Source organism: Vibrio sp. Of7-15 (assembly GCF_022347565.1).
Taxonomy (GTDB): Bacteria; Pseudomonadota; Gammaproteobacteria; order Enterobacterales; family Vibrionaceae; genus NORP241.
Window position 1 is genome coordinate 1 of sequence record NZ_JAKRGH010000011.1, and the last position, 57,671, is coordinate 57,671.

Below are 57,671 nucleotides of genomic sequence, written 5' to 3' on the forward strand. Positions count from 1 at the left end.
TTATGCGTACCTTTTGAACGCTACCGCCACTTGGCAAAGAACTGATTGGCCAAAATAATCTAAAAACCAATTCTAATTGACCAGCCTGAATTAAGCGAACCAAATAACCCACAGACAACACACTTTGTGAACAAAAACAAACGACTGCCAATAGTTGAAACTGAAAACAACGCCACTCAAAAATACGAATTTCACGGCTGGAATCTACGAACCATAACGCCAGAAACTCTCGCCTAAAAGCCATGAAATTAAAAACACCATTAAGCAGCGAGAACTAAGCTGAACCTTCGATAAGCCCCAAAAGAGAGCCTCTCATTTCAACAAATAAAAATGCTTCGTTTCTATCGTTGAACAGAGAGAAAGAATTCTGACTTAGGACGCATAACGCCCAATTAAGGGGTGAACAACGCCTCCGCCCAACCCTAAAGCATTGTGCAATAAACACTAAATTTGAAGTAGAAGCAAAAATGCCGAGCGTTGTGAATCCCTCTTAAATTGCTTGTTATGTGCTAGTTACAATCGAAAAACCAATATTTCCGTTTACCAAGGCTAAACAAATATACTGATACATTACCTGCCTCTGTGTAATTCTTAAGCCTTTCATTCGGTAACGTTGCCCATAACCAATCTAAGTCTACATTGATATCTTCTGGAATATGAGCTTCAATGAACTCTTGTTTATCTGTGAAGTCCTCTTTTGAAGCTATTCGCTCAAAAACTGGATACTGGCCACTAATTAATGGCCACTCATGGTCTTGCCAACAAGGTAAGGATGGAGTTTTATAGGTGATAGTCTTTGAGTCTTCTGTATCACTCTCAGCGCAATCGTTAGGTTCAATATCTAGTTCTATCAAAGCGCCAGAAGACAAACAAGAATCACAAATACACTCGATGTCAGTTTGCCCTGGGTACATTCCAGCGTCGAACCATATGCCTACTTTAAAACAAACTGAGCACTGTGTTGGCTCGTCAACCTTGAATGCAAAGTTCTCCGTATCAGAGAAAAACTCAAATTTCATTTGTACTCCTTCTGGCACATAACGCCCTGTTAAGGTGTGAGCAACGCAATACCGAAGCCCCTGCATACCACCTTAAACACTAAACGCGACGCATAGCAAAAATGCCAAGCGTTGCGAATCACTCTTAAACAGATTGTTATGTTTGTTGTTCAGCCTTTACTGCCCTCTCGCTTTCCAAGTTAGATAGATACACTTGAAGACCGATTTGCCCATCAAGAACTCTTGGGGAACTAGCTATGGTTTTTTTATAATCATAGGAATCTATTGGGTCTTCATAAGTTTCAGACCAACGCGCAAACTCAATAATTACAACAGCCGAGTTTGGTTCAATATTCTCAGAAGACTGAAGCATATGCTTCCCCGAAAAGTACCCAGGGTTGTTGAACTCATTGCTTTTTAGCAACTTATAAAATTCATGCCTCCACTGTTCCGCATTTTCATCACAGATTAACTTATACCTTTCTGTCTTTAAGTTTTTACGAAGGGCATAGAACCGCATTATATAACGAGCAGCAGTCAACCAATTGAGACGACTCGCTTTCGGAGGAGATACACTTTCACCATTGTCTGTAAGTGCCTTATAAGCACTTTCTAGCAAAGATATAGCATACTCGCTAAGCTCTTTGTCTTCTTGTATCTGAAAATCTAGCTGATTTTTCCTTTTAGAGTTTCGAAAACTCATCATCGATATTACCAAGGAAAATATTGCTATAACCGGAGTCACTACTTTAAATAGAATTTCAATATCCACTAATTTATCCCAATTTCGAGAAAAACATAACGCCTGCAATAAGGTGCGCCCCGCTGAACCAGCAAAGCACACTAAACTCCAAACCAAAATCGCCGAGTGTAACGCGTCACCTTGATTGCTTTGTTATACCAATTGTTCAAAGATCGAAGAGCCATCCTTTATTTCAACGCCATCTCCAGACTTACAAACTGTAAACACATGACTAATACAGGGTGTAACTTTTGATGATGAAAACATGCCATATTCATTTGGATGCTCAAACTCATAACTTATATGAATAGATTTTATTTTGTTTTCATTTGACAATTTTACTAAGCTTTTCTCTAACTCAGAATACTCATTTTCTTTATTTCTGGTTTGATTCATAGAATCAAAGTAGAATATAAAGCATTTTTCTAATATTTGTCCTTCTAACTCAACATCTATCTCATTTGTCATTGAGTTAGGTATAGTAAAATTCACTAGCTTATCATTGTTTTTTGCATGCGAAAGCACCTTAAAAACATTGAAATAAATCAGAGAGTCTCTTTTTTCTTCAGCTATTTTGTACAAAACATCACTTAATCCAGTGTGCGAACCATTTGTTGGTCTCGTATGTGGATTCTTGGTATACCCTACATACTCAACTCTACTATCTATACCTAAAGGTATATTTGTTTGCTCCAAAAAGTCATGAATGGGATAAGTAGTCAAATGCCCTGTCGAGTCTTTAATAGTGATGTATTTTTCTGTCAGAGTTAAATCTGGATTGCATATCATTTGTGTATTAACATCGACAAACTTGCACTTGATGCTTCTTTTTGCACCATGTTCACCAACCAGAAGATGTATTTTCGTGTTTTTTGTAAACGGATTATACGAAGGCTTTTTCTTAGTATTGAATCGAACTCTTTCTCTTGAGCAAATGAAATAAACAAAGCGCTTCTCTAAATGTTCCTCAACTTCTTTCTTGATTCTTTTTAAGTGATTAACTACTAGTTTTCGAGTATCAAAGTACTCTGCGACATCGTCTGGATTGACGACTAAGTCGTACCAATATCGATGGTACTTCTCAAGCTCTACGACCCATTCTTTTTCACAGTTTCTATACATTTCATTGTTAATAAAAGATGAGTACATTCCTCGATTCAAAGTCTGATCCTTTTATTTATTACGTGATTGGTATAACGCCTGCAATAAGGTGCCCCGCGCTAAACTAACAACACACACCGAACCTCGAACCAAAATCGCCGAGTGTAACGGGTCACCTTGATTGCCTTGTTATGTGCTGACACGATTGCATGCTTCAATTTCTATTGCTTTTAGATGCAGACAACGTTCAGTACCACTCAATGATAACAAGTTTGGACAGTTATACAGGTCTAAAACCTCAAGGTTAGTTAGTTTTTCGATACCCTTTAAAGATCCGAGCTTCCTTGATGTAAGGTATAACTTTTTGAGTCCAGACATTGCCGAAATAGCCTCTAAATTACTCTGAGGGTAATTTTGGATATTTAGATGTTCAACCGTAGAAAGGTCAAGCAACGAGCTTAAACCCTTAGACCACGTAACCTTAGCTACTTTTAATTTTGAAAACGATGAAAAATCAACTTTCTGAGCCGACTTATATTGCAAACCAATGACCTCTAATTGCGGCAGTGATTCAATGATCTTTACACCTTTGGACTCCCAGCAATAAAGTTCTAAGCTTCTTAAGAAAGCCAACTTTGAAAGAAATGAAAGATCATGTCCTTTGAACCCGAATGAATCAGATAGTCTTAGTGCAAAAATACCGTGTTCTTGCATGTAACATGCGTAATCATCACTCCATGCACCTTTTAATATGAGAACTTTCTCGATTCCATTCTCATCATTCCTTAATTCAAAGTTATTCATAACCCCTCTTTAGCACATAACATTAACTATATGACTGAGATCCGTATATATCTCTGATTTGGGGAGATATACGGATTAAAACCATATATACCGAACTCAGACCAAGACAAAGAAAACAGCCATAAATATATTTTTAATTGTACAGACAAATAAATGAGGGCTAAACAATGCACATCAAAAAAACCGGCATTCCGTAAATTATTTATCTATCTGGCGTAAGTTCCCTCTTGATCGAGTTCTTAAAGGCGAGTTTTTATACAAGTATCGTCAACTATTCGAACTGAATGGCCTTTTATCAAGACTGATTCATAATCTGTGAAGTCAATTCCGTGATGAACAAACACCACTACCTTCTATAGATACAATCAGTAAATACTGACCTTCCCTATCACTAAGTCATCAAGACAACTTCACCCCACGTTATTAAATGGAAAGTGTTTACAAGGAAGAATCAATGAACAAACCAAAAAAAGTCATTATCGATACTGACATGGGCTGGGACGATGTACTCTCCCTACTCTATTTAATGAAAAACCCTACCATTGAAATCATCGGTATAACGGTCACAGGATGTGGAGAAACCGACTTACGCTGGGGGACAATCATTGCAAAAACTCTGATGGAATTGGGCAATCAAACTCAAGTTAGCGTGTGTGTCGGAGCCAGCTCGCCCTTAGAGTGTTCACACGTTTTCCCACAAGCATTTAAAAATGACATGAACGATATGATGGGGTTACTCGGCACTTTAAATCCCAAAACAAACATAAACATTGACGATCGCCCTGCGTGGCAATACCTCGCTGAGACACTGAGCCGAACCGACGAAAATATTACATTACTCTCTTTAGGTGGCTTTACGAACATTGCCAAAATGTTGGAACAATACCCAGATACAAACATCGGCAAAATTGAAGCCATTTACGCAATGGCAGGCGCAGTGTATGTTGATGGTAACGTCGATTTATTAAACAACGCACAACCCGATTGGGGGCAAGGAGCCATTTACGCCACTAACCATGCTGCCGAATGGAACGTATTTATTGATCCGTTAGCTGCAAAAATGGTGTTTGAATCGTCAATTTCTCTCACCCTAATTCCACTCGATGCCTGTAATCACGTTATATTAGGTCCGAGTTACGTTGGTAAAATCACCGCTTCCGATCCCATTGCTACCCTTGCCAAAAACATCTTTAAAAAGAAAATTGGCGCTAGCAACGAAGGGATCCCTGTGCCTATTTTCGATCCACTAGCGACGGTGATCATGACAAAAGGCATCAAAAATATTCAGCAAAGCTCGCAATTTTTGGGTGTTAATATTACAGACTCTGAACACAATAATCAGTGCGGTAACACTTTTGTTGTCCCTACTGGTTCAAGGCGTATTTCAATTGTTCAAGGAGTGTCTCAATTTGAGTTCGCAGAGCATTATTCCAGTGTCCTCAACAGTGAAGTTTTACGCTGATGTTATTGCGTATCAACGTCATTCATTAAAAGACGTAGCGAAAGAATGCGCCTAATGCATGATACCCTTTTCTCAAATAGCGTTCTTTAATAGAAAATGTTTACCCTCATCAAACAGTTTGTTGAGGGCTTTGTTTGGTATCTATTTGAACTTTTGAAATAGAAAATCCAAAAACAGCCGAAGCCTCTTTGGTTGATATTGCCTACTTTGATATATCACATTCAAATCTGCACCAGCCGAAGATGTTGCCGTGTTAAAGTTCTTCATATACCCATCCAAAACGGTAACTAAACGTTGATGCTCAATGTCTTCTTTCACATCTAAAATCGACTTTAAAGCAATGCCAGCGCCATCCAATGCCCACTGGCGGATCACTTCTCCATCATCAGCAAAGCGCTTAGGTGCCAGTGTTATCGTGCTGTGCTGATCATCATCTTGAAAGTGCCAGGTTTTCAGCTCTTCATTACTGCGCACCATGGCTAAACAATCGTGATTGACCAACTCTTGCGGGGTCATCGGCGTCCCTTTTCTCGCCAAATATTCAGGAGAGGCACACAACACGCGCTTGCTCAATGCCAGCTTCCGCGAAATAAGGTTACTGTCAGCCAACTCTCCGTAACGAATCACAAGGTCTAACCCAGACTCAGCCAAGTTCGAGAGATTGTCATTAAGATAAAGGTAAGGAACCACATCAGGGTATTTTTCAGCAAACTCCGACAAGATAGGCGCAATGTATTGCTTGCCGATGTCTCGCGGAGCAGACACTTTCAGTGTGCCACGGACTTCATGAGTCCCTGTGTGTAACAAATTTTCTGTTTCTTTTACGCTATCAATAATTTCCAAACAAGCTTGATGGTACAAAGATCCGGCATCAGTCAAGGAAAGGTGACGAGTACTCCGGTTAAGCAGTTTTACCCCGTAACGATCTTCTAATGCCTTTAGCCTTGCAGTCACTGTTGCAGGGGATAAACCTAACTCTCTGCCTGCCGCCGCAAGACCTTGGTTTTTAACGATGCTAACGAACAGCGTCATGTCTGCAAATTTGTCCACATTCCCTCCTCACTTCTTCATTCTTCATTCTTCAGCTTATCTAAATAATCAATTCATATATTACTCAATTATCAAATCAAACCTAAACAATATACTGGCTTCATCAATACAAGATTGAATGAAATCAGTAAATCAAAAAACAACGCAACCACTGAGCGAAGGAAACAACGATGAACAAACTATTTGAATCAACGCAATTAAAACAATTAACGCTTCACAATCGAGTGGTGATGGCACCAATGACTCGCGCACGCACAACTCAACCGGGTAACATTCCGAACCAAATGATGGCAACCTATTATCAACAAAGAGCCAGTGCCGGACTCATCATTTCAGAAGCAACACAGATCTCTGATGACTCTCAAGGCTACTCTTTCACGCCCGGAGGATACACAGATGAACAAGTGGCAGGTTGGAAAATGGTCACTCAAGCGGCAAAAAAGCAAGGTGCCGCAATGTTTTGTCAACTTTGGCATGTTGGGCGAGTATCTCATCCACATTTTCAACAAGGGAAATTACCTATCGCCCCTTCCGCACTGGCTCCTGTCGAAACTCAAGTGTGGATTGCCGATAAACATGGTAATGGCAGCATGGTCGACTGTGTTAAGCCAAGAGCTATGCTCCAGACTGACATTAATCGAGTAATTAAAGATTTTGCAACGACAGCCCAACGCGCCATTGAAGCTGGTTTTGATGGCGTTGAAATTCATGCTGGTAATGGATACCTGATTGATCAGTTCCTACGCACAAACTCTAACCACCGCACGGATCATTACGGCGGCCTTCGTGAAAACCGTATCCGCTTTTTATTAGAAGTGGTCGATGCTGTGATCAATGAAATCGGTGCGAATAAAGTTGGTGTCCGACTCGCCCCATTCATCACCTTCAAAGACATGAACTGTCCCGATATCGTACCGACAATGATAGAGGCTTCTCAGCAACTTCAAGCCCGCGATATTGCTTATCTTCATTTGTCTGAAGCCGATTGGGACGACGCACCTGTTATTCCTGAAAGCTTTCGAGTTGAGCTGCGCCAACACTTCACCAATACCATTATCGTAGCTGGGAGTTACACCCAACAACGCGCTAATGAAATATTGGAAAAAGGTTATGCGGATTTGATTGCGTTTGGACGTCCGTTTGTTTCCAATCCCGATTTAGTTTCCCGTTTGAAACATAATCAACCATTAACAGCACTAGATAGCTCAACGCTATTTGGTGGTAACGAACGGGGCTACATCGATTACCCAACATTAAATTCACCGTCATCAACCCAATAAAAAACCAATCGAATGCCCAAGATTGCCACTTTAGAGACCTAACAAAAAATCACCACAATAATGAGCTATTGTGGTGATTTTAACTAAGTTAGGCACGAAAAGAGCCAAGTGAAGCAGCTGAAATTAGCCCAAACTCAAATTAGTTGTAGCTGTAGTCTATGGAGTCCATTTTTAGCGGATCATTTTTAGGCTTCTCTAAACGAAGTTCTCGCAACTTGTTTAAACCTTCATTACTGATCCCCCCCGTATAAACTTTTGTGCCATCTGGGTTAGTTATTGATGTTTCACCTACATTCCAAGTACGGAAGAAATCACTTAAATCGTAACCTGAAACATATGAGCTGCATAACATCATCAAATCAGCACCCGACAACCCCGTGGCGCGAGAATCACAATAATTGCTCCCTTTGTCACCCTGTTTGTCGCCGCGTGCTTTACGATGCATTAACTTAAACATGTTCCAACCTTCATCAGCGCCATAAATAGATGACTTTTTAGAAGAGTCAGCATACCAATCGTCAATGGCGAAATTTGACTCTGCCCATACTTTAAGCTGGCCGAACATGACAAGGCGCATGCCAGCATTCCCATGAGACCAAGCATGTCCATCATTGGCACTTAACCACCTTGGCGCTTTCTTGATATCGAAAATAATACGATCCATACGAGGGTTTTCATTACGCCCTTCCAGCTCTTGCATGTATAGAGCCAGTAGGTTGTTCGTAACTTCAGTACTGCCCGGAGCCAAGAAAGGGGCTGACGCTAAGTTGTGGCCAACTTCATGCCACAGCAACCAGTCATTTAATGCATTCGTAGGCACGGTGGTCTTCTCTGCATTAAAGCCCGTATTCATAACAGGGTAACCAGAATGAGCCGCACCAATGGAAATTTGCACGTCATTAACAAAACGATGACGGAATTCTTCAAGCGAAGAAGACGTAAAACGGCGATGTAACCCATTTTCGCTCACTTCATCACGGCCATAGAAATCACTCGCGGCTTCAGCAAAACGGTTCATGTCAGCAGCAAATTTGTTGAGATCCATCGTTCTCACGTTGTTTATGGCGGTGGTGTAGATGAACGATCCCGTGTCGACTTCGGCAATTGGCGCTGCGGCGGACTCAGGAGTGTGAACCCATTTGCCTTCTTTCCACCACGCCGCTTTTTCTACGCCCTGTAAGTCATAAGTGACTTCACCCAACTCCTTCACTTTAGGCTGAATGTAGATTAAACCGCCATAAGGCGCGCTAAACGTTAAGCTAGAGCCGTCATAACGGTAGCTGGTTTGCATACGTGGCGGGCGTTTTAGACTGGTTTCATGTTTTGGTTTCCCAGTCAGATCATCTGCCATCATGACGGTGATGGTGGCTGCTACCCCATTACTTACCGTTACCTTTTGTAATTGAGGTGCCCAGAAACCGGTAGATTGGTTGTTACCTGCTGAGTAAGTAACCGCATTACCGTTAGTTTGAATAGTGGCAGAGCCGTTGGAAGTCGTACCGACTGTACGTCCGGGATACATCGTCGTATCAACGGTAATGTCATGATCCCAGTAAGAGCGACCAAGCATAATCCGAGTGAGCGGTTTCTCCATGTAGTTTAGCGGATAGCTTGGGTTCAATTGACCATTAAGTTCGCCTTGGCCATGAATCATACCATGGCGAACAAGGGATGCCTTTAGGTTCGCTGGGCATTGCGCTTCTACAGCGTCAGTCTGATGTTGGCCGTCGGTGTAACAGTTTAAGAACTGAACCGCTTGCTTGAAACCAAGTTCATCTTGAACATCGATTTCGAAACGGTATGGGTTATCATTCCACATCCATATTGATAAGTTATCGTAGATCTGGTTTAGCTCAACTGCGGGTAAGCGCTTACCTTGTGCACCTTTGCTACGGTAATAGATCTCATGATCGTATAACGCAGTAAAGTTTGAGCCAAGGTTGGCCGATTTCACCATGGACTCAATAACGTCTTTGCTCACTTCATAACGATCAAAATCAGGACGATGGTAGTTACCACGAACGGTATACCCATGGCCTGGACGTGTTTCAATACAGTTGAACTCGTATTCGTATTTATTGCTGCACACTGGTGCCCCTTCAAACGCGGCTTGCAGCTCAGCAATAGCGGCTTCACGTTCTTCAGGAGAGTCAACGAAGATACGGGCATGCTTAGTGACCATGACCGACTGACCATCGCCATCGAGTTCACGCTTTTCATAAGTTGGGATTTCGAACTTGATCTTGGTTTCATCTTTGATCCATTCAACGCTACCATCTTGGTTTACGGTGAAAGGTTGCTCGCCCTCATGATCTTGGAATCGCTCAAGAACCACCATCTCCTTTTCGCTTTTAACATGTAGGTTTGGATACATACTTTGGCAATAGTATGAAGATCCACAGAAGGCTTGGCTTGTTGGCGTCACATTCTCTCCACCCACCGATATACCCGCTGCATCAGCTAAGCGACCAATAGGCTCAGGGTTCAATGTTGGGATGGCATCCATAAACAGCACGCTACCACCTTCATCAACGTATTTAATGAGGGCTGTGATGTCGTCTTGGCTAAGATTTGGAGAACTTAAGTCAGAGATAAATTGATTGGTTCGGCCATCTTTTACTACCTTAGGTGGGTAAGCTTGTAAAATTAAGATTGGCGTATCGGAAGCTGAAATAGAAGATAACCCGCTGTTACCTAATTTTACGACCTCACCAAAGCCATATTCTGAACTGATAAAGAAGTCATATTGTTGCCCTAGCTCGGATTGGTGCTTGGCAGCATAGGCAACATCAATGTTTGTCGCCACTTTCAGCCCTTTCGTTGACGCTCCGTTATTAAACCACTGAAAGAGATTGGAGAAGAACTGCTTCATGCTGCCCTTATCGTCATGCAGTTCGTTTTCAGTGTTCTGTATGGTGCAGCTTTTAGCAGAGCTATCTATTCGAAGTCCACGGTTCGCCCAATAGCTATTAGGGCATGACAGAATACTTGGGTACAGGCCGTTGCCCATAAAGACGACTTTGCCTGAGCCTATTTCACCAGCTGTCACGAATGGGAGCCCGAACGTTACAGTGTCTTTAGAAACAACTGGGATATCAGGCATAACAACCCCAGGCCACTCCGCGATGTATGGTTTTCCTTCACGAGTCCATGCTTGCTGCTCACCGATATTGATTTCACGGTTTTTATCTGCACGCGCCATCATCACAGGAAACGCTCGATTAGAGATGTTTAACGCCCGCATACCACGTGTATAACCCGTTGAACCGTAGAAACTGCCATTGTCATTAAATACATGAAATGTTTCAACATTACGGAAAATTTGATTGAGCGATTCCGTCACGTATTGGCCGTTATGTTGAGCTAAAGCGACTGGTTGACGCATTGAGCGACTATATACCGCGGGTTGGCGTAGTTCACCGTCAATTTCTGCGGTTAAACCGTTCTGAAATTGCGCTTCAAATTCATTAGGCAACTCAAAATTAGAGCCAACTAACCTACTGCCATTAGGTAATGAAACATTGATCAGTTCATTGATAAGGTTCGGGTATTTTGCGAACGTGTTTTGAACTTTTTCAGTAATAACAAGACGGTCTGAGCGACGATCGGCATAACGCTCAACCAAAGCCTGTATGTTCGCTTGTGTTACGGTATTATCAGTCACATCCGTTATTTTGTAGCTAACCTGATTACCCGTTATTTTCCCAAATTCAAACGTATCAATGCCAAATGTTATGGCATCACCCCATAGGTATTCAAACTCCCCATTCTCATCAGTGATCCCGCTAGCGTTGCTAGAAAAGAAACTCACCCCTGAAATAGGCACACCGTTAATGTCAGTGAGCTTAGTTCGCGTGAGAACCTTAGCTTCGGGTGAAGGTTTATAAGCATAAGTCGCTTCCGCCGCCGCAGAAACAAAATTCGAATTCAGGTTGTTATTCGCATCAGGATCAACAACCGGGACAACCGTATCATCAACGTGAGAGCTAGGGGCATTACCGACCTCATCGGTTGACTTTTCTTTCACTGATATTAAATATGCATCCACTTCGGCATCATCTGAGAGGTGTTGATAGACCTCTTCAATATCAAAAGCATCCATATCTTGAAGACAGATGGCATCATCCGTTTCGCAAGAATCTACCGATTGCAACACTTTAGTGGCATTTTGGCCATGCTGAGTGACAAGATCAAATGACACAGAAGTTTTGTCATTAAAAGCTTGGATACGATTTTCACTTGGGAAAGAAGCAGTAAATTGGCCAAGCTCGATATGGCCTAAGTTACAACTGAAAGTCGCCCCTTGCATCACTTCGAAGGTGCCGTTGTTTACACGAGCACCATTACAATCAACCTCTCCAGTAACAACCTTACCTGATGTTAAGAGCGTGCCCGTATAAGTTGTAGGAGAAGTGCCGCCTGTCGGTGGGTTTAGATCATCTCCGGTAGGGGTTGAATCCTTGTCATTACAACCAGTTACGGCAAGCGATACCAATGTGATTAAAACTAGCTTTTTACTCATTAACTTATAATTCTCATAATACAATGATGTTCAGGGTTTAAATGCAATATGTCAGACAAATTATATCTACCTATCCTTTCAAATAATAAAAGTACGTTCATTTTAACGATGTTTAGAGCAGATCTGGATTGAGGATCACTGTTTATCTTACGTCGCTTCCATTAGCACGAACTCGATGGCTGTCCACTCCCTTCATAAACAAAATCTATCCACCCCTTGAAAGCGTGATCAATTAAAAGCAGCGACGGTGGTGAAAACAGTGAAAAATGAGAAAGTTAACTTTAATAACTTCAGTGACTGTGACTGATTATATACAGAATTCCTCAAAGCACAGAGTGACAACGTCACATAATCTTGTGTTATATTGATTTATCGTAAAATAGAGCCAGAATTTACTCTCATCTCCCACATTTTAAAATTCTTAATATTGAAACAATAAGTTTCCTTTCACAGACATAAATTTCTAACCTGCATCATTTTCATTAATAACAGTAAGTTATAAACAATTCACTACTCGATAAAAGAGTAGCCTTCCAACAAAGAACACTGTTTAAGCAGTTTTTAATTACCACTTCAAATGAAAATCATTTGCATATGGGTATTCTGAGACTACGCTTTTATTAAGTAACTTGATGTGTATTGTTGTGCAGAGTGGATGAGAAACCACTCACAGAAGAACACCTAACTTTAACGTAATCATTTAAAGGAATTGCTATGAGTAACTCTACTCCCCTACGAAGAAACGGTATTGGTACGGATACAGCTGTTTATGCACCACTAATGGAAGAAAGATACACGTCGGCAACCAGAACATTCAGTAAAGTGGAAGATATCTCTGAACTAAAAAGAACTTCAGGCGCCACAGATCACACATGGCTTGTCTTCACTGAAACCGTTTCATGGCCAGGTCCAGAATATAGACTTGTTGGCGGGCCAGCTGAAATTCCTGCCCGATTAGGGATCAGAGGGATACCGTTCGATCAAGTTAAAGTTGATATCAAAGAAGCATTCCAGCTAGCCGCTGATTTGCTCCACAGAACAAATTGTGGCGATAAGTTTGTAGGTTCTATTGACTTATATTGGCCGCTGACGGCACCAGGGTTATGCCCAGAGCCAAACTATGTATTTACAACAAATTGTGACGCCGTCATCTCGGTGGGTGCCTTTACTGGAAACGTCCACTTCAATTAAAGATGGTTTCTAGTAGCAACAGAGATCATGCATCTTGTCGTTAATTATCGCCCAGAAGCAGGCTGATGCTTGTTTCTGGGCACAGCTACAATACAAAAATACGCGAATGACTACACAGCTATATCAGCGAGAAATTAGCGCACAAGAATATCATTAACCTGGTAATGGGCGATGTTACTAATGATACTTTCCCATCCACCTTTCACCAGTGATTCTGCGTTTGCTTGCAGTGCAGAAGCAACCTTGCCATTAAAGTGTGCATTTAGTGCCTCTTGATTTGAGAAGAAATCAACAATCGCAAATTTACCTTCGCCTAAGTCCAAAGCGAACCAATGTAGTGTGCCTGGCTCAGTTTCCGCAACAATAGACTTTGCACTTTTAAGAAGAGCATTTAGCTCACCTTTTTTATCTTCTTTAGCTTCAAAATAGATAACACTCGCCAATGTCGGCACTTGGTTAACGTCTACAGTGTGGTTTTCGGCCAGAATATGTGAATCTTGAATGTTTGGTAATACGCCTTGCTCCCAGCCGTTGACGATCAGCGCTTTAGCTTGTGCTGATAAAGCTTTAGGTACTTCACCCTCAAAGTGCGCTTGCTGCGCTTCTTCACTGCTAAAGGTGTCGAAAATCACCGATTGATTTGGATTGGTTTGGCTGGTAATCGATGCCCAAAACAGCGTATCAGGCTCTGTTGTTTCTACCAGTTTTACACCTTGTGACAGAAAGTGAATTAACGGTTCTGCTTTGTCTTGGTTCGCTTGTAAAGTAATGATATTGGCTTTTGTCATCTCTTTATCCTCACTGGCTTGAGTGAAAGTCATTGGTACTAACGTTAATGCGATAGCGCAGCATGTTGTTATAAGTGGTTTCATGTTAGTGCTCACCTTTAATTTCAAGCAAGGCCTTGTTGGCATGCTTCTAGGGGATTTGTATTCATCTTGTTATCTACTGTTATTGCTAAGAAGTGATGCAAGTATATTTATCTACATTTGAATAAAAACAGAGTAAAACTAGAAAGACTGTTCTAGTAAAACGAACAATTATTTTTAAGCATGATTAGGCATAAAACCCAATATACAACCAATTTAACAAGGTTTTTTACTACGGCTGTGGAAAGTAACTCGATAACAAAAAACTACAGATGATTAAATACTGGGTTTATTGCACAAAATTCACTCCAGCACCCGATTTATGAACAATTGAGCTTAGATCAGTCTCGGCATGGTGCTGCGATAATGGTGATAAAATTTGCTCGTACATGAACAGCAGAGCAGCTAAAAAGACACCTTGAATTCATGGCTTATTTCAACACCCCTTAGCACACATGATATTTTTTTGCGACTCACTACTAATTTTTTTGAAATAGAACCTCATTACACCAGACCGGAACCATACAATATGTGACATATATCCACATTGTATGCATAGCGATGTTGATATCAATTTTTTTGTATGTAACCTTCTGGCACTAAGATTATGCGTTACAACTTGCGTAAGTAATAAATAGAATAAATCAATACGTAATTTTTAATATAACCATTCCAATTCAAACAATGGAATTTAAAAGAATAATAACCTTTATCCAATATAGGAGGTGCGACAACATTATATTTGAATAATATATTATCTAAATGCCCCCCCTGATGAGTGAATTACCTCAGGGCATAATTATTAAGACTCAATAAAAGTCTAGTTAATTTTAGAGTACATGATTACATATATTTACAACATCTCTTGTTAATATTTTTAATTCATGCCTTTATTACGCTTGCTTTATAATTCTGCTTATCTCTTTTAATTCACCCAAGAACCCAAGAGATATAAATAATAAAAAGAATAATTAAGAAGCCTTACATTTAGCTAAAAACATAAAAACAACAAGCCATATGTTATTTCATTGACAATTAAATCTACCTTACTTGTAGCTTTATTAGAAATGTAATTTCTTAAATAAAATTCATTATGAAAATATTACTTTGTCCATCATGAGCTAGATGACTTTTCTTTTCTAGCTTTACCTTATTGATGATGAAGCTAATATTTTATAGGACAAAACATGAAAAAGCAGTTAATTGCCGTACTTGTTTCATCTCTTATCGGCGCAGAGGCCCTAAGCTTGGCTCATGCCTCGCCCGCACCTGTTATGACCATCAGTACCGCTGATGCGATATCCAGCTTCACTTACTCACCACGCGACTTTTTAAACCAATATACCGTGGATGTGATTGAGTTAATCAAAAATGGCGGACTACCGACCCAAGGCCAAGTCAGGCTGGAAACTGCCCCACAAGGATTCAAACTTAGGTATGCCGAAACACCCGCTGTGGATACGATGTCGGCATATTTCCTCGGTTTTAATGGCCGTACAAACCCTATCCCCGCCTATGTAGACGTACCGAAACAGGTTGCTGAGGGCACTTTATTGCTTACTGGCTCCTTGACTGGGTGCTCTGTGGTTGTCACTGAGCTGAACGACACACATTATCGTGTTTTCCACGACGGTCGAGTCGGTAGCTCAGTTTTATATGACAATGTGGTCATGGCCGTAGACTACGCCGATTATCAAGGACAAGGTGTATCAGATGAGGTAGCCGGTGCCTATATGATTTTCAAAGACGGTCAATGGCAGTTGATGCTCCAACGTCAGGAGCAAATTCCTCATCCAGAGAATCCTTTGCTGACAACTTGGGTAAAACGTAAAGGCGCTAAAGGTGATGCATGGATTCAGCGCCCTGACACCATTGACGACCAAGCCAGAATTGAAGCTTTTCGTCAGGAAAGAACACAGGCTCAGGGACGTTTGCTCAAAGACGCTAAAGCTCTAGGACTTTCCGTTGAGCATATACCTCAAGATCAAGACTACCAAACGGGAAGCTCCCTAAAAGTCGATGAAAACCTCGCCTTAGTACAATGGCAAGATCTCAGAAATGCTCTTAAACAAAAAACCGATGAGGAACTTGCCCCTTTACTTGAACGTAAGTCATTACTATTTAAAAAGCTTGACCAAGCAACAGGTGAACGAAAGCAGCATGTGCAGGCACAAATTGATGCTATTAATGCAACCAAAGCGTTTTATCAACATAGCTATCTGGATGGTATTGAAAAAAGCATCGACATGGATCGTTTGTGGTTATGGTTGGAGAAAAAAGACCGTGAGGGCATAGCGTCTGTGATTGCTATCGATGCCAATCTCAAGGCCAGCCCTAATCAGCGATTGGTGGATCAGTACAATACCCAGAAACAAGCCTTAGAAAGCCTAAAAGGACAACGCGGGGAAGACTATCAGTTCGGTAAAACGAACAGCCAAGATATTGAAATACCAGGCTACAGTCAGGGCATGAAAACCCTAGACATGATTAGCCTGATGTTTGATGAGAACCACCACTTGAACTTTAAGCAAAAAGGCGCGCTGGTGGCTCATATCAAGCAACAATTCCAGCAAGATACGATGCGCTTTGCGTTAGATAAAAGTGCCGAAGTCAGTAACTATATGACAGCTAAAGGCGCTTTTGTTACCCAACTTGTGCCACAAGATTTTATATTACTGGGTCGGCCTGGGCGCTGTTTACCATTGTCCCGTGTGATGGCGACAGCGATAGCACAAAAAGGTGGACCTGGAGCGAGCGAGTTTGCATCCGTGCTATTCGATGCGGCAGCCAACCCAGATTCCCAAACCGCGCACAATGTGTATAACACTGTGGGACATTTGCACTCAAATACCGACGCTGGCCTAGCAGAGTCAGACGAAGGGCGCATGAGTATCAAGCAAATTGTATCAAACCTAGAAATTGAGTCCCTAGCAAATGGCAGCAGTAAATTCATGCTGATGAATACCCAAGCTCATACGATGTTGGTGGGTAAAAGACATTCAGAAGGCAACATAAGTTATTTCTACTACGACCCTAACTTTGCGGTGTTCCGGTTTGATACCCCAAAAGCATTGAAGGCGTCTTTGCAGGAACATTTAGTAAAGAACAAATTTGCGCGTTTTTATGATGCCTATGGCAATACAAGTCAGCCGGAATTTGCTATGCGTTTACTAGACACTGCACAGATGGCAGAAGTACGTTTAAGCACAGGGCTTAGCGTGCAAGATCTGGCGAGCCCAAGCGAACGAGTGGCAAATGTAACAACTGCAGACAATGCCGCCCGCCTAGCCCAAACCAGCGACAGTTTATCCACTGATTTACAGCTAAAATCGGCCCTAAGTGTATTACAGGGAGCAAACTTAGCTCAGGATTTTTTTGCTGCGGCACAAGATTTATACCGTAGCAATAATCTAGACCACTCTTGGATCCCTGTGTTTGAAAACATAGAGCAAACACAAAGCGGTAAGTACCGTATTCCTCTGATACACAGTGAAGACAGTCGTGAAATCAGTGTGTTAACTTCAGACGAAAGAATTTGGAAATTCAAGCATTATTACGAAGATGTCCTAGGTAAGTTGAAAAAGAGCTACAGCTTTAGCGAGGGTGAATTAAACCGCCTTCCAAGTATTAGCGATGTAGAGCATGTGGACGGCTTGAATGCTGCGTTTGCGGTACAGGCCATTCTTTCTTGGTTTAATAACCACAGCCGCACAGCCGCAGCTGACGATGCCCTGCCCCAAGGATTAAACAAAGCGCTGGAAGTACACACCTACATTAACTTAGCTCAAATCGCTCACGGCACCGTAATGGATGCCAGTAAGATAGTCGGTTTATATCGCGCCGCCCTACAAGAAGGTCGAAGCGTGACTAGCTCTACCCTGTCTGCGGTGGGGCACGTTGCCAATGAAGGTATCGGTCTTGGGTTAGGGTTTGCCTCTGTGGTATTGGACTCTTATGAGCTGGCTCATGCACAAAATGACGTGCAAAAAGCCGTCTTTGGTACTCAGTTAGCCTTTGATTCTGCGTCTTTCGTTACTGGCGCCGCTGGCATAGGTGCAGGCCTTGCCGGAGCAGGAACCGCCAGTGCCGTGCTAGGCGGTGCAGGCGTCATTCTCGGCGGGCTTGCAGTCGGTTTTACAGCTTTAGCGCAGGCCTTTGGTGAAGTAGCAGAAGATGCCAAAGCCGTCGGTCGTTACTTCGCTGCAGTAGACTCGGCTTATCATAGCGGTGGTTACACTCTGGTGGATAAAACCCTAGATGATGGCAGCCGATATCACGCCCTTGAACCCAAAGATGGTGCAGTGATCAACCAAATAGATCTTCAAGCCGGCCTGGTAAGTTTTGATGGTCAATACATCTACCGTACCCACCACGGCAGCACAGGTTCTGGCGAGATTAACTATTTTTTCTGGGCCGGTGATTTCCCAAGGGTGATCAGAGATAAATCCCAAGCGATCAATGTCCGATCGGGGATTGGCTATGACGACATTGCGAGCATTAACGCCAGTGATAGAGCGTTGATCTTACCTGCTACTCCAAAATCGTACATCAGTTATGAGTATCAGATCCTGCCAGGGTCAACCACACGTAATGATTCAGGCTTTAATGTGATTCGTCGCCTGGAAGAGGATTATAGGTTTGATTATGACTTTTACGTATTTCCTTCTGAATACACCATACGCAAGATCACTCAAGAGTATGTGCACACCAATATCAATGTGAATCTGGATGAGCAAAATCGTCAAATCCTAATGCGTAAGCTGGGCAGAGAATTAAGTGGTAAATTACATTATGCCTTTAACGGTAAGGGTGGTGAATATCATATCAGTCTGCAATCGGGAGCCAGCCTTTCTTTGAATGTAACCTCACGCAGGGACAGAGGTACTCGCTGGATTCTGGATGCACGCCAGTTATCATCAGATCACCTTGAAATCACACGTGATCACCTCAATATTGGTGGCGTTAGAGTCAACCTGCCAGGGCTATCTTGGGGCAGCATCGCGGTGATCAACAAGCATAATGAGGTAATGATTGTTGACCCAGAAAGTAGCAGCTACCAAGTAACGTCAGAAGATGCCTCTTCTTGGCAAGATGCAGAACAATTGCACCAACATATCCAGTCTGAAGTGGCTCAGCATCATCTGGAAAGCGATTTTGTGGCCGTTGAGAACTTTGTGCCTCAAGATCAGGCTCACTCTGTTGGCCTTGCTTACTATCAGGTTGATAAACAGAGATTTATTTATACCCCGTCGCCCTCTCACAGCGATTTTCTAAGTGATGCCAAGCTAGTGGCACAGAAAGATGATCTTGCTTGGTTTAACAAAGACAACCAAGTGTGGTTGGTGAATATCGCCGAGTCACGTATTGTCGCTCAGTACCGCGCCTTCGGTTGGGACTACGCCCATGGCAATGCGACTAGTCAAGTATGGCAAGAAAATCAGCGCCTCTATTGGTCGATTGAGCAACAAACTAACTCTGGTCATCCGCCTAAATGGACCTATGTATTGGACAAAAACAGCATGAAGTTGGCCGATGTAAACGGCGACATTCAATTGCTCGATAACTTAATGTCTGACACCGCATCGAATCACACCGGTACTAGCTCTTTCTTCCAGCATTTCCAAGCTGGCGTAGGTGGTGAAGTTAACCTTAGAGCAGACAGCTGGATAGATGCAGACCTAAGCGACGTCATTTCTGTTTCGGCCAATAAAGAAGGACAAAAACACAGGTACTGGGTTCTAGTAGGACAATCAGATGAATTAGGCGTGTTCAAAGCCAACTTGAGCAATCAGCCTGATGATCTGATCCTTGCCTTGGTTCAAAACAAGGGAGAGCCAGACCAAAGCTACTTCTTCTATTCCCATAGCCAACAGAATTTATATCACCAAGCGAGTAACGGTGCCCAAGCTAGCTTGATTGCTTTGCCTGAATCCAGCGGTGGTTTAAATAAGGTATTGAATAACCAAAATCAGCTGTTTGCCATTGCCAACGATCACACCCTGTGGCTCGCTGAACAAAGTGCCAAATTGGCTGGGGTAACATCCCATTGGCTACAGAACAACCACCAGCAGGTACTGGCGCAACTAAAGGCTTTAAGTGACAATCAATTCGCTAAGCTTGCTCAGCTTGTACTGCTCGGTGTTAAAGACAGCCAAGGACAAGCGGTAAATCTATGGTACGACAATAAATCCGCGACTCTGATCAGAACTGGTAGCAACCTCAATGGTAAACACTTAAGCCTACTGGGCCTAACTTCAGACCACAAATGGGCTTGGCTATACAATCAAGATGATGCCAGCCTATATCGTCAGGCCGTCGTAACGGATGATCTAGTACTGGACGAAAACCTAGTCTTACAAGGTGACGTTGCCGACGCTGAGCAATTTACGACGCTGGCAGGTGAATTAACCAACGCTTCTTGGCAAGGACAGTCTCTACAACTACTCACCCGTGATGGCCTAGTGGTTGAGTTAAGCGTTAATGCCGCCCCTGAGGACAAGCCGATACTCAGAGGCGTAACCTTGGAGTGGCAAAATGCACACCTTAATCGCAGCAAAGCCATCAAAGCGCTAGAAAGCGAGTATCAGCTACCACAGCAGATCCGTCTGCTGGGTTCAGATCCGAGTTGGTATTTACGTAATTCCGGACGTACAGTTACGGCGCTAGGGCTGGATGCCGATCATAGCCTGACTTACTTAGGACAAAGCATTGACGGTGGCGACTATGTGTTTGATGTCGATGATCAAGTGCTGTATCTGCAACACTTGAGCGACCACTCGCCATTAGGGTATTTCTCTATGGCACTCACCGAAGGAGGAAACAATTTAGTGTTGCAAGGCCGTAAAGGCGATAAGATCCAAACTCTGCCGAGAATCAAGGGAGTACGTTCTTTATTATGGAGTGGCAATAGTAACGACTATCGTTATGCCTTGGAAGCAAAAGACCTTGATCACTATCAGCAGGTGTTGATTCAAAGCCGTAGAATTGGTGAGACGCTGGAATTAGCACTAAAAAATCCAGACGCTTTGTTTTTACAACGAAGAGGGGAAGATCTAGCACTGTACGATCCTGAATCCCAAACCAGCATCCTGATTCAACAAGTTGATACCGCGGCACTGACCAACAAAATGAAGTTGAGCACTTCTCTAGGAGAGGAATACTTGTATAACATAATGATGCAAGTGGATCGTCTATCAACAACACCTGGTGAAATCATCACCTATGGGCAGCTGAACTAAATCATCCACCTAGCTTAAACTCTCATGGCCAATCTATTTACACAGATTGGCCTAATAACCCATACCTTACCAATTTAACGATACTAAACGCCCCCTGCTTTAGTGATCCCTTACCTGAAAACATTATTAAAAGCCGTCTCTTCCCCACAAAAAAAGATTGAAATCATTTAACAACGACCAAGGTCTACTACGCTGAATTATGTGAATTTTAAAATGGAGCAATACATAAATGTATGATTTTTTGGTGCGAGATTTCAGTAGTGATTCTGGGTACATGAAGAAAACGTCTCTTAATGGCGCTTTGCCTAGAAGTCAGGAGGAATCCTATGTCCCTTGGGGAATGACGTTAGATTCCCAAGTGGTTTACGCAAAAACTGGCGAGCATGTCGGGTTTAATGCAGGACGCGGAAAGTACAGGTTAAAATCTTATGATAATAACGTCAGTCAAGAGCGTCGTGCCGAAGCTCAGTCGGTACTGGGCGTATTAGCTCTCAATACTCCTGAATACACCGCGCAAGCCGTCGATAAAGTGTCTGCTGGAGTGAAACTTTACTTACAGTCGCACCGCCGTAATGATTCAGACAATGTCGCTGAACTCGTCAAAGCTCAAATTGGTCACTACTTTTTCACTGGCGGTCGCATGGGGTTTGGGCGGATCAGTGAAGACAAAGCCAAAGAGATGTCAGCGGATGTTATTTGGGACAAATTAATGCTGGCTTTAGATCAAGGCGCATTAGAGCAAAAACTGGCCATTCATGATGCTGTTGGACGTAAGATCCTTCCTAAACTCAAAGGGCCAGAGGAAAGAAAATATGACGTTTTAGCCAACTCAGTACGAGAAACTTGGTTCGATGATAAACGTTACCGAGGACGCCGTGCCAAAGCCGGAGGACCAGCCCAAGCCAATGCAATTGGTGGTATTATGTCAGCTTCATCTCAAAACGTGGTTGATGCAGTGAGCCAAAGCCGAAATCGAGGTGTGGACATGTTTGAACGAGATCCAAACCGAGAGGCACACGCCACTGCTGATGACTTTTATGATGATGCAGATGTTCGTAATTTACTGTTTGGCGCAGGTATTTCGGGGACGACAGGCACCTTATTACAAGCTGCCTGTGCTTTTGGTGGCTTACACACATGGAGCAGCGAGCTCGCAAAACAATATATGTTGGCTGTTGTGGGCTATTTAATTGGTGGAGGTATGCACAGCTTTCATGAGTCGATGGTCATCGCTCAAAAAGCAGGCATTGTGAATTATAACCCTGGTTCCTACGTGGAAGTGTTGCCGACCTCTTTCTTACACAGTGCTCAGGGCAAAGCCTGGGCTGCGAAGTACTATGATATCTCTATCTTAGGTGCCATTCACTGGCGTTATAATTCAGGCACGCTACCTTCTCATATTCAACGTAGCTTAGTATCCGATTAAATCGCCATTAACAACCTTGTTGACGCGCTTCGTGAGGAATCCTGACTTATCACTGGCTCGTCAACTTACTCCGTTTATTTTCTTTAGAGACAATAGTAGCTCACCGCTCCACCAGCGGCACTTCAATATGCGAATGCTTTCGAGCCGTGAAAGCATTTGCACCATCATTTAATAGCTTCACCTTCTTATTGAGCTTTCAAAAGCTCGGAGCAATGCGATGACATTTACCTACACAGCACGACTTCAAAAATACCTTATTCGCTGGCTCAGTTCACATACATAACTCTGAGTGATACTATTTATAAACTCAACTACATGTATCAATACCTTCTTAATGAATAAGATCATCAATGACTCAAAATACCGCATCTATACCTAAAGAGACTCTTTCTAATTCACAACTCGACTCTTCAGAACCGCAACACAACGAAATAGTGAATGACACTGCACCAAACAAACCCTCTAACTCAATGACCATTCGAGCTCCGCGCTCTCCATGGTGGGAGTTTTTTCTCCACTTCTCGACATTCGGTGTTTACACTTGCTTCTGGCTCGTGGCCCGAGTAAAAGAAGTGAAACAATTATCAAACCAACCTTTAAAACCATGGTTATGGTTCTTTGTTCCTAATTTCATTTTCATTCAACCTTTTGCTTTACACAAGCTCAAAGGAATTCTTCTGCAAATTGAAAAAGAGCACAATATTCACTATCCAGAGAACTATTCCACCCTCTGGATGCTCGCCGTCACCATACTTTCAGCGTCGTTTTGGGTACACACGAATTACGATCTACCAAGCTGGTTAACACTTGTTGGCTGGGTGGTATGGTCTGCCCTTTTTTGCGTACTCGGCCAACGTCTGAACGGTATTAAGAAAAAATTAACCAATGTCGACTTTAAAGGAAAGCCATCTGGATATGCTTTTTGGGAGTGGTTAATCGTCATTCCATTCTTTCCAATAGTTTTGTGCTCGCTGCTCTATATTTCTATCGCCCCTTATACGGTTGAAGAAATCAGTTCATTACCGGATCAAACTGTCTATACCGACCCGGATAACCAATTTCAACTAACAATACACGGTGAGGGTTGGCGTGAAGTCGAAATCGGAACGTTCTCAGATGGTAGCGCTGAGCTGGAGCTAGCAGGTACTGGGCAAGAGTCTTCTTTTATCGTATTCAAAACTGACAATCAAACGACCTTAAATGGAGTGATCAAGTACAGACTTAACGAGATTCAAGCTGAATGGCCCAATAGCCAATGCCGTGAAGAAAGAAACTTAATTGAATCCAAACTCAACGTCATTGCCTATGTCATTTGTGAAGAAAAAGATACGCATGACTATTACTTAAACACGGTGACGGTTTTCGAAAATGGCGACGACCGTTATGAGCTGTTTGGCTCTCTAAGTGCCCGCAAACATTCATACCCTGAAAAAGCTAATAATTTCAAAAAAATAGCGAAGGAGTTCCAACCGCTATGAAGAAGATAATCTCGTGTTTTTTCCCTATACTTACCGCATTCACGCTGACAGGCAACGCGCTAGCGGCTGACACGATTCACTGGAAGCTTTCTGAGTCGGGTGAACTGTTTGATGTGGCACGCACGTACCAAAACCAAAATGAACAGCCCGATGAAGTCACACAAGTGTTGCGCTCAACCGATGTTCACTTCACAGATGATCATGTTATTCATCACGTAAAGTCCATCTGGTTTTACCCGAGTTCACGTGACATTGAAAATCATGGCGACCACTCGATTTATTTCAATGAGAAAATCGAAAATCTAACGCTTTTATCCGTTGCCTCAATTGATAAAAGCGGGGGAGTTAAGTCAATAAATCCTTCTTCACTACAAATACTGGATACCGATAACTCCCGTAGCTTTAGCGATACTAAAGAAGTGGTTCTGACCATTCCAGGACTAACAGGCGGAAGTTTAGCGGTAATCGAGTATGAGATTGTTCGCGATCACTCTAAACAAGAAACTGACTGGTCTCAGGTTTTCTTCACACAAAGCGGTTATCCAATACAGAAGTTTGATTTGGCCATCAGCTGGACAACGTCGCAACAACTTTATTGGTCATCAAACAGCAATGATGTGGAATGTAAAGAAACAGATCATCGACTTCAGTGCTCCGGTGCCGACATCCCCGTATTCAAAAATGACAACAACATATACTGGCGTGATCATATTGGCCAAGTATCCATTGGAGAATCGCAAGACTGGCAACAGGTTATTGAGACTTCAGATAATGCAATGAATAGTGCCTTATCTGATACGGCTGGCGTCGATGAGTTACTTAAAAAGATCATTTCTGACACCGAAGACATTAATGACAAAATCCACCGCATTCATGAATTTGTTGCCAGAAACATCCGTTATGTATCCATGTCAGAACTTGGGCATACAATTACCCCCCATAGTGTCGCTTCAATCATCAAAAACCGATACGGTGATTGTAAAGACAAGTCTATTTTGCTCCATGAGTTATTACGGCGTATTGGGATTGAGTCGTACCCTGTTTTAGTCGCAACAGATAGAACAGATCCAAGCGAGTTGATCCTACCGACATTGAGTTATTTTGATCATATTGTGATGTGCTTTGACCATCGAGGGCAGCAATACTGTTTAGATGCCACCGATCAAGACACACATTGGAAATACACCCCCGCTTGGATCCAAAACAGTGTTTCGTTAACTCTAAAACCGAATCAAAAACCATCGACAATCGCGAACAGTCAATTCCGCTGGAAAATGGATGTCGATACCCGGATCTCATTTAATAAAGAAGGTGGGCAAACAGAAGCACAAGAACGTAAATTCTACGGTGAATATGCGGCGTCTATGCGTAACTTACTTCTTGATAAAACATCCGCAGATCGAGAGAAATGGCTGACCAAAGAATACCATGATGAAGTATCGACTTACGCTGATCCTCTGTTTGATATTGTTGAGTTGCCTAAAATGAAACCAGAGCTGGTGATCTCCTCTAATGCAGACATAAAGCCTTTTCTTGATACCACAAGTGATTTAACTTACGAAGAAAATGACGCATGGATTAAAGACGAACTTGAAATCATGCGTTTGCAAAATGATCATTACGATGAGCACTTCTCAGGTCTGAAAGTCCAATCCAAGTTCGAATATGATACTAATGGAATTTGGACAATCACCAATATTCCTCCCAATCTAGATTTTGTGCACCAATTCGGTTCCATGAATCGCCATGCAGAACTGACAAAAAATGGCAAACTGGTCATCACAACAGATCTGGCGATAGCTGAGCAAACCATCAAGCAAAACCAGATTGAGTCATTTAATGCGTTTCTAGATTTACTGAACCGTGAATCTTTAATTCGATTTAATGGCAAGCTGACCAAGAAAACCAACCAATAAAAACACGAAAAGTTCACCCAAAGTGACATTTTAGAGATCAATAAGTGCAATGTGGTTAATTTGGCTTATTGATCTCGACGGCTCAGTGACCAAAAAATGCATATACATTGTATTAAATAATACTTCACCAAACTAAACAAAGGTCCAATCTTCCAACCCTTATATTCCCAATGCACGGCAATCATTCTAATACAATGGAACATTGGCGCGATTTGAATGCACAATGTCACCTTTAGATGTCTCATGGCATGAATTGATTACTTAAACTACCTCCATAAGCAAATGAAACTAAAAATAACGTTCTATGAGGTAAATTATGATGTCAAATACAGCATTAATCACAGGTGCATCTGGTGGTATTGGTCTTGAACTTGCAAAAATTCACGCTCAAAAAGGTCGAGATCTGGTGCTAGTCGCACGCTCTGAAGCAAAACTTATCGCCCTAAAAAATGAGCTTGAAGCAGAACATGATGTCAACGTGCATGTCATTACTTCTGATCTGTCTCAACCGGAAGCCGCACAATCTTTATTTGATAAAACTGAAGCACTTAGCTTACAAATAGATATATTAATCAACAATGCTGGTTTCGGTGGTCATGGTAAATTCCATGAGCGCTCCCTTGCGGATGAACAATCCATGATGCAGGTAAACATGGTGACACTAACTAATCTTACTTACCTATATTTAAAAGGCATGATCGAGCGTAACCATGGAAAAATCATGAACGTTTCCTCTACAGCATCATTCATACCAGGGCCTTTGCAAGCGGTATACTACGCAACCAAGTCGTATGTAACTTCATTTAGCCAAGCGATTGCTGAAGAAGTAAAAGACAGTAATGTAACCGTGACAGCTCTTTGCCCCGGTACGGTTGCCACAGGTTTTGCTGCTGCGGGTAATTTGGAAGAAGTTGATGCATGGAAAAATGCAAAATCACCTCAATCTGTCGCAGAGTGTGGTTATAATGCGATGGAAGCAGGTGAACTAGTCACATTCAATGAATCATCACTAAAATTCCTACTGAACTGGATCATCCCGCTGTTACCACGTAAAACAGTGCTTAAAATATCACGCCAATTTATGGAAAAGAACTAGCTTAGGTTGAAGTATTGAGATGAAAAGAGCAGATAAATTTGTCATTCCCCCCAACTGGAAAGTTCTATGCAAAGATTTAGGGGTCGATCTTCAAGTTGCTCTGGGTTATGCGGATCTCCCCTTAGCCCTGTTTGAGCAAAAAAAAGTACAGCTGTCTCCTGCTCAATACTTTCAATTGTGGTACGGAATCAATAAGGCCAGCCAGGTACAAGGAGTCGAGTTTGCTCTAAAGCTTGCAGAAGTGATGAGCTTGGAGTCCTTTGACGTGCCTATTTTTGCGGCGATTTGTAGCCCTAACTTGAATTCAGCGCTTAAGCGATTACAAGAATACAAACCGTTGATCGGCCCAATGGAGCTAAATTTAACCATCACCGACATAAGGACTGAACTCAATATTAGCTGTTATGGGTATACTGGCGCACTGCCAAACTGCGTGAACCTGAGCGAATTGGTATTTTTTACACAGCTTACACGCTTAGCAACTCGACAAAGTATCAAACCGATAAAAGTGGTTTTACCAGAGCTACCGCAAAACTTAGCTGCCTATACTGACTATTTTGGTTGTGATATCACGCTAGGTAATGAAACTACACTGGTGTTTTCCAATGAAGATGCACAAATCCCCTTTCTGACTGATAACCAAACTATGTTAAACGTCTTCGATCAGGAAATTCGCAAAAACCTTGATGCGATGACAAAGAATCAAGCAACATCTAGCGCGGTTTATACTCACCTTCTAGAGTTACTCCCACAAGGAAAAAGCTCCATCGAAACGTTGGCATCACGCATGGCGATGAGTAAACGAACTCTGCAACGAAAGTTGTCCGCAGAAGGAAGCAGTTACCAGTTAATTCTACATAAAGTCAGGGAAGAACTGGCTCATTACTACTTGAAGGAAACGGAACTACCGATTGGTGAAGTCTCTTTCTTATTGGGTTTTCAAGAATCAAATTCGTTTATTCGAGCGTACACTTCCTGGACAGGGGTTTCACCTGGGCAAGTGAGAAACTAATGCATGGGATATTTGACCAACTCAAATTGATGACAAGCAATCCGTGAATCAAGCGACCTGCCTTAGTCATCTGCGTACCGTCATTTTTATGAGGCACGCAGAATGCGCAATAAATTACCCCCTAACGCTCATTATTATCGATGATGAAATAACGCGGGTAATATTAAGCGAGCCATGGGGCGAAGATTTATCGCTCTGCTGAATACGGGTCTTCCGCTAATAGATAAGCTCGAAGATCAGATTTATTCGGGTGATTATCTATCCATTTTCGGATCTCTTGAGCTTTGGTGTATGACTCTTGACCAAACTTATCCGCATACAGAGCACTAAAGTTTTCTTTTGCTGCATTCATACGGATATTTTTTTGCCACTGTACAGTCAGCACGGCATTTAATGAACCAGCCAAGCCATCTTGTTTGATTAAATCCCATTCGCCTTTATCTAGCCATATACCACCGACTGGGCTGCTGTAATCTAAGCGATGAGAATTTTTCGAGGTTATGCGGAATTTGCGCATAATGGTTCCCGATTGTGGACAAAGCAAAGCGGTTTCGGTATCAACAACTTCACAAGATACTTCTTCTGTCGCAGGGTACTCTGGATTATTCTCTTTCCATGACACGTAATCTTCAACTAGGATCCAGTTACCACCGCACTCTGTGCAAGTATGAGCCCTGAATAAACCATCAATAAAACTAGGTGATAAGACACCAACCTTACAACTTGTACATTTCATTATTCAATACATCCTTACTTCAAAATAACATACCGTGGAGCTACCCATACTTTGCCATACCACGCTTTTACTTCAGATACTGGCAGGCAGGTAATTCAGCTTTAGCCCTAATGTAAACGCATGATATTACTTGTTTTAATCTTAGTAAACCACCAAAGTCCACGGCGATGAAGGAATAGACAGTCCGATTGATGATACAAAGAGTACTATAAACTGGCTTTATGGCCGTTTGATAACAAAACCCTTTTCAATTCTAGGCTGAAACCCCACTTTCTCATACAGCTTATGAGCAGAAAACCGTGTTTCGCCGGAAAGTAATACCACTTTATAGCAATTTAATTCCCAAGCTAGCTCTAACGCTTTTTCTAAAACCCGCTGACTTAGCCCTCTTCGACGATAATCTTCACTGGTAATGACGTGTTCAATAATCCCAAAAGGCTTACCTGCGTTTGTCACGGTAGGCACGATTGCTAACTGACAAGTAGATACCAATTGACCATCGATTTCTGCAACCACCAGCTTTGAATGAGGATCGCTTTGCATTTCAGACCAGATAGAAGAAACATCGTCAGGGCTCACAACGGGATCATGACTGCGCAGCTCGCGGTACAAGGTTAAAACACCATCGAGATCGCCCTTTTTAGCAAACCGAATCAATTCCATTTCATTTTTCCTTTTTTAAGCCCTGAAGCACAAACTGTGAGTTATTGTGGGTAAATAATGCTTAATCTTTTTTAATATCAAACAGCTGACACGGCGTTCCTTGATGGTATTTCAGTTGCCATTGAACCCCTGTCAACACCCAAATGGATGAGCGCTTAGCAAAGTCACTTATTTCACCACGTTCATTCACCGACGCTGATTTATACAATAGTAGCTGAATGGACGGTTCAAGTTGAATACACTCAAAATCTTGCGAGTGAATACGACTTAATGATGGATCTTCTGCTTCCATCATCTCGACAATACTTTGAAAGTCGTAACTGCTTCCAGATTTACCGACCTCTTTAAAGCTCGGGTGCAATAAACGAGCAATTTCAGCCTTGTTCTGCCGAATGTCATATTGATGAAGGGCGATTTCCTGCTCAATTAAAATATCCATGTTACCTCCATTCAAGCCCCGCCATGTAATCTACACACTTTGTAATGAAACCTCATGTAAAGCCAATTTATACGCCGAACATGCATCAACACTTAAATATCGTTTCATACTGTCAAATAAGTGAAATAGCTCTGCGCCATACTGAGCTTTAAACTCATCACTTGTATAAACGAGTTCAAGTTCATTGGCTACCGTTAGTTCACACAGTAATCTCGCCTGCTCTATGGTTAATTCAAATAATACACCGCTAAATCTGTCTCTAAATTGAATAAAGCGAGACTGACCAAACTGAGGAAAGACATAATCTCGGTCGCACGAGCAATACAAATAGACCAATGCTTCAGCTTCTATACCAATGATTTGTGCAATATCCTGTCGCTGGGTTAACGACACCATTTTTTCATCAAAACCGGCAGTACCGTAGGCAGCATGAAATAACCCAGCAACTCGCAAAGTTTCATCTGCGCCCCAGCTCTTAAGTATCGATTCAGTTCCTTTTAGATGCGCTTCCAACGATCCATTTATGTGCTGAAAATCACCGGCACCAATGGCTTTAAGCGCTGCAAATTGTTTATCCATAGACTCTGCCTTTGTTTCTACTCTCTTAATGAGTACTTTTGATTAATTACCCAAACGGCTTATAAAATAATTTATCCTATACTACCCAGTAATTCTCTTTGACATATTATACCCACTAATCGAAAAACCAACGTCTTGATACAATTTCAACGCCCTTTGGTTATGATAAGCCACTCTTAGAATCATATTTTATCCTTTTCAAATACTTTATTGCGCGATCCATCGATACTCAATATCTTGCAGCCCTTCTTCATTTTCAGTATTTCCACCACCAGCAATAAAACCATGGCGTTCATAAAAAACTTGGGCTTTTTTGTTCACTTCAAACGTTCTTAATGTCAAAGAACCACTTGAATAAGATTTGGCTAAATTCAATAAGTAGGCGCCTATTCCCTGTTGCTGAAACTCTATCCCGACATACAGTTGACTCACTTCATAGGAATTAGAAGCTATGAATGCAATTGGTTTAGAGGATGTCACCTCAACAACCACCCGCACATCGTGACTTTTCGTCAAAATGTGTTGTAAAAAGTAAGCTTGTGAATCAAATGCGTGGATAGGCGGTTGCCTTATGGCTTGCTCCATTGACGTGCGCCATAGTTCTGTTACTTCAGAAATGTGTTCTTCTTTTAGTTTTTCAACATTGAACTTGATCAAATCCATTTTGTCCTCAACTGGCATTCCTGCAATATATTTCCTTATCGGGCTTACATTTTCGTACTTTTTGTCATGGTAGTTTCTGACACGGAGTTACCGTCAATTCGATAGTAATCTTGAATTTCGCCGATGGTGTGAAAGCCGCACTTTTGATACAGTTTTTTTGCAGGAAAGTTGTCGGAAAGCACATTTAAATCAAGCCAATCAATGCTCGGAGTCTTATAACAAAAAGCGAGCACCGTACTCACCAACCGCTCACCGATCCCTTGTTTACGGCATCGACGATCAACACCCATTCCTAATAGCACACGATGGAAGGAAAACTCGTCACCATGATGACGTAAATCAATATGACCTTTTATATTTCCTAAACTGTCTTTTGCTAACCAGAGTTTACGCCAACCAGAGCAACCTATATTGACATCAAACCCATTTCTAAACTTATTGCGAGTCTGTTCAGAAACCTGCTTTTCACTTTTCGGTATTGGCTGAAATAAAAAAGAATGAGATTCCCCATTCTCTTCTAAATGAGTACTAAGGTATGCAAAGAAAGCTTCTAAATCAGATAATGAGGCTTCGACAATGTTCATCCTCTTCCTTTTTAATTATTGACGATAATACGTTTTCACTTTCAGGCTTATACTAAAAGTGCCAAGTTAAATATACGTATTTACTGTACTAAGATTGATTATTGAATTAAGCACAAATAAAAGTAAGTACTGTCTCTTTTGTCACAGAATATTGTCCCTGTATTTTCCAGCCCTCACTGAAATCTTCATTCAGCCCCCAAACTAAAGCAATTTCAAAGCGTCCTGTATTAGGGGCTATCCAGCTGACCCTAGCATATTCAAACCCAAAGAACGTTTTAACCAGTGGGTATAATGCTTTATAAAGGCTTTCCTTCGCCGAGAAGATAATAGTGAGCCCTGCTTCAAAAGTCAGTCCACTTTCCGTTATCGCAGCCCTCTCTTGTTCATCAATAATCTGATAAGCCAGATCTTGAGCTAAATTGGGGTCTATCCACTCTTCTAAATCCAGCCCGAGTAACTGGTGATCTTTACTGTAAGCCACGGCCGCCATTGCTTCTGTATTCGTGTGAGTGATAGACCCTATAATACCTTCAGGCCATATAGGAGCACGATCTACGCTCGTCGGAATTTGAGCGCTATATTGAGTTAACTTTTTCAAGGCATCACGAGCAACATAACGCCCAGCTAAATATCCAGCCTTACGCTTGATAACTGCGTTATGTAAAATAGCTGGTGACTCTATTTCATATTCACTAAAAAGTTGTTGATGATATTCAGACGCCTGAAACTTAGCATGAGTACAAACCACACGCTCAGACTTGAAAAGAAGTGGATTATCGAAGGACTGTATAAACGGGGGTTGTGCCATGTTATTACCTAGTTAATAAATAGAGATCGGGTGCATATTTTTTGATGTGTATTGAAGGTTATCACCGCCAATCAATATACCTTATTGATAATAAAAATTTAAGTAACCACTCCATCAAAATAAAAAGCAACCAGCCTTTGAATATAAGGCTGATTGCTTTTTAGAGCAGTTATTACTAATACATTTTTGTCAATACTTGCTCCATTTTATCGAGTCCTTTTGTTAGCGTCTCAACTTCTATGGTCAGGGGCGGCAGTATTTTTAAAACGCTGTCTTTGGCACCGCACGACTCAACCAAAAGGCCATTAGCAAACAATTCATTAGCAACTTGCTTCGCGACATTCGCTTCTGGAATTTCTAAGCCCCAAACTAAACCTCGCCCTCGAATTTGCAGGTTCAGAGCGGGATAGTCCGCTTGCCACTGGCGTAACTTGTTATGAATTAGCTCACTTTTTATCGCAATATCTTGGGCAAGATCTTCTGTTTTCCAAAAACTTAAAAGCTCGGTTGCCGCAACAAATGCCAAATTATTTCCTCGGAATGTTCCAGTGTGTTCGCCAGGCAACCATTTATCCCACTCCGGCTTGATCAAGTTTAAAGCCAATGGAAGACCACCACCGATCGACTTGGATAAGCACACAATATCGGGCACAATTCCGGCGAACTCAAAACTAAAGAAGTCGCCCGTTCGACCGTTACCCACTTGGATATCGTCCACAATCAGTAAAATATCGTGTTTGCGACATAAAGCCGCTATCGATTGCAGCCACGCTTTTGAAGCAGGATAAATACCACCTTCACCTTGAACGGTTTCCAAAATAATGGCCGCAGGCAAAGCCACGCCACTGCTGGTATCTTCAATCAACTGCGTTAAATGTGCCGCAGTATCAACCTCTGCCCCAAAATACTGATCGTACGGAGCGTGGTACACATTACTCCTCCCACCATAAACAGACTGATGATAATAATCATTGGCCGTTAATGCCAACGCACCAGCGGTCAGACCATGATAGCCACGAGTGAATGCCACCACATTTTTACGACCAGTTACTCGACGAGCCAGCTTTATCGCGGCTTCCACTGCATTTGTCCCAGTAGGGCCAGTAAACTGAATTTTGTAATCCAACCCACGTGGTTGAAGAATCACTTGATCAAAACTTTCAAGAAATCGCTGCTTTGCTACCGTCGCTTTGTCCAAGCTGTGCATGATGCCTCGTTTCTCCAAGTAGCTCATAATAGCATCAAGCATCGGTTTGGGGTTATGACCATAATTCAACGTCCCCGCTCCGGCAAAAAAATCGATATACTCTCTGCCCCTGTCATCCCAAATAATGGCATTTTCTGCTCTATCAAATACCGCAGGAAACGATCGGATATAACTTCTTACTTCAGATTCCAAACTTTCAAAGGCTTGCATGCTATTCCCTATATAATATTTTGTTGTGACTATTAATAACGTTGAATTGAACTAAGCGAAATTATTGGCGCTTAGAAAATTTATAAAACACCCCAACACTCAGGATGATCATGATCCCGCATATGCCGTATAAAAAAACAATACCTCGCCCCGGGCCAACACCAATAAAGTGACCTAAGCTGTCGGTTAAAGGTCCATTTACCGCAAACAAGGGTTCAAAAAGGTAATCCGCCATTGGCCCAGCAATTAGAAACGCCAACGGTAAAGAAATTTGTGACACTAAGGTTTGAATACTCAATACTCGACCTTGCAGCTCTTTTGGCACGGAGGTTTGCCAAATCACTTGATTTACGCTATCCACCATCACAAATAACATGGTGAGTGACAGCACAATGCCTGTCAGTATCCAAATCGTTAATTGAGGATCGACAAAAATAACGGTGGTATTGATAAGCAGTAACCCTATAACAAAGAGCAACCCACAGAGCAGAGCAACCTTGTTATTCATGTCATTAAATAACACTAATAATGCACTGCCCACTAAGGTTCCGACCCCTGCTGCCGTCATCACAGTACCTAGCTCTACAACACTAGAGAAGCTCAGTACCAAAGGCGTTAGCAAAACATGAACAATACCAACACTAAAGTTAATCGCTCCCATAAAGAGCAACAAGGTTAAGAGCTTAGTATGGTTCACTAAGTAACGAAGGCCATACATAAGTTGGCTTTTTGTGCTGGTTGGTTGGTCCGTGTTCGGCTCTGCCCTGCCATCTGATTTATTGATTTTTTTCACAATCAAAAGCAATAAACAGATAGCCGAAACAAAGCTCACAACATCGGCGATGAAAACGCCTTCCAGCCCGACAGACACAAGAAAAAAAGCCGCCAAAGCTGGCACCGAAAGCTCAACAACCCCCAAACCACCTTGAATGAAGCCCTGAAATTTAATCAGCTTGTTCTCTGGGATTAAAGTCGGGACCAATACCATAAAGCTTTGACTGATAAAGCCATTAAAAATCGAACCTATTCCGACAAATATCAAGATATACCAAAAATTGAGCACATCACTCGCGTACAGCAAGACTAAAGATAAAGTACAAACACCTGCGCCAGCATGCCCAAGTACCATCAATGTCCCTCGTGGGTAGCGATCGAGCAAAGTTCCAATAAAAGGGGAAAAAAGCAATTGTGGTGCCAGTGCTGCAAACCCAATAACACCGTATGCCGTTGCTGAGTTCGTTTGCTTATAAACCCATTGGCCCAAAGCAAAGTCGGTCATCAGCGTACCTAATAACGAAATGAGGGTCGCGCCCAACATCATAAAGAAAGCGACATTTCCCAAATAGACCCCATCATCTTTCTCCACATAAACCGCTTCTGTTTCATGAGACATAGTTATTACACTCGCTTTAATGAACTTAGCATCAGCCTCAACTACTTTGAGGCTGATGTGGGTTGAATTACTCTATCTCGTGATTGCTCATCGTTTGTTTCACTGCATGTGCGATAGACGCAACATATGGCGCTTTCAACATCGAATTATGCTCTCCGAGCACCTCTTGATAGGTGACTGGTTGAGTCATCCAACGCTGATAATCCGCCATGACAGGCTCTAAGATAGGCTTGAGTTCATCACAATAAAGTAATGTCACACGTCCATGAAACTCCCCTTGAGGTTCGTAGCTTCGGTTCATCAAAGATTGGTTTTGATATACCGCCCAAAAATCCTCCATTGAGAACGTTTGATCCACACCAAACCCCATCTCTGACAGTCGCTGACGTACCTCATGCGTAGCTAGCGTTAAATCAAAAGCCTGCTCAGAAGGCAACGAGATACCAAGCCAATCACATAATCCGGCGATGAAAGCCGATTTCACATCTGACTCGCAGTCCTCTACTTCCTCCCCAGCAAAGACATCATTGGTCAAAAGAACGTCCAATAAGAATACATTGACGCTTATCCCCGCAGACTCCAGTTGCCTCCCGACTTCCAGTGCAACACGCCCGCCAAACGAATGCCCCATCAACCAAAGTGGCTGCTCACTCTTCTGGCTTTTAAGCTCTTCGACATAATTGGCTACCATGGCATTAAAATTGTCAGACGTTTCCCCTTTACCTAACATCCCTGGGGCATCGAATGCATGAACATTAACCTCACCGGCTAACGCCTGTGCCAAAGCAGAAAAACCAATCGACATGCCACCTAGGCCCGGGAAACAATACAGCGACTGCCTTGCTCCCTCACTAAACGTTACCCTATTCGTGACGGATTCATTCACAATATCGTTGGTCGTTCGCCCATCAATAACCAAGGCCAATTCAGTTAAAGTCGGAGCAGAAAACACATCTTTAACGGCTAACGTAACCTGCATCTGTTGAGCTATCTGAGTAACCAAACTGACAATGAGCAGAGATTGCCCTCCTATTTCGAAGAAGTTCGCTTCTCTGCTAATAAGATCAGGATACTCTAGAAGATTTTTCCAGATCTGAGCCAGTTTCATTTCTGTTGGCGTAACAGGTTTAACATACGCAGCGCCCACTGACTCTACAGTAAGCTGAGGGAGCGCTTTTCGATCAATTTTCCCATTAGGTGTCAAAGGCAACGCTGCCAGAATATGAATGGCCGCAGGCACCATATAATGTGGTAAATGCGTCTGCAATCCACGTTGGATGCTATCTTTTATGGCACGATGATTGTCCGGTGCAGAGTCACTGTCAGCCAATACCACATAACTCACTAAAGCTGGCTCCGCATTTGCTCCTATGTGTTGAATGCAAGTCACAGCCTCACTTACCTGTGGGTCTCGCAATAGAACCGTTTCAATCTCGCCCAGCTCAACCCTAAAACCTCGAATTTTAACTTGATTGTCTAAGCGCCCCATATATGCGAGTGTATTTGGCGTTAACCAACGGACTTGATCCCCAGTCCGATATAAACGACTTGATTTTTCATCAAATGGATTCGGGACAAACGCTTTCTCTGTCAGATCTTCACGGTGAAGATAATGCCGAGCTAATCCGTGCCCCCCAATATAAAGCTCCCCAGCCACTCCAGCAGGGACAGGCTCCATCATGGCGTTCAATACATAAAACTCGGTATTATCAATCGGCCCACCAATTACCGCCGCTTCATCAGCCAAACTCAAACGACGCACAGCTGACCACACACAAGTTTCCGTTGGGCCATACATATCCCAAAGAGTGTGTTGTTCACTCAGTAACAGTCCAGATTTCAAAGCGGGGCTCATCGCTTCACCACCACACATCATGGTTAGGCTAACCGGAGGCTGCCAACCAATGTTAAGCAACATTTGCCATGTAGCTGGGGTCGCTTGCATTGCGGTCACATTATGCTGGGCATGTAAATGAGAAAGCGCGTATGGGTCCATCACATCATCCGAATTCGCCATCACAATCTGTGCCCCACTGATCAGCGGTAAAAACAGCTCTAGCGTATGAATATCAAACGACATTGAGGTGACGGCTAATAAGGTATCTTCGGCCTGTAAGCCCGGCTTTTTTTGCATTGATAACAAAAAGTTCACTAACGAACCGTGCTCAATGGCAATGCCTTTCGGTTTGCCCGTTGATCCAGAGGTATAAATCACATACGCAAGATCCTTCGCCTGAATTGTGGGAAACGCCTCTTTAAACGATGAACCATCGGCATCAAGAGTGTTAGGTAGCTTATCCATGCATACCGCTTGAGTTTCTTCAGGCAAATGTTCACATAAGGAAAAAGAGGTGAGAGTTACCTGCGGCCTCGCATCCTCAATCATATGACCGATTCGTTCATTCGGATAGCGAGGGTCAAGCGGAACGTACGCTCCGCCAGCTTTCCCAATCGCTAACATCGCCACCAGCATGTCAATTGAGCGCGGCAGGTAAACTCCTACTAAGCTATTTGTTTCTACCCCTTGTTTTTGAAGCGCATACGCCACTTGCGACACTCGATGGTTCAGCTCTCCATAAGTCAGTGATTGTCCGTCACACGTCACAGCACAGCGCTGTGGGTGACGTTGAGCTTGGGCTTGAAACAAAGCTAAAAAGCTGTGTTGCTCTGGCTGAATTACTTGAGTCTGATTGTATTCAACGAGCAAACGTCGACGCTCATGATCATCAAGCATCGGTAAACTAAATAGATTACGATCAGGGCTATGGATCATGGCTTCAAGAAGTTGCTCGAAACACCCTGCCATACGTTCAATTGTTGACTCTTCAAAAAGGTCTCGACAAAATTCCCAACCCAACACCATCTTTCCGTCGCTCTCTATTGCGTGAAGCGTCAAATCGAATTTCGCAATTGCGTTGTGAGGATCACTCAAATCAACAGCTTTAAAGCACGACACATTATTGTCCGTCTCACCACTTTCTTGGCTAGTTAACGACAACATGACTTGGAAGAGCGGATGATGACTCAGGCTTCTTTCCGGTTGGATCACCTCCACCAAACGCTCGAAAGGCACTTGCTGATGCTGGTAAGCGTCTAACGCTGTCGTTTTACATTGCTCAAGAAGTGAGTTGAAGCTTGGTGATAGACTTAAATCACAGCGTAAAACTAAGGTATTAGAGAAGAAACCAATCAAATCGGCCACCTCGGCTTGTTCACGGTTAGCAACAGGCGTACCGATCACAATGTCATCTTCACCACTGAATCGGCTCAGCAAAGCAGATAAGGCCGCATACAACCCCATAAACATTGTCGCGCTGTGCTGCTTGCACACCGAGTCCAATTTGGCTGTCAACGATTCGGACAACTCTGAGGTAAACAAAGACCCTTGATAAGACTGAGTTAATGGTCGTGGTTTATCCAATGGCAATGAGTGTATCTGAGGCAAACCCGCTAATTGGCTTTTCCAGTAGTCTAACTTGTCTTGTAACAACGAGCTGTTGAGCCATTGCTGTTGCCATACTGCGTAATCTCCATATTGCAGCGACAGTGGAACCAATGGATTGGAAGAACCAGAAAGATAAGCCTCATAGAGCTTGGTAAATTCTTGAGTAAAAATCTCTAGTGACCAACCATCCGCCACAATATGATGGCATGTCAGTAAGAGCAGATTTTCGTTATCTGAAACATGCACTACCTGAGCGCGAATCATGAGATCTTTTTCTAGATCAAAAGCGATACTTGATTCTTGTGATGCGACGGTTCTTATCTTTTCTTCCTGCTTTATTCCCTCAAAATCACTCACATCGGTATACGTCACGCCCACTTGTTCTGGTGTAGGCTGAATGATCTGCCATCCCTGACCATCACGTTGCAAAAATGCGGTCCGTAGGATTTCATGCCGATCAATCAACGTACGTAAAACGGATGAAACAATCGACGGCTCCAACCTTCCCTGATAACAAAGCGAAAGGGACATGTTGTAGTGCGCACTTGCTCCTTCCATTTTGTCAATAAACCACAGCCGCTGCTGAGTATGAGACAAAGGAAGCAATCCTGAGCGATCAGACGGGTGGACTGCTTTCTCATTTCCCCCCTCACCTGTTACCTCCGCCGCTTCAATGAGCTGTGCCAATTGCGACAGAATCGAGGTGGAAAAAAGATCCTTCACCGTCAATGAAGTATTAAAGTTCTGTCGAATAAGACCTAATAATTGAATCGCTTTTAAAGATTGTCCGCCAATATCAAAGAAATTCGCCTGCCTGCTGATCTGATTTTCTTCTAGCGACAAAACCTCTGCCCATAAACCGACCAATGTATGCTCTGTTTTTGATACTGGTGGTTCATACGTTTCTTTACCCACTGTTAACGCGGATTTAGGCAGCGCACGACGATTCACTTTTCCGTTAGGCGTTAAAGGCAGCGCTTCCATGAACACCAAATCCGCTGGCAACATATGGTGTGGTAGTTTCTGATTAAGTGCAGCTAAGAGTTCCTCTTTCAGAGTTGGAGCCACGTCTGAGGAGGTTGGCACCAAATAACTCACCAATTGGCGATCAAACGAAGTTTGACCTTCCACATCGATGGTGATGACTTCTGCGACATGAGGCTGTGCCAAAATTTGGGCGTCAATCTCGCCCAATTCAATTCTAAAGCCGCGAATTTTCACTTGATGATCCAAGCGGCCAAGGTATTCCACTTCACCACTGGCGTTCCATCGCGCTAAATCTCCAGTTTTATACAAACAAGCATTAGGCTGATCACTGAATGGATTTGGAATAAAACGCTCTTTGGTCAGCTCTTCTCGATTCAAATAGCCTCGTGCGACCCCATCACCTCCAATGTACAGCTCACCGGGTACACCTAATGGCGCTAATTGATGCGCTTCATTAAGAACATACAACTGAATATTATTGATCGGTTTGCCAATAGGGACGGTGGTATAGTCCTTATCAGCACGACACGCATGCCACGACACATCAATGGCCGCTTCGGTTGGCCCGTACAAATTGTGCAGTTCTGCGGTGTGTGTCTGCGTCCATTGTTTTGCAATTTCGGCAGGCAATGCCTCTCCGCTGGCAAATATACGCTTAACACTTTGGGCTCGGTTTTGATATTGGCCATCAAGCATAAATGCAGCTAACATCGGCGGCACAAAGTGCAACGTGGTTATCGCGTGTTTATCTATTGTATCGAGCAAATAATCCACGTCTTTATGGCCGTCTGGTTTAGCAACAACGAGCTGCGCCCCTGTCATTAATGGCCAAAAAAATTCCCATACGGAAACGTCAAAACTAAACGGCGTTTTCTGCAATACTTTATCGGCACTGGTCAGCGGAAACTCTTGCTGCATCCACAATATTCGATTCACCACCGCTTGATGTTCGTTCATCACCCCTTTTGGCAACCCGGTCGAACCTGACGTATAAATCACGTAAGCCAAATGGTTCGAAGTAAGCTCATTCAGAACAGGATTGGCCATTAAATCAAAGCCAACATCGGGGGTATCTAAGCAGATCGTGGTAACCTCAGCGGGTAATAGGTTCTGCACTTCTTTGGTCGTCAGAATTACGTCTGGTTGCGCATCCGACACCATAACGGCCAACCTTTCATTCGGGTAATCCGGATCCAAAGGCACATAAGCCCCACCCGCCTTCAATGTTGCTAATAAGCCAATCACGAGCTCTAGTGAACGATAACAGCACACCCCCACTAAGCTGTCAGGACCAACACCCCTGTCAATAAGCTGGTTTGCTAAGTGATTCGCACGCTGGTTCAGCTCTGCGTAACTCAGAGATTCCCCCTCAAAATGAACGGCTGGGGCATCGGGGTTTTTTGCCACTTGCTCTTCAATCAAAGAATGAATCGTGGCCGACTTCGGATAGTCAACCTCCGTTTGATTAAATTCACACTCAAGTAAAGAGCGCTCCGTTGGCGTAAGTAAAGGCAACTCCATGACACAACGATTCGGAATAGATAATAGCCCCACGAGCAATTGAATAAAGCTTTCACTCAACCTGTAAATGGTCGCTTCATCGAAAATCGAGGTCGCATATTCCCACCCCAAGGTGATCTCATCGCCTTCTTCAACAGCATGAAGAGTCAGATCAAATTTTGCGACTCGATTTTCATTGCCTGCCGTCATTGAGGTGACTGGCAATAAATCAATGGCCTCTGATTTTGTTTCACTTGCAAACGTCAACATGATTTGAAACAGCGGTGAATGTGCTGGGTTTCTTTCTGGTTGTAACACTTCCACCAATTGCTCGAATGGCATTTGCTGATGCTCATAAGCCCCTAATGCTCTGTCCTTGCATTGAGCCAACAAGGCATGAAAACTGGGTGATGCACTCAAATCACAACGCAATACCAATGTATTGGCAAAAAATCCAATTAAGTCGCTGACCTCAAACTGCTCCCGGTTTGCCACTGGCGTACCAATCACAATGTCGTGCTCGCCACTAAAACGAGAAATTAACGTAGCAAAAGCAGCGTGTAAGCCCATAAATGTCGTCACCGACGCTTGCTTACAAAACATTTTGAGCTGTTGTACTAGATGGCGAGGGATCACCGATTCCACAACATTGCCTTCATAGCTTTGTGTTTTTGGTCTTGGGCGATCCAAAGGCAACCCATGTACAACAGGTAGCCCTTCCAATTCCCCTTGCCAATAACTGAGTAATCTTTGCTGTGTTTCCCCTTGTAGCGCCCCTTGTTGCCATAACGCATAATCACCATATTGAAGTGCAAGTGGTGAAAGAGGATTTTTCTGGCCTTTTGTAAACGCAAAATACAGCTCAGAAAATTCTTTCATGAGCACATCTAACGACCAACCATCCGCTGCGATGTGATGTAGCGTTAACAATAAAACATGGGCGTTATGGTGTTGAGTGAGCACCTCAGCTCGAATCATTAAGTCTTGGCTTAAATTGAATGCCTGCTGAGCCTGATTGTGACGTGACATTGAAATCAAACGCTGCTGCTCAGATTCACTCTGACTACGTAAATCAGACACCGATAAAGGAAATCGCTCAATACGTTCACCGACCTGCTGGACTGCTTCATTTTCTTCTGTCACAAATTGGGTGCGCAGTATCTCATGTCGATTAACCAAGGCTAACAACGCATTTTCCACCGCGATGAGATCACACTCCCCACTCCATTGAAAGGCCAAAGGCATGTTGTAGTGGCAACTCCCGCCCTCTAGCTGATCGATAATCCACAATCTTTTTTGCATGTGAGTCAGAGGCAGTGATCGCCCACGATCAGCCGCTTCAATCATCAATGGTTCCTGGTGCTTAAGCACCTTGCTCTCACAGTTAGATTCACGTCGAGATTCAATGAATAGCGCTAACTCTCTAAGCACTGGATACACAAAAATATCTTTCATTACTGCATCAACAGTAAAGGTTTGGTTCATGCGCCCCAGCAATTGGATTGCCTTGAGCGATTGGCCGCCAATTTCAAAAAAATGAGCATGACGGCTCACCGACTCCACATTAACATCAAGAACTTGCGCCCACAGTGTTGCCAGCCTGTGCTCTATTTCGGTTTCGGGGGCTACGTAATTGTCATTGAGCAACTGGGTTGATGGCTGAGGCAGTGCTTTACGATCAACTTTGCCATTGGGTGTCAAAGGAAACGCATCCAGAATAACAATTGCGGAAGGCACCATATAATGAGGAAGCTGCGTCTTAACATGCTGAAATAAAACGGCGTTAGTATCAAGGTTCGACGCATCTTTAACGGAAGCGATTTCATCACAAACCACTTGATTTAAAATCACATAACTTATTAATTGAGCGTCTCCATTGCTCTTTCCTTTCGCAGCTACGCTGATCACCTGATTCACCATATCGTGAGATTGCAGCGCGGCATCAACAGCCCCTAACTCAATACGAAAACCACGAATTTTCACTTGATGATCAAATCGGCCTAAATACTCAAGTTCACCGTTTTCTAATCGTCGCACGCGATCCCCAGTTCGGTACATTCGCTCACCCGGCATGTAGGGATTGGGTAGAAACGCGGCATTTGTCAGATCATCTCGATGCAAATACCCTCGCGCTAAACCATCACCAGCAATATACAGCTCACCGGGAACACCGTCTGGGGTCAGTTGCCTTAGCTCATTTAAAACATAAAACTGGGTATTGGCGATGGGCGTTCCGAGGGTAATGCGTGACTCAGTATGCAGTTCCTTAGCCGATGACCACACTGTGGTTTCCGTTGGACCATACACATTCCACAACTGATGTTGATCGCTGCTAAGCAACGCCGACTTTAAAGCCTCGGGCATTGCTTCCCCACCGCAGATCATTCGAAGACGAGCTGAGCTGCGCCACCCTTGATTCACTAGCATTTGCCAAGTTGACGGTGTTGCCTGCATTAAGCTCACATCATGCTCAACAATCAATCCCGATAATCGTTCAGGGCTCAAAGTATCCGGTGTTGACGCAACAATTAGATGAGCACCAGTTAGCCACGGCAAATAAAGCTCTAACACATGAATATCAAACGAAATTGACGTAACGGCCAGTAAAGTGTCGTCTTCTTTTATCCCAGGCTGTTGTGCCATTGATTGTAAAAAATTCACGACGGATTTATTTTCAACCGCAATGCCTTTGGGCTCCCCTGTCGAGCCAGAAGTATAGATAACGTACGCCAAATCATGGCTACTTGAGTGACGGCGTAACGGGTTAGCATCGTATTTGATGTCAGCCTGCACCATTTCATCCACAAGCATGAAGTCAACCTCACTGGAGAGACCACCAGCCAATTCCTTATTGGTGAGCACCAAACGAGGTTTACTGTGATGCAACATACCTTGGATTCGCTCTGGAGGGTAGTTCGGATCCAACGGTACATAAGCACCGCCGGATTTTAATACCGCCAGCAAAGACACCAACATGGCCATCGAGCGCTCAAGATACACACCGACTAACGTATCTGGGCCGATCCCGCGAGTTTGAAGCTCTAGAGCCAGTTGATTGGCTCTTTGGTTGAGCGCTCGATAAGTCAAGGTTTGAGAGCCGAAAGTGACAGCGTCAGCATCTGGTGATGTGGCCACTTGAGCTTCAAATAAACTCGCTACGCTTTGAGAAGGCAACTCAACAAACGTATCATTAAAAGCCTCTACCGCTCGGTACTGCTCTTTATCCGATAGCATAGTAGCACTAAAAACGGCCTGACTAGGCGACTCTGCCATTGCGGCCACTAGCAAGCTAAAACTGTGTGCTATGCGTTCAATGGTTTTGGTATCAAACAGATCGGTACTAAATTCCCAATCCAGTAGTAGCCCTTGATCTTGTTCTTCAACATTTAATGACAAGTCAAACTTCGCGTTTTTGCCCGCAATGCCCACATCAGAAAAGCGTAATCCATCAAGCGATAAGTCGCCCACCTGATTATTTTGCACAGCCAACATGATCTGGAACAATGGGTGATAACTAAGATCTCGGCTCGGATTGAGATGCTCTACGATTTTTTCAAAAGGCGTCTGCTGGTGGGTAAAGGCGTCCAACGCAATACGTTTACTTTCTTTAAGCACATCGTTAAAGCTCGCATCAGAAGGCAGTTTTTGTCTTAACACCAACATATTAACGAAAAACCCAATAAGACCTTCGATTTCATGCTGATCTCTGTTTGCCGCCGTGGTCCCTATCACAACATCACGCTCGCCACTATAACGAGCAATTAAGACACTCAGTACACCATAGATCCCCATAAACAATGTGGCGCCCTGCTCAGCACAGCACGCTTTAAAAGCCTTGGCAACACTGGATGAAATTTCGGTTTGTAAGTGTTGGCCTTGATAAGAAGGCTGGCTCGGCCTTTCTCTATCCAATGGCAAGCCATGTAAACTGGGCAGATCTGCTAAACAGCCTTGCCAGTGTTCCAGCTGCTGTCGGAGGTTTTCACCGCTCAGCTGCTCCCGTTGCCAGGCAGCATAATCCACATATTGAACTGTTATTGGTGCCAATGTGTTTGCTTTATCATCGACACATTCTCGATAGAACTGATTCAACTCTTCGGTTAACACCCCCATCGACCAACCATCCGCGGCGATATGGTGGACAACGATGAGCAAAATAGCATTCCTCTCATCGATCACCCATAAGTGGCAACGCATCAAAGTATCTAACGATAAGTCAAAGGTATAGCTGGCTTCTTTTTCAAGATCAGGCTGGATGTTCTGTATAACATCATCAATGGTCTGATCATCACCCACACGAAAACGCGGATCTTCTGTCAGAGACAGATCGGTTACTTCAAAGGAAAAATCGACGGGGAGCGCTTTAATTTTTTGCACTGCGTGCTCGTTTTCTCCTTGAAACACTGTACGTAAAGCACTGTGGCGAGCAATGATTTTTTCAAATGCCTTATGTAATCCTTCCCTGTCTAACGATCCGTTAATATGCAATGCTGTCGGAATGTTGTAATGCGAACTTCCCCCTTCTAATTGATCCAACAGCCACAGACGTTGCTGCGCAAAAGACAGCGCAGATTCTGTTCTCTTTTTGTCTGGGATCGCAATCTGTGAGTCTCGATGTTTTGCCTGTTTTTGCTGCTTCTTTTTTGCCAACAATTTCTCTACTAGCGCACGTTTTTCCGGCGATAAATTATCGAGTTTATTCTTAATTTGAGTAGCCATACTCTGTTCTCATTCCATTAATTTTGTGTGGCAATATGGCCCTGCCGATAATCGACAGAGCCTTTGCGTATTATTCCATGAGGGATTAGGTCATTGATTTTCTAGAGTGAAACTCAATCTTGGTTGTCATCACCTAAAAGCGCTTCCAGATCACTGAGTTCATCAGCATCCAAGTCGAGTTCAGACAAATCTAAATTATCCATATCTAAACCTTCAACCTGCTGTAAGATCTCATCTAACATGCCATCTTCTTCGAAGGCTTTCTCATCATCAATTAACACCGATAGCCCTTTGATGGTCGGTTGCCTAAACAACGCCTCTATCGGTAAGTTAACGTCAAATTTCGCCTTTATCATGGCATTTAGACGCATCAAGAGCAGTGAGTTACCACCAATATGTAAGAAACTGACATTGATGTTCATTGGCTCCGTCACTTGCAGAAGCTCTTGCCACAACTGACTCAATGCCACTTCCGTCTCAGTTTCTGGTGATACGAATTCACTCTCTTGCTGAAGTGCAGGCTCTGGTAACGCTCGGCGATCAACCTTCCCGTTTGATGTCAACGGGAATTCAGTAAGCACAACAATATGTTCAGGGTGCATGTAATGAGGTAATTGAGTGGCTAACCAATCCCCAATTGCTTTTTCAAGCTCTGCGGATTGATCTTGCGTTACAACATAAGCAACCAACTGTTTGTGTGATACACCACCGATGAACCTGTCTTTTGCCATGACTAAGGCACTATCTACCTCGTTATGGCTTAATAACATGTTCTCAATTTCACCTAACTCAATGCGATAACCACGAATCTTCACTTGATCGTCGGCCCTTCCAACGAACATTAAGTTGCCGTCTTCCTGCCAACGAACCAAATCCCCGGTGCGATACAAGCATGCATCGTTTTCCCCACAACTCCACGGGTTTGGTACAAAACGCTGCTCTGTCAACTTGTCTTGATTCAAGTAACCTTGTGCCAAGCCTTCACCGCCAGTGTATAGCTCCCCAATACCACCGATTGGTAATGGCTTTCTATTACTATCCAATACATACACCGTGGTATTTGAAATAGGCTGCCCTATCGGTAGCGCTTGATCGGCTTCCCACTCTCTCGGCACAGTAAAGCAGGTCGTGAAGGTCGTATTTTCCGTCGGACCATACCCGTTAATGACGGTGACTTGAGACTGCTGTTGATAGAACGAATGCACGGATTGAGGATTCACCACATCACCTCCAGTCAGCACATAAGTCAAACTTGGCAAGCGGCGATCGTTAATGGCAACAAACTGATCAAATAGTCCTGACGTTAACCACATCGTATTCACACTATAGCGATCAATCACATTACCAAGTTGCTGAGCATCAACCAAAGAGTCTGGGTACAGAACTAACTGCCCACCATTCAATAATGGCCCCCAAACTTCAAGCGTCGCGGCATCGAATGTAACGGAAGCGCACTGCAACATCACCGTATCGCTAGACAATGGCAATGAGCGGTTATTAACAGCCAATCGAGCAACACCACGCTGGGTCACCTTCACTCCTTTTGGCGTACCCGTTGATCCAGAGGTGTACATCACATACGCCAACGACTGCGATGGATCACCAATGATATGGGGAAGGTTCTCGTCACTCTGAAGGGACAACGCACTTTGTAAATCAGCATCATCGAGGCACAGAGAACGATAACTTCCACTTGGTAACCGCTCTGCCAGAGCTTTATTGGTTAACACCAGCGGCAATTGTGTATCTTCGAGTATGTGCTTTACTCGTGCTGCTGGGTAATTAGGATCGATCGGCACATAAACTGCTCCCACCTTCACAATGGCCAACAAAGCCGTGATCATATCGATGCCAGATTCAAGACACAGACCAACAAACTGACCGGAAGAAACCTTTTCTGCCCGCAACTGATGCGCTAAGCGGTTCGCTTTCGCATTCAACACCTGATAACTAACCTGATCTTCTCCATGCACCAACACAGCCTTAGACGGTGAATGCACAACATTCGCCTCAAACAACTGGGCAAGTGTTAACGTACGATTGTAGTCCGTTTGCGTTTTATTCCACTGAACCAGAGATTGCTCCGCTTCTTCTTTTGTCAGTAAAGACACACTCTCAAGTTCTTGTTGTGGATCGTCTAACATCAATAGAAGAAGTCGCTTGAAGTCCTTGGCTACTCGATCCATTGCATCGGCATTCACTTGCTCGGACTGATACAACCATTTAATTTCGGTACTTTCATCCGGCACCACCATCAAAGTAATTGGGAAATTAGTTTGTTCCTCTCCTGAAGATTCAACAAGGCGAGGCATACGCGCTTCTCCCTCTTGCGCAACCGATGTATCAACAGGGTAGTTTTCCACCACAACCAAGGAATTAAACAAAGCATCCCCTTGTGGTACATCACTCCACGCTTGAATATCAGTTAACGAGCTGTAAGCATAAGTATCGTGATCCTGCTGCGAAGTATGTAAGTGTTGTAACCAAGCGCTGAGTGCCAACTTGCCTCCAGACACGTCAACTTTCACTGGCAGTGTATTGATAAACAAGCCAATCATGTTATCGACACCTTGAAGCGGAATATTACGACCAGAGCGAGTCGAGCCAAACACCACCGTATTTTCACCGCTGTATTGGCCTAACAACAATGCCCAAGCGCCCTGAATGACTGTATTTAGAGTCACTTGGCTTTGCTTAGCAAACTGTGTCAGCTTGTCTGTTGTTGCCACATCTAACCAATGCGTTAAGGTTTTTTCGCCCTTGACTAACGCCCCTTGATTCCGCTCGCTTCTTCGATTGAAACCGCTTAGAGAAGTGGGTGCCGTAACGCCAGATAAATAAGACTGCCAGTACATTTTGGCGTCCGATTCTGACTGCTTTTGCAACCAATCGACGTAATGACGGTAAGGTCTGACTGTTGGTAACGAGACAAGCTCACCCGAACCTATTGCCATGTAAGCCTTCATGACCTCATCAAATACAATAGGCAGACACCAGCCATCTAACAATGCATGATGGTTCGTCCAAACAAAACGGCTTCGATGCTCCGACTCCGCTATCAAAGCAAAACGCATTAACGGGGCTTGCCCTAATTCGAATGACGTAACACGTTCATGATTCAACAGCTCTTTTAACTCTGATGTTTGCTCATCTTCATCCAATGCACACCAATCGAATTCCTGCCAAGGCAATACAACCTCTTTCATCACCACTTGCAACAATGAACCCGATTCATTCTCCGTAAAGCCCGTACGGAAAATATCATGGCGTGCAACAACCTGCTCCCAGGCCAACTTAAAGCGAGTAAAGTCCAATTGCTCTAATACCATCTGCATTTGACACATGTACATACCAGCGCCATCGGCCATTTCACTATGAAGCAATAGCCCTTGTTGCATGGCAGTACTTGGGTAAACGTCCACCAAGTTCGGGTACTTCATGTCTAACGCATTGATTTCTGAAGGCGTTAACGCAGCAAGCGGGAAATCCGATGGTGTATGACCACCAGCCTGAGTCACACAATGCTCGATAATATGCTCTAAGTTCGTTTGATACTGAGCGGCAAGCACTGACGCTTGTGGGAAAACGTACGCATCATAATCAAAGGTAAACTCTAGTGCGCCGTCCACCACGATTCCAGTCACTTCAATGCCGTGTGTACGCTGCCTTAATCTGCTGACTTCGTCTCCAAGGACGCTGAAAGCCTTATCTTCCTTACCATCACTGCTAAATTGCCCTAAATAGTTAAAGACAATTTCAGACGGACGATCAGCGTGAATAATGGCCTCGTCTTCCACCAAATAACGTAATAGACCGTGTCCGATCCCTTTATTTGGAATGGCACGTAATTGCTCTTTCACACTTTTGATCAACTCGCCGATATCTTGATGACGCTCTTTACGAAGTAAGACTGGATACACATTGGTAAACCACCCCACCGTTTGGCTAAGATCAATCTGCTCAGAAACATAATCGCCAGAAGAAATCACCTCCACTTCACGGCCATGCCCTTCAAGATCCAGCCTCATGTTTTCTTGACCAGTGATGGCACCATAACTGGCCACAAGAGCTGACAGGAGCAAATCGTTAATCTGCGTGTGGTAACACTGGTTTGCATCAGAGAGTAACTGCTTCGTTTGAGCTTTATCGAAGCACAATGTCACTACGTTTCTCTGTGCTTCCAGCGTCACGACGTGGCTCTCTTCAAGTAATGATGAAACGGTTCCCGTTGGTGTATTCAGCACAGTTAACCAATGCGCTTTTTCTTCCATCAGGGCTTCTGATTGACTGTAGGACTTGAGCCATTCACCCCATTGCTGGTAACTGTGGGTTTTACCAGCAAGCACAACGGGTTGTTGACGCTGATTTTGCTCAAGAGCGGTATGCCAATCTTGCGCTAAAATTCGCCACGAAACACCATCAACAATAAGGTGATGCATTACCCACAACAATTTATCTTCTTGACCTTCCGGTAATTGGCACCAGACCCAACGGCACAAGGTTCCATTTTCACGCTGGCTTAGTGATAAGCTTGCTTGTGCTCGGTTGGCCAATTCAAGAATATGGTCGCTCAGTTCGTCTTCTGATACATGGCGACAATCTTCTACCCACAAAGCCTTGGTAAATACGTCACTTGGGCTGTTCTCACATTCTGGTAAGTACTGACCTTGCCATTCACCAACCTCATCCTGGCTAAAATGGAGTCGCATCACATCATGACGCTGATACAAGCGCACAAAGAGTTCCCTTAAAAAGGCCTCCGTTGAGCCATCAGGTAAACTGAACCATTGGGCCTGATTAAAGTGATGACGATGTTGCTGATCTCCTTCGAAGAAATAGCGCTGGATCGGCAATAAGTGTTGATCTCCACTTACGCTAGACTGAGTGATTTGCGTACTGACTGCTTTCGCATTTTCCGCTAACCCTTTCACAGTTTGATATTCAAATAACTGGCGAGTAGTGATCTGATAGCCAACCGCTTTACACTGAGACACCACCTGCATGGCAAGAATGGAGTCCCCGCCTAGGCTAAAGAAATTATCATTCACGCCGACAGCCGAAATCCCCAGAACTGACTTCCAAACATCGCACAGTGCCACTTCCACGTCATTGCTTGCTGCTTGATATGACACCCCAAGTGCCGAATAATCAGGTTCAGGTAACTGCTTTCTGTCTACCTTTCCGTTCGCGTTAAGTGGCATTTTGTCAAGTTTCACCCACGCCGACGGCAACATATAACCCGGAAGCTGATCTTTAATGGCGCTTTTCAGCTCGTCTGAACTCATAGCAGACATTGCAACCTCTTCAGCAGAGCTTGCTTCTGACCAATAAGCCACCAAACGTTTATCCCCGGTTTGGTCTTCACGCACCATGACATACACTTCTTTGACGCATGGCTGCTGCAAGATCACCGATGTCACCTCACCCAATTCAACCCTAAAGCCTCTGAGTTTCACTTGGTGATCGACACGACCTTCAAATTCCAATTTACCTTGGCTATTCCAGCGCACCTTATCTCCGGTACGATATAGAGTACGACCTTCTTTAAATGGACTTGGAATAAAGCGCTCCGCCGTCAGTTGCTCTTTGTGTAAATAACCGCGTGCTGTCCCTGTTCCGCTGACATAAAGCTCTCCAGTAACGCCCATTGGCACTAACTGACGCTGAGAGTCCAGCACATACACGGCCTTACCAGGAATGGCGTTACCAATATCAAGCTGCTGACAATCCGGTTCAATACGCCCAAACGTAGCACACACTGTCGCTTCTGATGGACCATATCCGTTGAACAAACGACGTCCTACAGCCCATTGTTGTGCTAATGGTAGTGGACAGCTGTCTCCTGCAATGATCATGTGGCTCACGCCGCCCCAAGCGTTAACATCCAGTGCTGGCAATAGCGCTGGTGGAAGGGTAATGTGGCTGATCCCTTGATTATTGACGGTTTCGGTCAACAGCTCAGCCGAATGAACCACCTCTTCTTTAATTAAAACTAAACGAGCCCCAGAACACAGCGCTCCAGCCCATTCAAATACAGCGCCATCGAAACTAAATGATGCAAATTGCAATACACAACTTTGCGCATCAACACCGAATAACTGCTGCTGTGTGATGACCAGATTCACTAAACCCTCGTGTGGTAACATCACCCCTTTCGGCTTACCGGTTGAACCCGATGTGTAAATAACGTAAGCCAATTTACTCGGTGAAAGCCCGATAACCTTCGGTGCAATATTACTCACAGGCTTGTTGGTTATTTCTGGTAAAAGCGTTTCAAGCACCACCAAACCTTGATGGGTGGGTAGCTTAGATTGCCACTTCATTTGAGTCACAATTAGGCTTAACTGACTGTCATCAACCATGTAAGCCAGACGTTCTTCCGGATAACTAGGATCCAGTGGTAAGTAAGCTCCACCCGCTTTCAACACCCCGAGCATCATCACCATTAATTCAATGGATCGCTCACAGCAAATACCCACTAAACCATCTGGTTTTAAGCCTTGTTCTATGAAGTAATGCGCGACTTGGTTAGCACGTTCGTTCAGCTCTTGATAACTGACGTCCACCCCTTCAAAAGACAATGCAATTGTATTTGGATACTCGCTGGCCTGTGCTTCAATCAATTGATGAACGCATTGGCCAGAGACTCGATGATGATCATCTGTTAGCAGGCATTGCCCCTGTTCAATAACCAACTGCTGCTCCTGATCACTCATGAAGTTGAGGTTTTGTACCGGAACATTTGGAGCACGCAGCGCTTCTGCCAACAACAACTCAAAATGAGCGGCCATCTTAGCGATTGTGCTACGTTCAAACAGGCTCGTATTGAACTCCCAGCTGAGTGACAAGCCACTCTCGGTTTGCTCAACATTAAGCGTTAAGTCAAACGATGTGGTCTCCGTTTTAATTGCCAAGCTTTGACATGTCACTCCTTCAAACACAGCATCATCTTGAGGCGTGTTCTGTAACACGAGCATTACTTGGAACAGCGGATGATGGCTTAAATCCCGCGTTGGCTTTAGCTCGTCCACAAGGTGCTCAAAAGAGATACTTTGATGAGCATAAGCCTCTAAAGCCCTCGTTTTCGTTTGCTCGATCAACGCATCAAATGAGCTTTGTGGCTCCACCTGAGTGCGCATCACCAAGTTATTGACAAAGAATCCAATCAACCCGGTCAGCTCTGGTTGCTCACGATTTGCCACTGGCGAGCCAATAACAATATCGTTATCGCCACTATAACGGCTGATTAACAACGAAAATACCGCATTTAGACCCATATACAGTGTTGCATTGTGAGCTTGGCATCGGCTCACTAAGTCGCTTGTCATGTTTTGGCTTATGGAATGTTCAACCACATCGCCGGTGTAACACTGTTTCGCAGGTCGCGGCTTATCTAACGGCAAGCCGTGAACTTCTGGCAAATCAGCTAATTGTTGACGCCAATAACCTAACTGCTCTGACAAAGCCTCTTGACTTAAATTACTGCGCTGCCAATGAGAAAAATCGCCATACTGCAGATCCAACGCTTTCAAGCTAGGTTGCTTTCCACGACATAACTGGTTGTAAGCCTGGCTAACTTCATTAATGAAAATACCCGCAGACCAGCCATCACTGGCAATATGGTGCATCACCACAAGGAAAACCGATTTAGTATTAGACAACTTGACCAAACTTGCACGAACCATTAAATCCGAGCTTAAGTCAAAATCTTGCTCAATAAAGGTGTGTTGATATCCCGCTAAATGCATGTTCTGCTCGGATTCATCCAAGAAAGACAAATCATGCATCATCAGATCAACCTTCTCTGGCATAGCACCAATACGCTGATACGCAGTACCACTGTCGTCGTTGTGATAAGTCGTTCTTAACACTTCATGACGTTGAACAACGTAAGTTAGCGCACCTTGCAAGACCCTCGCATCTACCTCACCCGACATGGCTAGCACCGCAGGCATGTGGTATTGGCGCGTAGTCCCTTCCATTTGTTGTATAAACCACAAACGTTGTTGGGCATAAGACAATGGCAGCTGATGACCACGATCAGCCAATATCGCAATTGGAGTCTGATCGGCTTTACCCGACAGATGCTCATTGTGCAGGCTAGCGATCTCGGCAGCGAGATCACTTAGCACTGGAGCTTTAAATACGGCAGAAAGTGGTAGCGTGACGTACATTTCTCGTTTGATGGCGGTGATCAATTCAATCGCTAATAAAGAGTGCCCACCGCACCCGAAAAAGTGCGCGTGCCGCCCAATGGGCTTATCCACATTCAGTAATGATTGCCATACTTTTGCCAACGCTTTTTCACTGTCGGTTTCTGGCGCTAAGTAATCGTCAACACTGTGTAATTGCGGCTTAGGTAAAGATTTACGATCTATTTTCCCATTTGGCGTCAGCGGCAAGGCCTCCAAGATCATCAAGGCACTTGGCACCATATGCTCAGGTAACTTTTGGGCTAATTTGCTCTGCACTTCCATCAGCCACGTGCTTTCATCGGTAACCTCAACCGATGGCACCAAATAACTGACCAGGAATTTATCCCCAGACTCCGCTTCACTGGCAACAACAACGTTTGAACAAATGTCATCAAGACTGTCTAAAGCGGCTTCAATCTCGCCAAGTTCAATTCGGAACCCTCGAATTTTCACTTGATGATCCATACGCCCCAAATACTCTATCTCGCCTTCAGGCCACCAACGCACGAGATCTCCTGTGCGATACATGCGCTCACCTTCACGATATGGGTTATCGAGGAAAGCCACCTCAGTCAAATCGTCACGGTGTAGGTAACCTCTTGCTAGGCCATCACCAGCAATATACAGCTCTCCCGGCACGCCTGACGGTACTCGCTGTCCGTTGGAATTTAGGATATAGAACTGTGTATTTGCCACAGGGCGCCCCAGTACGATGGCTGATTCTGGTGTCAACTCAATAGCCGAAGACCACACCGTCGTTTCCGTTGGACCATAAACATTCCAAAGGTTGGCTTTGTTTGACGACAACAACCGCGCTTTTAACGACTCTGGCATGGCTTCTCCGCCACAAATCATTCGAAGCCCTGAATCACTTTGCCAACCGCTGTTTACCAGCATCTGCCACGTTGACGGCGTCGCCTGCATCACAGTGACATGATGCAGAGACATGAGCCTAGCAAGCTGATTTGGATCATACCTTTCCTCTGTTGAGGCAATCACAACATGGCCTCCAAATAAGAGTGGCAAATACAGCTCTAGCACATGAATATCAAAGGACATTGAAGTCACGGCCAGCAACACATCATCATGGTTAATTCCCGGCTCCTTCGCCATGGAATACAAAAAGTTCACCACGGATTGATTTTCTACCGCGATGCCTTTTGGCTCCCCAGTCGAACCAGAGGTGTAAATCACATAAGCCAAATCATGACAGCTTGCTTCTGTACGCTGTGGATTCGTGCACACTACGTGAGCATTAACAGACACGTTATGTTCTTCAATAAGCACCGTATTAATATGCTTAGGTAGATGCACCGCAAGTTCAGGGGTGGTGATCACACGCTGTAATTTACTGTGCTGAATCATTCCTTGAATACGGTCTTGCGGGTAATTTGGGTCTAGCGGTACATACGCAGCACCCGATTTAAGAACAGCCAGCAGTGACACCAGCATGGACATTGAACGATCCAAATAAATACCCACCAAGGTATCGGACTGAACATCCATTGCTTGTAACTGGCTTGCAAGGTGATTCGCACTGTGGTTCAACTCGGCATAATTGAACGACATAGAACCAAACGTTGCAGCAGTCGCTTCAGGCGTCTGCTCCACTTGAGCTTCAAACAAAGATGCAACGCTCTCTTTATCTGGGTACTCAATCTGAGTCTGGTTCAATTTCGCTAACCCATCTTGCTGTTCAGACTCATCAAAAACGGCCAAGTGCTCAATCGTATGCTCTGGCGAATCCACCATAGATTGAAGTACATGAATAAAACTCTTCGCCATTCGTTCAATGGTTTCTGATTGGAATAAATCCGTGCAGTACTCCCAATAACACGTAAAACCTGTTGTATTTTGGGTACGACTTGCCATTACATTCAGAGTGATATCAAATTTCGCCGTGTGATTTGCAATTGGCCATTCTTCAAGCGTGGCATGGCCAAACTCTACACTATCTTCAGTTGCAAACTCATTGACGTTTAAAAACACTTGGAACAATGGATGATGGCTCATCGCACGATTTGGCTGAAGGGCTTCCACTAATTGTTCAAATGGCAACGTTTGATGTTCATAGGCAGCCAAAGCCGTTTCCTTGCTGCGCTGTAGTAGCTGCGCATAGCTCGGGTTACCAGAAAGATCGCTACGCATCGCCAAGGTGTTCACAAATAGGCCCACCATGCTCTGTTGCTCCAACAGCTCACGGTTTGCAACTGGCGTACCTATTACAATATCCATTTCGCCGCTGTAAGCACTTAACATCAAGGAGTAAGCCGCTTGCATACCCATGAACAAGCTCACGCCATGCGATTGGCAAAGCTGATTAAACCCACTTGAAAGCTGCTCTGGGATATCCAAGGTATGAACAGCGCCGACATAGCTCTGTTGCTGTGGCCTTGGTTTATCAAGCGGTAATCCATGCACATCAGGGATCCCCGCTAATTGGTTTTGCCAGTAGCTAACTTGCTTGTCTAATACTTCTCCCTGCAAATGAGTGCGTTGCCATAGCGCATGATCCGCGTATTGCACCGACAATGGGGCCAGTGTTACGGGGTTATTCTGATTTAACGCACCATATACATGACTAAGCTCTGATAATAGCAGCTCTGATGACCAACCATCGGACGCAATATGATGCTGAGTCAGTAGCAATACCCAAGACACGTCATTCAACTTAACCAATTGAGCACGAAGCATAAGATCACGTTCGAGATCAAACACGGCATTTGCTTCTTGCGTAATCAGTTGCTTAAGTGTCGTATCTTGTGCGGCCTTATCTAACCCACTTAAATCATGCAGTGGTAACGCCAACAATTCAGGGCTTGAAACTATCTTCTGACACAACACGTCATCCACTTTGGTAAAGCAGGTGCGTAAGGATTCATGTCGTTCCACTAAGTGTGTCAATGCTTGGGCCAGTACTGTTGGACAGATCTCTCCCGAAAGTCGGTATACCCCTGGCATGTTATAGCTACTGCCACCTTCAAGTTGCTGCATGAACCACATACGCTGCTGAGCAAACGACAGAGGTAATGACTGACTACGATCCGCTTTTGGTATCACCTGTTGAACAGATTTTGGCGTGTCATCAATAACTGCCGCCATTTCAAGCAAAGTTGGCGTAACAAAGATCTGTTTCACTGACAGCTCACATCCTAACTGAGCACTGATTTGTGCAATAAGACGAACAGCCAGCAGTGAATGACCCCCTAGACCAAAAAAGTTTGCTTCGACACTGATCGGCGACGCCATACCCAGTACATCTTGCCAAATGTTCGCCAGCTGATGTTCCGTTTGTGTCGTCGGTGCAACGTACTCATCTTCTAAGCCATATGTAGGTTCAGGTAGCGCTTTTCTGTCT

General features: G+C 43.8%; 28 protein-coding genes and 1 pseudogene (1 of these 29 running past the window's edge). 9 read left to right on the top strand and 20 right to left on the bottom strand.

Annotated elements, in window-relative coordinates:
• From MHO82_RS13145 to MHO82_RS13170, 5 genes are all read right to left on the bottom strand, one after another.
• Positions 1–244 (bottom strand): hypothetical protein (locus tag MHO82_RS13145; RefSeq protein WP_239184412.1); only part of this gene is annotated, 244 nt, incomplete at its 3' end.
• A 265-nt stretch (positions 245–509) separates the two neighbouring features.
• On the bottom strand, positions 510–1,019 hold the full coding sequence (locus tag MHO82_RS13150; RefSeq protein ID WP_025818674.1) for a CbrC family protein: 510 nt from the start codon (positions 1,017–1,019) through the stop codon (positions 510–512).
• A gap of 136 nt (positions 1,020–1,155) precedes the next feature.
• A complete protein-coding gene (locus MHO82_RS13160; protein ID WP_176311043.1) occupies positions 1,156–1,770 on the bottom strand; it encodes a hypothetical protein in 615 nt (204 codons plus the stop codon).
• A 123-nt stretch (positions 1,771–1,893) separates the two neighbouring features.
• Positions 1,894–2,901 (bottom strand): hypothetical protein, encoded by a 1,008-nt coding sequence (locus MHO82_RS13165; protein WP_239184413.1) that lies wholly within the window; start codon positions 2,899–2,901, stop codon positions 1,894–1,896.
• 129 nt (positions 2,902–3,030) lie between these two features.
• Entirely contained in the window at positions 3,031–3,645 is a 615-nt protein-coding gene (locus MHO82_RS13170) for a leucine-rich repeat domain-containing protein (RefSeq protein ID WP_239184414.1), read from the bottom strand.
• A 454-nt stretch (positions 3,646–4,099) separates the two neighbouring features.
• On the opposite strand from MHO82_RS13170, the gene MHO82_RS13175 reads away from it, so the two are divergent.
• Positions 4,100–5,107 carry a nucleoside hydrolase gene (locus MHO82_RS13175; RefSeq protein ID WP_239184415.1) on the top strand — a complete coding sequence of 336 codons (1,008 nt, stop codon included), beginning with the start codon at positions 4,100–4,102 and terminating at the stop codon, positions 5,105–5,107.
• A 141-nt stretch (positions 5,108–5,248) separates the two neighbouring features.
• On the opposite strand, the gene MHO82_RS13180 is transcribed toward MHO82_RS13175, so the two are convergent.
• Positions 5,249–6,157 (bottom strand): LysR family transcriptional regulator, encoded by a 909-nt coding sequence (locus MHO82_RS13180; RefSeq protein ID WP_239184416.1) that lies wholly within the window; start codon positions 6,155–6,157, stop codon positions 5,249–5,251.
• Between the two features lie 170 nt (positions 6,158–6,327).
• Here MHO82_RS13180 and MHO82_RS13185 point away from each other — a divergent pair, with 170 nt between their 5' ends.
• Positions 6,328–7,437, top strand: a complete 1,110-nt coding sequence (locus MHO82_RS13185; RefSeq protein WP_239184417.1) for an alkene reductase — start codon at positions 6,328–6,330, stop codon at positions 7,435–7,437.
• Between the two features lie 139 nt (positions 7,438–7,576).
• Here the strand turns inward: MHO82_RS13185 and MHO82_RS13190 are convergent, their stop codons facing one another.
• A complete protein-coding gene (locus tag MHO82_RS13190) occupies positions 7,577–11,959 on the bottom strand; it encodes an SslE/AcfD family lipoprotein zinc metalloprotease (protein ID WP_239184418.1) in 4,383 nt (1,460 codons plus the stop codon).
• A gap of 714 nt (positions 11,960–12,673) precedes the next feature.
• Between MHO82_RS13190 and MHO82_RS13195 the strand changes: the two genes are divergently transcribed.
• Positions 12,674–13,150, top strand: coding sequence for a hypothetical protein (locus tag MHO82_RS13195; protein WP_239184419.1), 477 nt, complete (start codon positions 12,674–12,676; stop codon positions 13,148–13,150).
• Between the two features lie 134 nt (positions 13,151–13,284).
• On the opposite strand, the gene MHO82_RS13200 is transcribed toward MHO82_RS13195, so the two are convergent.
• Positions 13,285–14,022: an antibiotic biosynthesis monooxygenase gene (locus MHO82_RS13200; protein WP_239184420.1), complete on the bottom strand. Its 738-nt coding sequence runs from the start codon at positions 14,020–14,022 to the stop codon at positions 13,285–13,287.
• A gap of 1,184 nt (positions 14,023–15,206) precedes the next feature.
• Here MHO82_RS13200 and MHO82_RS13205 point away from each other — a divergent pair.
• From MHO82_RS13205 to MHO82_RS13230, 6 genes are all read left to right on the top strand, one after another.
• Positions 15,207–21,257, top strand: coding sequence for a TcdA/TcdB pore-forming domain-containing protein (locus tag MHO82_RS13205; protein ID WP_239184421.1), 6,051 nt, complete (start codon positions 15,207–15,209; stop codon positions 21,255–21,257).
• A 229-nt stretch (positions 21,258–21,486) separates the two neighbouring features.
• On the top strand, positions 21,487–22,683 hold the full coding sequence (locus MHO82_RS13210; RefSeq protein WP_239184422.1) for a hypothetical protein: 1,197 nt from the start codon (positions 21,487–21,489) through the stop codon (positions 22,681–22,683).
• A gap of 350 nt (positions 22,684–23,033) precedes the next feature.
• The gene (locus MHO82_RS13215) at positions 23,034–24,161 is read left to right on the top strand and encodes a hypothetical protein (protein ID WP_239184423.1); all 1,128 of its coding nucleotides are present in this window, start codon (positions 23,034–23,036) and stop codon (positions 24,159–24,161) included.
• A complete protein-coding gene (locus tag MHO82_RS13220) occupies positions 24,158–26,077 on the top strand; it encodes a DUF3857 domain-containing protein (RefSeq protein ID WP_239184424.1) in 1,920 nt (639 codons plus the stop codon). The genes MHO82_RS13215 and MHO82_RS13220 overlap by 4 nt, the downstream gene beginning before the upstream one ends.
• Positions 26,078–26,396: 319 nt before the next feature.
• Entirely contained in the window at positions 26,397–27,173 is a 777-nt protein-coding gene (locus MHO82_RS13225; RefSeq protein WP_239184503.1) for an SDR family oxidoreductase, read from the top strand.
• 19 nt (positions 27,174–27,192) lie between these two features.
• On the top strand, positions 27,193–28,185 hold the full coding sequence (locus MHO82_RS13230) for an AraC family transcriptional regulator (protein ID WP_239184425.1): 993 nt from the start codon (positions 27,193–27,195) through the stop codon (positions 28,183–28,185).
• A 187-nt stretch (positions 28,186–28,372) separates the two neighbouring features.
• Here MHO82_RS13230 and MHO82_RS13235 read toward each other — a convergent pair whose 3' ends face one another.
• From MHO82_RS13235 to MHO82_RS13290, 12 genes and pseudogenes are all read right to left on the bottom strand, one after another.
• Entirely contained in the window at positions 28,373–28,921 is a 549-nt protein-coding gene (locus MHO82_RS13235; protein ID WP_239184426.1) for a zf-TFIIB domain-containing protein, read from the bottom strand.
• A gap of 219 nt (positions 28,922–29,140) precedes the next feature.
• A complete protein-coding gene (locus MHO82_RS13240; protein WP_239184427.1) occupies positions 29,141–29,584 on the bottom strand; it encodes a GNAT family N-acetyltransferase in 444 nt (147 codons plus the stop codon).
• Positions 29,585–29,645: 61 nt separating this feature from the next.
• On the bottom strand, positions 29,646–30,023 hold the full coding sequence (locus MHO82_RS13245) for a DUF4440 domain-containing protein (RefSeq protein ID WP_239184428.1): 378 nt from the start codon (positions 30,021–30,023) through the stop codon (positions 29,646–29,648).
• A 30-nt stretch (positions 30,024–30,053) separates the two neighbouring features.
• Positions 30,054–30,602, bottom strand: coding sequence for a DUF6817 domain-containing protein (locus tag MHO82_RS13250; RefSeq protein ID WP_239184429.1), 549 nt, complete (start codon positions 30,600–30,602; stop codon positions 30,054–30,056).
• Between the two features lie 81 nt (positions 30,603–30,683).
• Positions 30,684–30,782: pseudogene (locus tag MHO82_RS13255) on the bottom strand (GNAT family N-acetyltransferase); the annotation flags it as partial.
• A 27-nt stretch (positions 30,783–30,809) separates the two neighbouring features.
• Complete coding sequence (locus MHO82_RS13260) at positions 30,810–31,265, bottom strand: GNAT family N-acetyltransferase (protein ID WP_239184430.1); 456 nt, start codon at positions 31,263–31,265, stop codon at positions 30,810–30,812.
• 44 nt (positions 31,266–31,309) lie between these two features.
• Complete coding sequence (locus MHO82_RS13265) at positions 31,310–31,849, bottom strand: N-acetyltransferase (protein ID WP_239184431.1); 540 nt, start codon at positions 31,847–31,849, stop codon at positions 31,310–31,312.
• Between the two features lie 106 nt (positions 31,850–31,955).
• A complete protein-coding gene (locus MHO82_RS13270; protein ID WP_239184432.1) occupies positions 31,956–32,657 on the bottom strand; it encodes a 4'-phosphopantetheinyl transferase superfamily protein in 702 nt (233 codons plus the stop codon).
• Positions 32,658–32,832: 175 nt separating this feature from the next.
• Entirely contained in the window at positions 32,833–34,074 is a 1,242-nt protein-coding gene (ectB, locus tag MHO82_RS13275) for a diaminobutyrate--2-oxoglutarate transaminase (RefSeq protein ID WP_239184433.1), read from the bottom strand.
• Between the two features lie 61 nt (positions 34,075–34,135).
• On the bottom strand, positions 34,136–35,467 hold the full coding sequence (locus MHO82_RS13280) for an MFS transporter (RefSeq protein ID WP_239184434.1): 1,332 nt from the start codon (positions 35,465–35,467) through the stop codon (positions 34,136–34,138).
• A gap of 67 nt (positions 35,468–35,534) precedes the next feature.
• The gene (locus MHO82_RS13285) at positions 35,535–46,118 is read right to left on the bottom strand and encodes a non-ribosomal peptide synthetase (protein WP_239184435.1); all 10,584 of its coding nucleotides are present in this window, start codon (positions 46,116–46,118) and stop codon (positions 35,535–35,537) included.
• Between the two features lie 113 nt (positions 46,119–46,231).
• On the bottom strand, positions 46,232–57,671 hold the 3' end of the coding sequence (locus tag MHO82_RS13290) for a non-ribosomal peptide synthase/polyketide synthase (RefSeq protein ID WP_239184436.1). The gene runs 17,102 nt beyond the window's last position; the window shows 11,440 of its 28,542 coding nt (coding positions 17,103–28,542); its start codon lies beyond the right edge, outside the window; its stop codon occupies positions 46,232–46,234.

Coding starts and splice junctions, on each gene's coding strand:
- MHO82_RS13175 (WP_239184415.1), top strand. CDS start 4,100: ATGAACAAACCAAAAAAAGTCATTATCGATACTGACATGGGCTGGGAC.
- MHO82_RS13215 (WP_239184423.1), top strand. CDS start 23,034: ATGACTCAAAATACCGCATCTATACCTAAAGAGACTCTTTCTAATTCA.
- MHO82_RS13235 (WP_239184426.1), bottom strand. CDS start 28,921: ATGAAATGTACAAGTTGTAAGGTTGGTGTCTTATCACCTAGTTTTATT.
- MHO82_RS13225 (WP_239184503.1), top strand. CDS start 26,397: ATGTCAAATACAGCATTAATCACAGGTGCATCTGGTGGTATTGGTCTT.
- MHO82_RS13245 (WP_239184428.1), bottom strand. CDS start 30,023: ATGGATATTTTAATTGAGCAGGAAATCGCCCTTCATCAATATGACATT.
- ectB (WP_239184433.1), bottom strand. CDS start 34,074: ATGCAAGCCTTTGAAAGTTTGGAATCTGAAGTAAGAAGTTATATCCGA.
- MHO82_RS13185 (WP_239184417.1), top strand. CDS start 6,328: ATGAACAAACTATTTGAATCAACGCAATTAAAACAATTAACGCTTCAC.
- MHO82_RS13270 (WP_239184432.1), bottom strand. CDS start 32,657: ATGGCACAACCCCCGTTTATACAGTCCTTCGATAATCCACTTCTTTTC.
- MHO82_RS13280 (WP_239184434.1), bottom strand. CDS start 35,467: ATGTCTCATGAAACAGAAGCGGTTTATGTGGAGAAAGATGATGGGGTC.
- MHO82_RS13220 (WP_239184424.1), top strand. CDS start 24,158: ATGAAGAAGATAATCTCGTGTTTTTTCCCTATACTTACCGCATTCACG.
- MHO82_RS13205 (WP_239184421.1), top strand. CDS start 15,207: ATGAAAAAGCAGTTAATTGCCGTACTTGTTTCATCTCTTATCGGCGCA.
- MHO82_RS13200 (WP_239184420.1), bottom strand. CDS start 14,022: ATGAAACCACTTATAACAACATGCTGCGCTATCGCATTAACGTTAGTA.
- MHO82_RS13265 (WP_239184431.1), bottom strand. CDS start 31,849: ATGAACATTGTCGAAGCCTCATTATCTGATTTAGAAGCTTTCTTTGCA.
- MHO82_RS13260 (WP_239184430.1), bottom strand. CDS start 31,265: ATGGATTTGATCAAGTTCAATGTTGAAAAACTAAAAGAAGAACACATT.
- MHO82_RS13150 (WP_025818674.1), bottom strand. CDS start 1,019: ATGAAATTTGAGTTTTTCTCTGATACGGAGAACTTTGCATTCAAGGTT.
- MHO82_RS13210 (WP_239184422.1), top strand. CDS start 21,487: ATGTATGATTTTTTGGTGCGAGATTTCAGTAGTGATTCTGGGTACATG.
- MHO82_RS13230 (WP_239184425.1), top strand. CDS start 27,193: ATGAAAAGAGCAGATAAATTTGTCATTCCCCCCAACTGGAAAGTTCTA.
- MHO82_RS13190 (WP_239184418.1), bottom strand. CDS start 11,959: ATGAGTAAAAAGCTAGTTTTAATCACATTGGTATCGCTTGCCGTAACT.
- MHO82_RS13170 (WP_239184414.1), bottom strand. CDS start 3,645: ATGAATAACTTTGAATTAAGGAATGATGAGAATGGAATCGAGAAAGTT.
- MHO82_RS13250 (WP_239184429.1), bottom strand. CDS start 30,602: ATGGATAAACAATTTGCAGCGCTTAAAGCCATTGGTGCCGGTGATTTT.
- MHO82_RS13285 (WP_239184435.1), bottom strand. CDS start 46,118: ATGGCTACTCAAATTAAGAATAAACTCGATAATTTATCGCCGGAAAAA.
- MHO82_RS13240 (WP_239184427.1), bottom strand. CDS start 29,584: ATGGAATTGATTCGGTTTGCTAAAAAGGGCGATCTCGATGGTGTTTTA.
- MHO82_RS13195 (WP_239184419.1), top strand. CDS start 12,674: ATGAGTAACTCTACTCCCCTACGAAGAAACGGTATTGGTACGGATACA.